At 59.9% G+C, this 57671-nt stretch carries 51 protein-coding genes and 1 tRNA gene (2 of these 52 only partly in view); 28 read left to right on the top strand and 24 right to left on the bottom strand.

Annotated features, from left to right (window positions below; all coding sequences use genetic code 11):
• Window positions 1-1013 carry the 3' portion of an aldehyde dehydrogenase gene (locus tag IE087_RS15380; RefSeq protein WP_189370248.1) on the top strand. 454 nt of this gene lie to the left of the window's left edge, so only the last 1013 of its 1467 coding nucleotides appear in the window; the start codon falls outside the window, past its left edge; its stop codon occupies window positions 1011-1013.
• Between the two features lie 122 nt (window positions 1014-1135).
• Here IE087_RS15380 and IE087_RS15375 read toward each other — a convergent pair whose 3' ends face one another.
• Window positions 1136-3424: an adenosylcobalamin-dependent ribonucleoside-diphosphate reductase gene (locus tag IE087_RS15375; RefSeq protein ID WP_189370247.1), complete on the bottom strand. Its 2289-nt coding sequence runs from the start codon at window positions 3422-3424 to the stop codon at window positions 1136-1138.
• A 151-nt stretch (window positions 3425-3575) separates the two neighbouring features.
• Between IE087_RS15375 and IE087_RS15370 the strand changes: the two genes are divergently transcribed.
• Window positions 3576-4007 (top strand): DUF1489 family protein, encoded by a 432-nt coding sequence (locus IE087_RS15370; protein ID WP_189370246.1) that lies wholly within the window; start codon window positions 3576-3578, stop codon window positions 4005-4007.
• Between the two features lie 246 nt (window positions 4008-4253).
• Here IE087_RS15370 and hisG read toward each other — a convergent pair whose 3' ends face one another.
• The 3 genes from hisG to hisS are packed head-to-tail and all read right to left on the bottom strand — an operon-like array spanning window position 4254 to window position 7626.
• Window positions 4254-4946, bottom strand: a complete 693-nt coding sequence (gene hisG / locus IE087_RS15365) for an ATP phosphoribosyltransferase (protein ID WP_189370245.1) — start codon at window positions 4944-4946, stop codon at window positions 4254-4256.
• Complete coding sequence (locus tag IE087_RS15360; protein WP_189370244.1) at window positions 4943-6013, bottom strand: ATP phosphoribosyltransferase regulatory subunit; 1071 nt, start codon at window positions 6011-6013, stop codon at window positions 4943-4945. The genes hisG and IE087_RS15360 overlap by 4 nt, the downstream gene beginning before the upstream one ends.
• Window positions 6010-7626 carry a histidine--tRNA ligase gene (hisS, locus tag IE087_RS15355; RefSeq protein WP_189370243.1) on the bottom strand — a complete coding sequence of 539 codons (1617 nt, stop codon included), beginning with the start codon at window positions 7624-7626 and terminating at the stop codon, window positions 6010-6012. The genes IE087_RS15360 and hisS overlap by 4 nt, the downstream gene beginning before the upstream one ends.
• 86 nt (window positions 7627-7712) lie before the next feature.
• Here hisS and IE087_RS15350 point away from each other — a divergent pair, with 86 nt between their 5' ends.
• On the top strand, window positions 7713-7907 hold the full coding sequence (locus tag IE087_RS15350) for a SlyX family protein (protein ID WP_189370242.1): 195 nt from the start codon (window positions 7713-7715) through the stop codon (window positions 7905-7907).
• 290 nt (window positions 7908-8197) lie between these two features.
• On the opposite strand, the gene IE087_RS15345 is transcribed toward IE087_RS15350, so the two are convergent.
• Entirely contained in the window at window positions 8198-9223 is a 1026-nt protein-coding gene (locus tag IE087_RS15345) for a hypothetical protein (RefSeq protein ID WP_189370241.1), read from the bottom strand.
• A gap of 92 nt (window positions 9224-9315) precedes the next feature.
• A complete protein-coding gene (gene dnaE / locus IE087_RS15340) occupies window positions 9316-12816 on the bottom strand; it encodes a DNA polymerase III subunit alpha (protein ID WP_189370240.1) in 3501 nt (1166 codons plus the stop codon).
• 122 nt (window positions 12817-12938) lie between these two features.
• On the opposite strand from dnaE, the gene IE087_RS15335 reads away from it, so the two are divergent.
• The 10 genes from IE087_RS15335 (at window position 12939) to IE087_RS15290 (ending at window position 23451) form a co-directional block, all read left to right on the top strand.
• Complete coding sequence (locus tag IE087_RS15335) at window positions 12939-13268, top strand: ArsR/SmtB family transcription factor (protein WP_189370239.1); 330 nt, start codon at window positions 12939-12941, stop codon at window positions 13266-13268.
• Entirely contained in the window at window positions 13265-13723 is a 459-nt protein-coding gene (locus IE087_RS15330) for an SRPBCC domain-containing protein (protein ID WP_189370238.1), read from the top strand. Before IE087_RS15335 ends, IE087_RS15330 begins: the two co-directional genes overlap by 4 nt.
• 131 nt (window positions 13724-13854) lie before the next feature.
• Window positions 13855-15240 (top strand): xanthine dehydrogenase small subunit, encoded by a 1386-nt coding sequence (xdhA, locus tag IE087_RS15325; protein WP_189370237.1) that lies wholly within the window; start codon window positions 13855-13857, stop codon window positions 15238-15240.
• Entirely contained in the window at window positions 15237-17591 is a 2355-nt protein-coding gene (gene xdhB / locus IE087_RS15320) for a xanthine dehydrogenase molybdopterin binding subunit (RefSeq protein ID WP_189370236.1), read from the top strand. The genes xdhA and xdhB overlap by 4 nt, the downstream gene beginning before the upstream one ends.
• Complete coding sequence (gene xdhC, locus IE087_RS15315; protein ID WP_189370235.1) at window positions 17584-18507, top strand: xanthine dehydrogenase accessory protein XdhC; 924 nt, start codon at window positions 17584-17586, stop codon at window positions 18505-18507. The genes xdhB and xdhC overlap by 8 nt, the downstream gene beginning before the upstream one ends.
• Entirely contained in the window at window positions 18504-20018 is a 1515-nt protein-coding gene (locus IE087_RS15310) for an ABC transporter ATP-binding protein (protein ID WP_189370234.1), read from the top strand. The genes xdhC and IE087_RS15310 overlap by 4 nt, the downstream gene beginning before the upstream one ends.
• Window positions 20019-20071: 53 nt before the next feature.
• Window positions 20072-21154 carry an ABC transporter permease gene (locus IE087_RS15305; RefSeq protein ID WP_189370233.1) on the top strand — a complete coding sequence of 361 codons (1083 nt, stop codon included), beginning with the start codon at window positions 20072-20074 and terminating at the stop codon, window positions 21152-21154.
• Complete coding sequence (locus IE087_RS15300; RefSeq protein WP_189370232.1) at window positions 21154-21420, top strand: hypothetical protein; 267 nt, start codon at window positions 21154-21156, stop codon at window positions 21418-21420. The genes IE087_RS15305 and IE087_RS15300 overlap by 1 nt, the downstream gene beginning before the upstream one ends.
• A 1-nt stretch (window position 21421) precedes the next feature.
• On the top strand, window positions 21422-22342 hold the full coding sequence (locus IE087_RS15295) for an ABC transporter permease (RefSeq protein ID WP_189370231.1): 921 nt from the start codon (window positions 21422-21424) through the stop codon (window positions 22340-22342).
• A 26-nt stretch (window positions 22343-22368) separates the two neighbouring features.
• Complete coding sequence (locus tag IE087_RS15290) at window positions 22369-23451, top strand: BMP family ABC transporter substrate-binding protein (protein ID WP_189370230.1); 1083 nt, start codon at window positions 22369-22371, stop codon at window positions 23449-23451.
• Between the two features lie 157 nt (window positions 23452-23608).
• Here the strand turns inward: IE087_RS15290 and IE087_RS15285 are convergent, their stop codons facing one another.
• The 4 genes from IE087_RS15285 to IE087_RS15270 all read right to left on the bottom strand — a co-directional run bounded on the left by IE087_RS15285 (window position 23609) and on the right by IE087_RS15270 (window position 26322).
• The gene (locus tag IE087_RS15285) at window positions 23609-24328 is read right to left on the bottom strand and encodes a lysozyme family protein (RefSeq protein WP_189370229.1); all 720 of its coding nucleotides are present in this window, start codon (window positions 24326-24328) and stop codon (window positions 23609-23611) included.
• Window positions 24329-24456: 128 nt separating this feature from the next.
• Window positions 24457-24696 (bottom strand): HP1242/YdcH family protein, encoded by a 240-nt coding sequence (locus IE087_RS15280; protein ID WP_189370228.1) that lies wholly within the window; start codon window positions 24694-24696, stop codon window positions 24457-24459.
• Window positions 24697-24712: 16 nt separating this feature from the next.
• Window positions 24713-25588, bottom strand: coding sequence for a polyphosphate kinase 2 (gene ppk2 / locus IE087_RS15275; protein WP_229801403.1), 876 nt, complete (start codon window positions 25586-25588; stop codon window positions 24713-24715).
• Between the two features lie 71 nt (window positions 25589-25659).
• The gene (locus IE087_RS15270) at window positions 25660-26322 is read right to left on the bottom strand and encodes a DUF2461 domain-containing protein (protein WP_189370227.1); all 663 of its coding nucleotides are present in this window, start codon (window positions 26320-26322) and stop codon (window positions 25660-25662) included.
• Window positions 26323-26539: 217 nt separating this feature from the next.
• Here IE087_RS15270 and IE087_RS15265 point away from each other — a divergent pair, with 217 nt between their 5' ends.
• From IE087_RS15265 to IE087_RS15255, 3 genes are read left to right on the top strand one after another with little or no spacing between them, the layout of a single operon-like run.
• Window positions 26540-27466 carry an aldo/keto reductase gene (locus tag IE087_RS15265; protein ID WP_189370226.1) on the top strand — a complete coding sequence of 309 codons (927 nt, stop codon included), beginning with the start codon at window positions 26540-26542 and terminating at the stop codon, window positions 27464-27466.
• Window positions 27463-28518: an NAD(P)/FAD-dependent oxidoreductase gene (locus IE087_RS15260; RefSeq protein WP_189370225.1), complete on the top strand. Its 1056-nt coding sequence runs from the start codon at window positions 27463-27465 to the stop codon at window positions 28516-28518. Before IE087_RS15265 ends, IE087_RS15260 begins: the two co-directional genes overlap by 4 nt.
• A gap of 18 nt (window positions 28519-28536) precedes the next feature.
• Window positions 28537-29301, top strand: a complete 765-nt coding sequence (locus tag IE087_RS15255) for a GH25 family lysozyme (protein ID WP_189370224.1) — start codon at window positions 28537-28539, stop codon at window positions 29299-29301.
• Here IE087_RS15255 and IE087_RS15250 read toward each other — a convergent pair.
• The 7 genes from IE087_RS15250 to IE087_RS15220 form a co-directional block, all read right to left on the bottom strand.
• Entirely contained in the window at window positions 29298-32339 is a 3042-nt protein-coding gene (locus tag IE087_RS15250) for an efflux RND transporter permease subunit (protein WP_189370223.1), read from the bottom strand. The genes IE087_RS15255 and IE087_RS15250 overlap by 4 nt on opposite strands.
• A gap of 3 nt (window positions 32340-32342) precedes the next feature.
• Complete coding sequence (locus tag IE087_RS15245; RefSeq protein ID WP_189370222.1) at window positions 32343-33587, bottom strand: efflux RND transporter periplasmic adaptor subunit; 1245 nt, start codon at window positions 33585-33587, stop codon at window positions 32343-32345.
• A 98-nt stretch (window positions 33588-33685) separates the two neighbouring features.
• Entirely contained in the window at window positions 33686-36187 is a 2502-nt protein-coding gene (locus IE087_RS15240) for a GcvT family protein (protein WP_189370221.1), read from the bottom strand.
• A gap of 190 nt (window positions 36188-36377) precedes the next feature.
• Window positions 36378-36968, bottom strand: coding sequence for a spondin domain-containing protein (locus tag IE087_RS15235; RefSeq protein ID WP_189370220.1), 591 nt, complete (start codon window positions 36966-36968; stop codon window positions 36378-36380).
• Between the two features lie 28 nt (window positions 36969-36996).
• Window positions 36997-38406, bottom strand: coding sequence for an FAD-binding oxidoreductase (locus IE087_RS15230; protein WP_189370219.1), 1410 nt, complete (start codon window positions 38404-38406; stop codon window positions 36997-36999).
• 27 nt (window positions 38407-38433) lie between these two features.
• A complete protein-coding gene (gene ggt, locus IE087_RS15225; RefSeq protein ID WP_189370218.1) occupies window positions 38434-40215 on the bottom strand; it encodes a gamma-glutamyltransferase in 1782 nt (593 codons plus the stop codon).
• Between the two features lie 71 nt (window positions 40216-40286).
• Window positions 40287-41273 carry a 2-hydroxyacid dehydrogenase gene (locus tag IE087_RS15220; protein ID WP_189370217.1) on the bottom strand — a complete coding sequence of 329 codons (987 nt, stop codon included), beginning with the start codon at window positions 41271-41273 and terminating at the stop codon, window positions 40287-40289.
• 146 nt (window positions 41274-41419) lie between these two features.
• Here IE087_RS15220 and IE087_RS15215 point away from each other — a divergent pair, with 146 nt between their 5' ends.
• Window positions 41420-41890, top strand: coding sequence for an SH3 domain-containing protein (locus tag IE087_RS15215; RefSeq protein WP_229801423.1), 471 nt, complete (start codon window positions 41420-41422; stop codon window positions 41888-41890).
• Here IE087_RS15215 and IE087_RS15210 read toward each other — a convergent pair.
• Window positions 41887-42276 (bottom strand): Rid family hydrolase, encoded by a 390-nt coding sequence (locus IE087_RS15210; protein WP_189370215.1) that lies wholly within the window; start codon window positions 42274-42276, stop codon window positions 41887-41889. The genes IE087_RS15215 and IE087_RS15210 overlap by 4 nt on opposite strands.
• An 80-nt stretch (window positions 42277-42356) precedes the next feature.
• Between IE087_RS15210 and IE087_RS15205 the strand changes: the two genes are divergently transcribed.
• The 3 genes from IE087_RS15205 (at window position 42357) to IE087_RS15195 (ending at window position 44816) form a co-directional block, all read left to right on the top strand.
• Complete coding sequence (locus IE087_RS15205; RefSeq protein ID WP_189370450.1) at window positions 42357-43349, top strand: NADPH:quinone reductase; 993 nt, start codon at window positions 42357-42359, stop codon at window positions 43347-43349.
• Window positions 43346-44677, top strand: coding sequence for a mechanosensitive ion channel family protein (locus IE087_RS15200; protein WP_308425466.1), 1332 nt, complete (start codon window positions 43346-43348; stop codon window positions 44675-44677). The genes IE087_RS15205 and IE087_RS15200 overlap by 4 nt, the downstream gene beginning before the upstream one ends.
• A gap of 63 nt (window positions 44678-44740) precedes the next feature.
• Window positions 44741-44816 (top strand) — tRNA-Gln (locus tag IE087_RS15195).
• Between the two features lie 138 nt (window positions 44817-44954).
• On the opposite strand, the gene IE087_RS15190 is transcribed toward IE087_RS15195, so the two are convergent.
• Window positions 44955-45722 carry a leishmanolysin-related zinc metalloendopeptidase gene (locus IE087_RS15190; RefSeq protein ID WP_189370214.1) on the bottom strand — a complete coding sequence of 256 codons (768 nt, stop codon included), beginning with the start codon at window positions 45720-45722 and terminating at the stop codon, window positions 44955-44957.
• A gap of 287 nt (window positions 45723-46009) precedes the next feature.
• Between IE087_RS15190 and IE087_RS15185 the strand changes: the two genes are divergently transcribed.
• From IE087_RS15185 to IE087_RS15170, 4 genes are all read left to right on the top strand, one after another.
• On the top strand, window positions 46010-46411 hold the full coding sequence (locus IE087_RS15185) for a DUF4864 domain-containing protein (protein WP_189370213.1): 402 nt from the start codon (window positions 46010-46012) through the stop codon (window positions 46409-46411).
• A gap of 158 nt (window positions 46412-46569) precedes the next feature.
• Window positions 46570-46986 carry an antitoxin Xre-like helix-turn-helix domain-containing protein gene (locus IE087_RS15180; RefSeq protein WP_229801402.1) on the top strand — a complete coding sequence of 139 codons (417 nt, stop codon included), beginning with the start codon at window positions 46570-46572 and terminating at the stop codon, window positions 46984-46986.
• Window positions 46983-47714 (top strand): RES family NAD+ phosphorylase, encoded by a 732-nt coding sequence (locus IE087_RS15175; RefSeq protein ID WP_229801401.1) that lies wholly within the window; start codon window positions 46983-46985, stop codon window positions 47712-47714. Before IE087_RS15180 ends, IE087_RS15175 begins: the two co-directional genes overlap by 4 nt.
• Window positions 47715-48180: 466 nt before the next feature.
• On the top strand, window positions 48181-50466 hold the full coding sequence (locus IE087_RS15170; RefSeq protein ID WP_189370212.1) for a glycosyl hydrolase family 28-related protein: 2286 nt from the start codon (window positions 48181-48183) through the stop codon (window positions 50464-50466).
• 12 nt (window positions 50467-50478) lie between these two features.
• Here IE087_RS15170 and IE087_RS15165 read toward each other — a convergent pair whose 3' ends face one another.
• Window positions 50479-51132 carry a hypothetical protein gene (locus IE087_RS15165; RefSeq protein WP_189370211.1) on the bottom strand — a complete coding sequence of 218 codons (654 nt, stop codon included), beginning with the start codon at window positions 51130-51132 and terminating at the stop codon, window positions 50479-50481.
• Window positions 51133-51284: 152 nt separating this feature from the next.
• Here IE087_RS15165 and IE087_RS15160 point away from each other — a divergent pair, with 152 nt between their 5' ends.
• Window positions 51285-51557 (top strand): TFIIB-type zinc ribbon-containing protein, encoded by a 273-nt coding sequence (locus IE087_RS15160; protein WP_189370446.1) that lies wholly within the window; start codon window positions 51285-51287, stop codon window positions 51555-51557.
• On the opposite strand, the gene IE087_RS15155 is transcribed toward IE087_RS15160, so the two are convergent.
• Both IE087_RS15155 and IE087_RS15150 read right to left on the bottom strand, forming a co-directional pair.
• A complete protein-coding gene (locus IE087_RS15155; RefSeq protein ID WP_189370210.1) occupies window positions 51554-51892 on the bottom strand; it encodes an EamA family transporter in 339 nt (112 codons plus the stop codon). The genes IE087_RS15160 and IE087_RS15155 overlap by 4 nt on opposite strands.
• Before the next feature lie 107 nt (window positions 51893-51999).
• The gene (locus tag IE087_RS15150; RefSeq protein WP_189370209.1) at window positions 52000-52419 is read right to left on the bottom strand and encodes a hypothetical protein; all 420 of its coding nucleotides are present in this window, start codon (window positions 52417-52419) and stop codon (window positions 52000-52002) included.
• Window positions 52420-52495: 76 nt separating this feature from the next.
• On the opposite strand from IE087_RS15150, the gene IE087_RS15145 reads away from it, so the two are divergent.
• Both IE087_RS15145 and IE087_RS15140 read left to right on the top strand, forming a co-directional pair.
• Window positions 52496-52813, top strand: coding sequence for an antibiotic biosynthesis monooxygenase family protein (locus tag IE087_RS15145; RefSeq protein ID WP_189370208.1), 318 nt, complete (start codon window positions 52496-52498; stop codon window positions 52811-52813).
• A 179-nt stretch (window positions 52814-52992) separates the two neighbouring features.
• Window positions 52993-53964: an MrcB family domain-containing protein gene (locus IE087_RS15140; RefSeq protein ID WP_189370207.1), complete on the top strand. Its 972-nt coding sequence runs from the start codon at window positions 52993-52995 to the stop codon at window positions 53962-53964.
• A gap of 4 nt (window positions 53965-53968) precedes the next feature.
• Here IE087_RS15140 and uvrB read toward each other — a convergent pair whose 3' ends face one another.
• Both uvrB and IE087_RS15130 read right to left on the bottom strand, forming a co-directional pair.
• Window positions 53969-56173: an excinuclease ABC subunit UvrB gene (uvrB, locus tag IE087_RS15135; RefSeq protein ID WP_189370206.1), complete on the bottom strand. Its 2205-nt coding sequence runs from the start codon at window positions 56171-56173 to the stop codon at window positions 53969-53971.
• Between the two features lie 54 nt (window positions 56174-56227).
• Window positions 56228-57382, bottom strand: coding sequence for an adenylate/guanylate cyclase domain-containing protein (locus IE087_RS15130; RefSeq protein WP_189370205.1), 1155 nt, complete (start codon window positions 57380-57382; stop codon window positions 56228-56230).
• Between the two features lie 98 nt (window positions 57383-57480).
• On the opposite strand from IE087_RS15130, the gene IE087_RS15125 reads away from it, so the two are divergent.
• Window positions 57481-57671: the 5' portion of an ETC complex I subunit gene (locus tag IE087_RS15125; RefSeq protein WP_189370204.1), read on the top strand. The gene runs 121 nt beyond the window's last position; 191 of the gene's 312 nt are visible here — the first part of the coding sequence; the start codon lies at window positions 57481-57483; its stop codon lies beyond the right edge, outside the window.

Below are 57671 nucleotides of genomic sequence, written 5' to 3'. Positions count from 1 at the left end.
AGCTCTTCCTCTCTGCGGTCAAGATCGGCCCGGCCCTTGCTGCCGGGTGCACTGTGGTATTGAAAGCGTCCGAGGAAGGGCCCGCGCCAATGCTGGAGTTTGCCCGCATTTTTGATCAGGCGGGCTTTCCTCGCGGGGTGCTGAACGTCATCACCGGCTTTGGCCCAGACTGCGGTGCAGTGCTGACAAGTCATCCCAAAGTCGCCCATGTTGCGTTTACTGGCGGCCCCGAAACTGCGCGACATGTGGTACGCAACTCCGCCGAGAACCTTGCCTCGACATCGCTGGAGCTGGGCGGCAAATCCCCGTTCATTGTGTTCGAGGACGCCGACTTGGCCAGCGCCGTGAACGCGCAAGTGTCAGGGATTTTCGCAGCCAGCGGGCAAAGTTGCGTCGCAGGCTCTCGGTTGGTGATATCCAACCGGATCAAAGATGCATTCCTCGCATGCTTAAAGGAAAAGGCCGAAGCTGTGGTCATTGGCGCACCCGATGACATGGCAACGGAAGTCGGCCCTTTGTGCACGCAAAAGCAGGTCCAAAACGCCGAGGCTCTGGTCAAAGCATCCAAGCAAGCCGGTGCGACAGTGCTGACTGGCGGGACAGCAATTGATCGCGATGGCTTCTATTTTCCACCCACGATCATCGACTGCTCAAGTGCTCCGGACGCCCCAGGTCTCAGCCAGGAATTCTTCGGCCCCGTCTTGTCAGTTGTAGGGTTTGACACTGAGGCAGAGGCACTGGAGATCGCCAATTCCACGGAATTTGGCTTGGCCTCGGGTGTGTTCACCAAAGACCTGACCCGGGCCCATCGAATGATCCGTGGCATTCGTTCCGGGATTGTCTGGGTTAACACATACCGCGCCGTCAGTCCGATCGCACCCTTCGGAGGCCACGGTCTTTCCGGCCACGGTCGCGAGGGCGGACTGCAAGCAGCGCTCGACTATACAAAGATCAAAACCGTTTGGTTGCGCACCAGTGACGACCCGATCCCCGATCCCTTTGTGATGCGCTGAGCCCATGCAAAAAATATGGAAGCAGAAATTTGATCCACTCCTGTCCTTTGATAGTTGAAGCCTCATTCCAGCGTGAATGAAAGGGTTGTCCTACAACAATCAAGCAACGACTATCAGGCCCTCTAACCACATTTTGAAAACCCGCAAGATGCGCATGTCATACACCCTTCGATCATCCGCATTTCGAAACTGCCACAGCTTGAGCACGCCTTACCTCGGGGCGTATCTAGACCGACCACTTCCGCCTGTGGATCGGACTTTAGGCCCATACCCTCGCCTTCGATAAATCCAATCTGGATCATGTGCTGTTCTATCACGCCACCGATGGCGGCGAGGATCGATGGAATGTATTTACCCTGCATCCACGCACCGCCACGCGGGTCGAACACTGCCTTCAACTCTTCGACAACAAACGACACATCCCCGCCTCGTCGGAAGACGGCAGAAATCATGCGGGTCAGGGCCACGGTCCATGCAAAGTGTTCCATGTTCTTGGAGTTGATGAACACCTCGAATGGGCGACGGTGACCACCAATCACCAGGTCGTTTACAGTAATGTACAACGCGTGTTCGCTATCTGGCCACTTGACCTTGTAGGTGTTCCCCTCAAGCGCATTGGGTCTGTCCAGAGGTTCCGCCATGTAGATCACATCGCCATGCGGTTGCATCGGTTCCCCGTCGTCATTGGCGAGCACCGGAGTGTCCTTTGGTTTTTCCTCGGCAACTGTCAAAACCGACCCGGTCACCGCATTCGGGCGATAGGTCGTACACCCTTTGCAACCGGTATCCCACGCCTGCATGTATACATCCTTGAAGGCGTCGAAGCTGATGTCTTCAGGGCAGTTGATCGTTTTGGAAATCGACGAGTCGACCCACTTCTGAGCCGCCGCCTGCATCTTGACGTGGTCACTTGGCGCCAACGTCTGGGCGTTTACAAAATAGTCTGGCAACTCGGCATCACCAAACTTGTCGCGCCACATTTGCACTGCGTAATCAACGACTTCTTCCTCGGTTCGGCTACCGTCCTTCTGCAGGACTTTGCGGGTGTAGGCATAGGCGAAGACGGGTTCGATACCAGAGGAGACGTTACCCGCATAAAGGCTGATGGTACCGGTCGGCGCAATGGACGTCAGAAGGGCGTTGCGGATGCCATGTTCGGCGATGGCGTCGCGCACATCTGCGTCCATGGCTTGCATGGTGCCGCTGGCAAGGTAGCCTTCGGCATCGAATAGTGGGAAGGCGCCTTTCTCTTTCGCGAGATCGACAGAGGCGAGGTAGGAAGCACGAGCGATGGCCTTGAGCCAGGCTTCCGTCTGCGCCGCGGCCTCGTCCGAACCATAGCGGAGACCAAGCATAAGGAGCGCGTCGGCAAGGCCCGTGACGCCCAGACCGATCCGTCGTTTCGCTACTGCCTCTCGCGCCTGTACCTCCAGAGGAAAGCGCGACGCGTCGACGACATTGTCCATCATCCGCACGGCAGTACCGACCAGCTCGGATAACGCAACCTCATCCAATTCCGCAGCTTCCTCAAAGGGTTGGCTGACCAGACGCGCAAGGTTGATTGACCCCAGCAGGCACGCGCCATAAGGCGGCAACGGCTGTTCGCCGCAAGGGTTTGTTGCCGCTATCGTCTCGCAATAGTTCAGATTGTTGGCGGCGTTGATGCGGTCGATGAAGATCACGCCGGGTTCAGCATAATCATAGGTGGACTTCATGATGCCATTCCACAGGTCACGGGCCTGCACTGTCTTGTAGACTGTGCCGTCAAAGACCAGATCCCAAGACCTGTCCGCCTTAACCGCTTCCATGAAGGCGTCCGTAACCAAAACCGAAACGTTGAACATACGCAGACGAGCTGCGTCGGACTTGGCGGTGATGAAATCTTCGATGTCCGGATGGTCGCAGCGCATGGTCGCCATCATCGCGCCACGGCGGCTGCCTGCGGACATGATGGTGCGGCACATCGCATCCCAAACATCCATAAAACTGAGGGGTCCCGACGCATCAGCCGCCACACCCTTGACCCCTGCCCCCTTGGGCCGGATGGTCGAGAAATCGTAGCCGATGCCGCCGCCCTGCTGCATGGTCAGCGCCGCTTCTTTCAGCATGTCAAAGATGCCGCCCATGCTGTCGGGGATCGTGCCCATGACAAAACAGTTGAACAGCGTGACAGACCGCGCTGTACCCGCCCCGGCGGTGATACGACCGGCAGGCAAAAATTTGAAATCTTCCAAGGCGTTATAAAAGGTCTGCTCCCACACCTCAGGCTCTTTTTCGACCTTGGCCAAATCACGTGCAATGCGCCGCCAACTGTCTTCGACAGTCGTATCAATGGGCGTGCCGTCCGCTTCCTTGAAGCGGTACTTCATATCCCAGATCTGTTCGGCAATTGGCGCAGCAAAGCGTGTCATCAAAGCATCCCCAAGGTGTCAGGCGAATCTGTCATGTCGCAGCAAGACCACGAACGTATCATACCGTAACGCAAAACCCCATAGGTTGCATACCGACTGATCCAGACTACAATATAAGGTGTGTGTTGGGGATAACCGACGGGACGACTCTGTGGATAAGTACATCAACCTGATCAAATTGTCCGTGGGCAGCGAAAGCTTTGAAAGTTTGGCTGCGTGGCAGTCCACAAAGCGTGCGCAGACCACCGATGGCTACCCGCGTCATGTGACACGTATGTGGCCCAAGCGGGAAAAGGAAATCCTGAACGGTGGATCGATTTTCTGGGTGGTCAAAGGTGTTCTGACCTGTCGCCAGCGGATTATCCGGCTGGATGAAGTAATTGGCAGCGACGGTATTCGCCGCTGCGCCATTGTGTCGGATCCTGAGTTGATCCGGGTGCAATCTGCCCTGAAACGCCCCTTCCAGGGGTGGCGCTATCTGAAGCCCGAAGACACCCCGCCAGACCTGCCAAAAGGTCGTGAGCGCGAGGACCCGCTGCCGGTCGAACTGAACCGGGCACTGGCCGAGATCGGGGTTCTTTAAGGCGAAAGCTTAACGCACCGTGCGGTGCGATTTCGGCGCCGAATTTGTCAGAACTGCACATTTCGCATGGGAAACTGCGTATTTTGCGCCCGCCAAAATCGCCCGTTTCGAGCCGTTTCAGGCAAATTGCACATTTTGATCCGCAAACTGCGCATTTTGCCGTCAGCGCATTCGTTCACACATTGGTAACACCCGCACGCCGTTAACCTTTGCGCGGGTGCGTTCACTATTGGTAGAGATTGGCGCCTAGTCGGCCCCAAGCCTGTCCAGCAGTGTGGCCAGTACTCCGCGGTCCGCATCCGTCACCTCGGCCACGCGGGACCGCCACAATGTCGCCTGGCTGGCGAGGATCAGACCGTCACTCAGGATCTTGAGGTGGTTGGCGCGCAACGTGTCCCCGGAGGACGTGATGTCGGCAATCGCCTCTGCCGTCTCGTTTGCCACGGTGCCTTCGGTTGCACCTTGGCTGTCGACAAGGGCATAGTCAGCCACGCCCGCCTCGCGCAGGAAGTCCCGCACCAGCCGGTGATATTTGGTCGCGATGCGCAGGCGGAACCCATGGGCCGCGCGGAACGCAGCCGCAGCCGCATCCAGATCATCGGTCAGGTCCACATCAATCCATGCCTGCGGCACAGCCAGAACCAGATCGGCGTGGCCAAAACCCATTTCGGCCATCGGTTCGACCTGCTGTTCCCAGAGCGGAAGTTTCTCATGCACAAGGTCGGTGCCGGTCGCCCCAAGGTGGATGCGCCCAGCGGCCAGCTCACGCGGCATTTCACCGGCAGACAGCAGGACAAGCGCAACACCGTCGATCCCTTCGACAGCCCCCGCATATTCGCGATCCGATCCCGTGCGGCTGAGCGTGATGCCCCGCTTGTCGAACCACTGGAACGTCTTTTCCATCAACCGCCCCTTGGACGGCACACCCAGCTTGATCATGGCATCGCCTCCAATCCGACCAGAAGGCCGGGGCGGATGACGGCCCCCACTGCCGGGATTTCCTGGCCCGCGCCAAGGCGGCGGGTCAGCGCGTCGTAGCGCCCGCCGGAGGCGATGGGCGGCAGGTCGGGGCGCTGTTCCGCGTAAAAGCCAAACACGAAGCCGTCGTAATATTCCATCGAGGTGCGTCCGAAGCTGGCTTCGAATTCGAGGTTGTCCACGTCGACGCCGCGCGCGCTGAGCGCCTCGGCCCGCGCGTCGATACGTTTGACCGCTGGACGGATAGCGGGCAGGTCGACGCAGAGTGTGTGCATCTGCGCAAGTGCGAAGGGCAGCGTTTCACGCACATTCAGGAGCGCATCGAGGCTGTCCATCTGTGCACCGGACAGGGGCGGCTCTGCGGAGTCCGCGTGCAATGCAGCGATCCGCGCGTCAATTTCCGACTGGCTGCGCAGGCCGGTCAGGGGGGCCGTGGACGTTAACTTGTTTGCGAGCAGGTTGGCGCGCGTCTCGGGCATCTCGGACCGTCCTGAGAACCGATCAAGGAGGGCGCGGAACCGGCGCGGGCGCCAGATGTGGCGGCGCAGGGCGGCCTTGCGCCGTTCGGAGGTATCAAGACCGTCCACAGCTGCCATGAGCACGCCAATGTCACCTGTCGCGGCGCGCAAGGACAGAGTGCTGACGGCATCCGCAATCAGGGCGAACACTTCGGCATCAGCGGCGGCCGGGTCGGTGCGGTCAAACACCTCGTAGCCCACTTGCAGGAATTCATTGGCCCGGTCCGGGTCTTCCTCCTGCCGTCGGAAGACCTCACCCGCATAGGTATAGCGTGCGGGTTCGGCACCGTTTGCCATGTGCATCTGGACCACCGGAACAGTGAAATCCGGGCGCAGCATCTGTTCACCGCGCAATGCATCGGAGGTGACGTAGGCGCGCGCGCGGATATCCTCTCCATAAAGGTCGAGTAGCAGGTCGGCCGGTTGCAGGATGGGGGGTTCCACGGCCTGTGCACCCGCCGCGACAAAGCTGTCGCGCAGGGCATAGGCCCGCTGGCGTGCTTGCGTCATTGGTTCAGGATCTCCTGCACCTTTGCCAGCATCTGGTCGCGGGGCACTTCGAACTGGCTGGGGTTTTCGGCCCATTCCTCATGCGTTGCCGTCTCGGCGATCTTGGCGCCGAGGTAGAGGTCCTTGATCTGCACCACGCCACGCTCTTTTTCGTCCCCGCCTTCGATGATGGCGATGGGGGCGTTGCGCTTGTCCGCATATTTGAGCTGGTTGCCGAAGTTCTTCGGGTTGCCGAGGTAGACCTCGGCCCGGATGCCCGCGCTGCGCAGTTCGGCCACCATCTGCTGGTAGTCGGCCATGCGGTCGCGGTCCATGACGGTGACGACGACAGGACCTTGTTCGGTCGTGCCGATGCGGTTGGTAGCGCGTAGGGCGGCGAGCAGCCGGTCGACGCCGATGGAGACGCCGGTGGCGGGAACCTCTTGGCCGGTGAAGCGTTTTACGAGGTCATCGTAGCGCCCCCCGCCCGCGACGGAGCCAAACTGGACCGTCTGGCCCTTTTCGTTCTGGACGTCGAAGGTGAGTTCCGCCTCGTAAACGGGGCCGGTGTAGTAGCCCAAGCCCCGGACGACGGAGGGGTCGATGACGATGCGGTCGGAGTAATATCCAGAGTTAAACAGCAAACTTGTTATTTCCAGAAGTTCACGAACGCCGCGTTGACCGATTTCAGAGCCTTTGACGAGGTAATCCAGTTCTTGGATTACTGCTGAGTTCCATATGTCGCCGGCTTGCCAAGCCTCTTCTGTCTCCAAACGGTTGGAACCTTGCCCCCAACTGACGGCCTTTCGCGCTTTGAATGCGTATGACGTATCGAAATCCTCGACGTCTTGGGCGCTACGAGCCAAATTTCTCTCTACCGTAGACTTCGCTTGCACAAACGCCATTACGGTTTCGATCTGTTTTTCATTCAACCGCGCACCTTCGGTGACATCCCCACTCTCGTCTTTGCGCCCATCACCCAATAGCGCGCGCACACCGTCCGGCCCGAGCCGGTCGAGCTTGTCAATCGCGCGCAGGACGATACCGCGTTCGGCTTCCTTGTCGTCACCGGCGAGGCCCGCGACTTCCATCACGCCGTTCAGAACCTTGCGGTTGTTGATACGGATCACGTAATCGCCGCGCTGGATACCCACGGCTTCGAGCGTGTCGGAGAGCATCGCGCAAATCTCGGCATCTGCGGCCATGGAGGCGGTGCCCACCGTGTCTGCATCACATTGATAAAACTGGCGAAACCGCCCCGGCCCAGGCTTTTCATTGCGCCAGACCGGGCCCATCGCGTAGCGGCGATAGGGGTTTGGCAGGTCGTTGCGGTGCTGGGCATAGACGCGCGCCAGCGGGGCCGTCATGTCGTAGCGCAGAGCGAGCCAGTCGCCGTCTTCCTCCTGCCAGGCAAAAACGCCTTCGTTTGGACGGTCCACGTCAGGCAGGAACTTGCCAAGCGCCTCAACCGTTTCCACAGCACTGGATTCGAGCGCGTCAAACCCGTAGCGATGATACACCCCGGCGATCTTTTGCAGCATTTCGGCGCGGTCGGTAACGTCCGTGCCGAAATAGTCGCGGAACCCCTTGGGCGTTTGAGCCTTGGGGCGGGGAGTTTTCTTGGGCTTGGCCATGGTGGCGCTCCGGGTTTGGGTTCGGGCGCGGGATACCGCAGGCATGGGGGCTGGGCAAGCGGGGCGTGAGATGGCAGGAGAGTGGAATGGAAAAGCTGGAAGAACAGATCGCGCATTTGCAGCGCACGGTGGACGAGCTGTCGGACGTGGTGGCGCGGCAGGAGACCGAGATTGCCCTGCTGACGCGCCGGGTGCAGATGCTGATGGAGCGCGAAGCGCAGCGCGAGGCAGATGGCGGTGGTGGTGTGATCATCGGCGATGAGCGGCCGCCACATTATTGATCCGGTCGGCCTGCTTGAGATCGGCCCTTCGGGGAGGATTTTTTTGAACAGAGAAGTGAACCCGTTCACAAACTATTAAGGTTGACGCGTTTGACTGACCACGCTTCGGGAGCAGGGATGCGAACCGGAGTGAACGGAGAAGGCCCTTGGTCCACGCGGGTCAAGGGCTGGACCCCGTCCTTTTTTTGCGGCATTGCGCAGCGCGGGCGCTAGACCTAACGTACGGCCGGTCCATATTCTTTGTTCAAAAAAATCCTCCCCGAAGGGTCGGGTGGCCAGATGCGCCGCTGTCAGGGTGTTTTAAGAGCGGTGGCCAGAACGGCCCCGTCGTGCAGCAACATGTCCGCCCAGCGCCCGTTGTCGGTGAAATTCTCGTAGGCGCTGATGAAAGTCGTGTTGCGTGACAATCGGCTGATCCGATCCCCGCAAGGCTTGTTGCGGCCCACATTGCACACACGGCGTTTGAGCTGCTCGTATGCCTTGTCAGTTGTGGAATAGGGGTATTCTTCGGCCGGCAGGCCATAGCGCAGTTGTTCGTGGAACGCCGGATCGCCAAACAGCGCAAGGGCCGCTGTGAACTGGCGCGGGCAGTTGTCGGAAAACCCGGTGACATAGAAGGTTCTCGGGGCAGTGCTATCCGGGGCCGTATCATAGAGCGTGTACCCGCGCCCTTTGCGCGCGGCCTTGTCCACCATTTGGGCCGTTTTGGCAGGGTGAGCATTGCAGACCCGGGCGATCTGCCCAAAGGGGACCGTCATGCCGGGGCCGACGTCGATGACACTCGCATCGCGGGCGGTTGACCTGCGAGGCCGGCCGAACAGCCCGCGCCGTTTTTCTGGCTCGACCAGAGCCGGGATTTGTGCTGCCGGGATATCTTCGGCTTTGGCAGGAAGTGCGGCTTCCACGTTTTGCGGGGTGGCAGACGCCTGTACTGCGTTTGCATTCAGAGGTGTATCAGCCTGTCTTGCAATCCTCAGCCAGCCCAGAAGGCCGCCGGAGGCGCGTGGCGCTTGTTGGCTCTGCTCCACGGGTGCCGTGTCTGCTTGCGGCGGGATGATGGCTGCAATGTCCGGCGCCTCGGCACCCAAGGGTGCGGGGTCTATTTGTGCGTCGTCCGCAGGCACCTCGGCGTTTGCGTCATTCAGAAGATCGGCCAGAACAGGGCCTTCGCGGGCAAGCTCTTCTGCGGAGGGCAGCGCGCTGTTGCCCGGTTCTGCCGGCAGCGTCGCCCCTTCGGACACCCGTTCAATACCGCGCAAGGGATCGCCACAGGCGGCAATCGCAAGCAGCATGAGGCATGCCGTCGCCAGTCGCATCACTTGCGTCTCCTCCCACAGATTTTAAGCGTCCCGGATACGTCATTAACGATAAGAGCGCTTCAGGTCCAGCGATGCGGGCGGAGCGTCGCCTACATCTCTTGCACGTCCAGCACGCCCGACAGCGATTTGATCGCCCCCTTGATCTGCGGCGTGACCGGGAATTCCGTGCCCAGGTCCATCTCGACCTCGCCCGGCAGGCTGTCATCCATGAGGCAGACGGTGATGGGACCGCGCCCTGCGCCCTTGGCTGCTGTCACCGCCCCTTCGAGCACGGTTGCGACCGAGGCAAGCGCGTTTGGTGCTTCGACGAAGATGCGCAGCCCCATGCCGCCCACATCGGCCACGACGGTGTCAATGGCTGCGACCGATCGGCCCAGCAATTTGAGCTGGTCGGATTCCATCGTCGCCTCGACCGTGACGATCACTTTTGCGCTGGTTTCGAGGTGGTCCTGCGCCTTCTCAAGGCTTTCAGAGAACAGCGTGACCTCGAACGCGCCAGTCGTGTCGGACATCTGACAGAAGGCAAAGCGGTTGCCGCGGGCGGATTTGCGGATTTGCAGGCCCGACACGACCCCCGCCAGCTTGGCCACCAGCGGTTGGCTTTCGGCCTTTGCCGTGACCTCGTCCAGCGTGAGGATGCCCTTGCGTTTCAGCGGGCCCATGTAGTCGTCCAGCGGGTGGCCGGAGAGGTAGAAGCCCACCGCCTTGTGTTCTTCGCCAAGCCGTTCCGAGGGCAGCCAGTCGTCCACCGGCATCAGGCGCGGTTCGGGCAGATCGTCGCCTGCTTCGCCAAAGAGTGAGACCTGGTTGGAGTTTTTCTGGTCGTGCACCGCTGCCGAATAGGCGCTGAGTGCATCCAGCGCATCGAAGACGCGGCGGCGGTTGGGGTCGAGTTGGTCGAAGGCGCCTGCACGGGCCAGCATTTCGAGGGGGCGTTTGCCGACCTTCTTCAAATCCACGCGACGAGCGAAGTCGAAGAGGTTGACGAAGGGTTTGTTCTCTCGCGCCTCTTGCACCAGCCGCATTGCCTCAACGCCCACGTTTTTCAGCGCGCCCAGCGCGTAGACCAGCGCGCCGTCGACCACCTTGAACGTCGCATCCGAGCGGTTCACGCAAGGCGGCACCCAGGGCAGGTCGAGGCCCTTGCGGACCTCTTCGAAGTAAACGGCTAGCTTGTCGGTCAGGTGAATATCGCAGTTCATCACACCGGCCATGAATTCGACCGGGTGGTTCGCTTTGAGCCATGCCGTCTGGTAGCTGACCACCGCATAGGCGGCTGCGTGGGACTTGTTGAAGCCGTAGTTGGCGAACTTGTCGAGCAAGTGCCAAACTTCCAGCGCCTTGTCCTCGTCCACGCCGTTTTCCTTGGACCCGGCGAGGAATTTGGGGCGCTCGGCGTCCATCGCTTCCTGGATTTTCTTACCCATGGCGCGGCGGAGAAGGTCGGCGCCGCCGAGGCTGTAGCCCGCCATTTCCTGCGCGATCTGCATCACCTGTTCCTGGTAGACGATGATGCCTTGGGTTTCGTCCAGAATGTGGTCAATCGACGGGTGCAGGGTGTCGCGTTCTGACAGCCCGTTCTTGACCTCACAGAACTTCGGGATGTTCTCCATCGGGCCGGGGCGGTAGAGGGCCACGAGGGCGATGATATCCTCGATACAGTCGGGCTTCATCCGCTTGAGCGCGTCGATCATGCCCGAGCTTTCCACCTGGAACACAGCGACTGTCTTGCCCGCAGCGTAGAGCTTGTAGGACGGCTCATCATCCAAAGGGATACCGCCGATGTCATTCTCCATCCCTTCCGCGGGCACATAGAGTTCGGTACCATCGGCGGCGATATGCAGCTTGCGGCCCGAGCCGAGAATTTGTTCCACCGCGTTCTGGATCACCGTCAGGGTTTTCAGGCCGAGGAAATCGAATTTGACCAGACCCGCCTGTTCGACCCATTTCATGTTGAACTGGGTTGCGGGCATATCGGACCGCGGGTCCTGGTAGAGCGGCACCAGCGCGTCAAGCGGTCGGTCCCCGATCACCACACCGGCGGCGTGGGTGGATGCGTTTCTGAGCAGACCCTCGACCTGCTGGCCGTAGGTCAGCAGCCGGTCTACGACCTCTTCGTTCCGCGCCTCTTCGCGCAGGCGCGGTTCGTCCTTGAGCGCCTTTTCGATGCTGACGGGCTTGACCCCTTCGACCGGGATCAGCTTGGACAGCCGGTCCACCTGGCCGTAGGGCATTTGCAGCACGCGCCCGATGTCGCGCACAGCGGCCTTGGACAGAAGCGCACCGAAGGTGATGATCTGACCCACCTTGTCGCGGCCGTATTTCTCCTGCACGTAGCGGATCACTTCCTCGCGCCGGTCCATGCAGAAGTCGATGTCGAAGTCGGGCATGGAGACCCGTTCGGGGTTCAGGAACCGTTCGAAGAGGAGCGCGTAGCGGAGGGGGTCGAGGTCGGTGACCGTGAGCGCGTAGGCCACAAGGCTGCCCGCACCGGACCCCCGGCCAGGGCCAACCGGGATGTTCTGATCCTTGGCCCATTTGATGAAGTCGGCAACGATCAGGAAGTAGCCGGGAAAGCCCATGCCTTCGATGATGTCGAGTTCGAAATCGAGGCGTTTCTGGTATTCTTCCTCGCTGGTGGCATGCGGGATGACCTTGAGCCGCTCTTGCAGGCCCTCATTGGCTTGACGACGCAGTTCCTCCACTTCGTCATCCGCAAACTTTGGCAGGATCGGATCACGGCGATAGGCCATGAAGGCGCAACGCTGTGCAATTTCAACCGTGTTTTCAATGGCCTCGGGCAGGTCCGCAAAGAGCGTCACCATTTCAGCCTGGCTTTTGAAATAGTGTTGGGCCGTCAGGCGGCGGCGTGGTTCCTGTTGGTCGACATAGGCCCCTTCGGCAATGCAGATCAGCGCGTCGTGGCTTTCATACATGTCCGGTTTGGGGAAATAGACGTCGTTCGTCGCGACCAGCGGCAGGTCCATGGCATAGGCCATTTCAATGAGTGGCCGTTCGGTCAGGCGTTCGGCTTCGGGCTGTCCGCCCTCGCCCGGGTGGCGCTGCAACTCGACATAAAGACGGTCGCCAAAGATCTCTTTGAGCCGGTCCATCAGCGCCTGCGCGGCGGGCGTCTGTCCGGTTTGGAGCAGCATCCCGACGGGGCCGTCGGGACCGCCGGTCAAACAAATCACATCGGCCGCATGGCGTGCCAGTTCATCGACCGTGACATGAGGCAATTCTGACCCGTCGCGCAGATAAAGGCACGAGTTCAGCTTCATCAGGTGTTCATAGCCAGCCTCGGTCTGGGCCAGCAGCACCAGCGGTGCGGGGTCACGCGGGCGTTCGCCGGGGCGCGGCGTCATGTATTGCAGGTCGACTTGGCACCCGATAATCGGCTGCACCCCCGCCCCCGCCATGCCCACCGAGAATTCGAGCGCCGCGAACATGTTGTTCGTGTCGGTCAGTGCGATGGCGGGCATACCTGCGTCACGCACCAGTCCGGGCAGCTTTTTCAGGCGCATGGCCCCTTCAAGCAGGGAGTATTCGGAATGGGTGCGGAGGTGGATGAATCGGCGGGCGTCAGTCATGAACCTACGATATGTCGTGGCGCGCCGCTGGGAAAGCCCCACAAGATGTTATCCACAGATCAATAGATAGCCATTCAGCTAAGTGTCTTGACTCGAATCGCCTAGCAGAAATACTTAGCCACATGACTAACCAACTCGACAGCTTCTTCAGTGCGCTTGCCGACCCGACCCGCCGCGCGGTGGTGGAACAGCTGATCCACGGCCCCGCCGCGGTCAGCGCCCTGCATGACGGACACGATATGGCGCTGCCGACCTTCCTGCGGCATCTCAAGGTGCTGGAAGACAGTGGGTTGGTCACAAGTGCGAAAAAAGGGCGCGTCCGCACGGTCGAGATGCGGCCCGATGCCCTGCGCGCCGGGGCGGACTGGTTCGAGGCGCACAAGACGATGTGGGAGGGCCGGATGGACCGGCTTACCCGCTTGGCAGACCAACTGGAAAGGACCCGGACATGACCACCGACACCGGACATTTTGAACTGACCCGCACATTTCCCCTGACACCGGACCGCCTGTGGCATGTCCTGACAGATGCCGAGATGCGCGGCACATGGAACGCACCGGGTGAGGGGATGGTCATGAACTTGCAAACGTCGGACTTCCGGGTTGGTGGGCTTGAAACGCACCATGCTGGCCCCGCCGACACTCCGGAATTCACGGTCGACACCCGCTGGTACAGGATCGAAGGACCGCACGATGCCGCTTTTACAGAGACAGTGAACATGGGAGGTGCCGCCATTGCGACCACGCTTGTCACCTACCGGATCTCGGCAGAGGGCGATGGCACCCGTTTGCATGTCTCTGTCGCCGTGTCCTCCTTTGCCGGACAAGATGCGGATGGTGAGTTCAAGGCAGGCTGGGAAGCCGGGCTGGCCAATCTCGAGGCACTGGCGGCGAAGATGGCGGCCTGAAACGGGCGCACAGCTTGCCAAGCCCTGCCCGCCTGCCCTAACCTGACGTCCGACAGCCCGCCTTCTGGTCTACGCCGCATCGACCAAAGGCCAAAACACGGGCGTTGGTAACGCGGCAGGCACAAGACAATATGCGTACGACCTTTCTTCTGAATGGAAGCGAGATCACGGCCGACACGACACCCACGACAACGCTGCTGGACTGGCTACGGGACCACCCCGGACTGACAGGCACCAAGGAAGGCTGCAACGAAGGCGACTGCGGGGCCTGTTCGGTGATGGTCACGGATGCGGATGGGGCGCGGGCCCTGAACGCTTGCATCCTGTTCATGCCACAGCTTGAGGGCAAAGCGGTGCGGACGGTTGAAGGGATCGCGGCACCGGACGGCACGCTTCACCCCGTCCAGCAGGCGATGGTCGAGTACCACGGGTCACAATGCGGCTTCTGCACGCCGGGTTTCATTACAACGATGGCCACCGCACACCTGAACGGAGAAACGGACCACGACACGGCGCTTGCAGGCAACCTCTGCCGTTGCACCGGCTATGCGCCCATCATCCGCGCAGCCAAAGCTGCTGAAACAGCGCCGGTCCCGGATCATGTGAAAGACACCCCTCTTCTTCTGGCTCAAAATACCTCGGGGGAGGCTCCAACGGAGCCGGGGGCAGAGCCCCCAACGACGCTGAACGCCCTCGCCACGTGGATGGATCAAAACCCCGGCGGCACACTCGTGGCCGGAGCCACCGATGTGGGCCTGTGGGTGACCAAGCAGTTCAGGGACCTTGGGCCGGTTGCCTTCCTCAACCGCATCCCAGAGCTGTCGGGCGTGACCATCAGCGACGACGATATCCACATCGGCGCGGCCACAACCCTGACCGAGCTGCACGAGGCTATTGCCCCGCACCACCCGGCCTTTGCCGAATTGATCCGCCGCTATGGCTCTGTCCAGGTGCGCAATGCGGCGACCATCGGCGGCAATGTCGCCAATGGCTCACCCATCGGGGATGGGTCGCCCGCGCTGATTGCCTTGGGTGCAACTCTGCACTTGCGATCAGTGAACGGCGTTCGGGCACTGCCCATCGAGGAGTTTTTTATCGACTACGGCAAACAAGACCGGGCCGAGAACGAGTTTGCCGAGGCGATCACGATCCCCAGACAGAACGACGCCCTGCGCTGTTACAAGCTGTCGAAACGCTTCGATCAGGATATTTCGGCCGTGTGCGGATGTTTCTGGATCGAAGTTGTGGATGATGTTGTTGCCGAAGTGCGCCTTGCCTTTGGCGGCATGGCGGGCACGCCCAAGCGGGCCGCACATGCCGAGACCGCACTACGTGGACAGCCGTGGACCGATGCGGTCGTGGCCCGCGCCATGCAGGCCATGACCCGCGACTTCCGACCACTCAGCGACATGCGCGCCTCGGCCGAATACCGGATGCAGACGGCACAGAACATGCTGCTGCGCGCTTGGTTGGAGGATCAGGGGCAAGCCACCAATGTGCTGGAGGTGACGTTATGACCGTCGCGAAGCCTCTGCCCCATGATGCCGCCCATCTGCATGTGACCGGCGCTGCCCGATATGTGGATGACACGCCAACGCCTGCGGGGACATTGCACCTGGCCTTTGGCGTAAGTGACGTTGCCCATGGCCGGATCACAACGATGGACCTGAAGGCCGTTAAGGCCGCACCGGATGTGGTTGCCGTCCTCGTGGCGGATGACCTGCCTTTTGCCAATGACGTGTCCCCCTCGGCCCATGATGAACCCTTGTTGTCGGATGGCACTGTGCACTATCTCGGGCAGCCGCTGTTTCTGGTGGTGGCCCGCTCGCATCTGGCAGCCCGTCACGCGGCACGTCTGGGCAAGGTCGAGATTGACGAGGCCACGCCGGTTCTGACCATTGACGAGGCCCTTGCCGCGGACACCCGGTTCGAGGATGGCCCGCGCATCTATGCGAGAGGCGATGCGACAACCGAGTTGGGCGGGGCACAGCACCGCCTTACGGGGTCATTCGAGATTGGCGGGCAGGAGCACTTCTACCTCGAAGGGCAAGCGGCACTCGCCCTGCCGGGTGAGGATGGGGACATGCATGTCATTTCCTCGACCCAGCACCCGACCGAGATCCAGCACAAGGTGGCCGATGTCATTGGGCGGCCCATGCATGCCGTTCGGGTGGAAACGCGCCGTATGGGCGGCGGGTTTGGTGGCAAGGAGAGCCAGGGCAATGCGCTGGCCGTGGCCTGTGCCATCGCCTCCCGCGCCACCGGCAGCCCCTGCAAGATGCGCTATGACCGCGATGACGACATGATGATCACCGGCAAGCGCCATGATTTCCGTATCATTTATGATGTCGGATTTGATGATGCGGGCCGGATCAACGCCCTTGATGTGCGCCAATACGTGCGCTGCGGTTGGGCCATGGACCTGTCCCTGCCCGTGGCCGACCGGGCGATGCTGCATGCCGACAATGCCTATTGGTTGCCGCATGTGCGGATCGAGAGCCATCGGTTGCGCACCAACACCCAGAGCGCCACGGCCTTTCGCGGCTTTGGCGGGCCGCAGGGGATGCTAGGGATGGAGCGGATTGTGGATCATGTGGCGGGTCATCTGGGGCTTGATCCGCTGGCGGTGCGGGTGGCCAACTTTTATGGTTCATTGTGTCCCGGAAATCCTCCGGGGGAGGATTTCAGCGATGAACGGGCGGAGCCCGGCGGCGGTATTTCTGGTCAGAAAAAACAGACGACGCCCTATGGGCAGGAGGTTGACGACTTCATTGGCGATGCGTTGGTGGCGCAATTGCGCGAGACGTCGGATTATGATGTGCGGCGTGCGGCGGTGGAGCAGTGGAATGCGGCCAATCCGGTGCTGAAGAAGGGGATTGCGCTGACGCCCGTGAAGTTCGGGATCAGCTTCACCCTCACCCATTTGAACCAGGCAGGAGCTTTGGTGCATGTCTATGCCGATGGGTCCATTCATCTGAACCATGGTGGGACCGAGATGGGCCAGGGCCTGTTTCAGAAGGTGGCCCAAGTGGCCGCGAGCCGTTTTGGTGTGCCTTTGGACGTGGTCAAGATCACGGCGACGGACACGGCCAAGGTGCCGAATACATCCGCCACTGCTGCGTCTTCGGGCAGTGATCTGAACGGCATGGCGGTCAAGGCGGCGTGCGACACCATTCGAGATCGGATGGCGGAGCATCTGGCGCAATTGCATCAGTGTCGCCCGGACGAGGTGGTTTTCGAGGATGGCCGGGTGCGGGCCGGGTCGGATGATTACAGCTTTGCCGAGGTGGCGGCGCTGACCTACGAAGCGCGCATCAGCCTGTCCTCCACCGGGTACTACAAGACGCCCGAGATCAAGTGGGATCGGATCAAGGGGCATGGCCGCCCGTTCTTCTACTTTGCCTACGGCGCAGCGGTGACCGAGGTGGTGATCGACACGCTGACAGGGGAGAACCGCATTCTGCGGGCTGACATCCTGCATGATGCGGGCGCATCCCTGAACCCCGCCTTGGATATCGGGCAGGTCGAGGGAGGCTACGTGCAGGGTGCGGGCTGGCTGACGACCGAGGAGTTGGTCTGGGATGATCAGGGGCGTCTGCGCACCCATGCGCCGTCAACCTACAAGATTCCGGCCTGCTCGGACCGGCCTGATGTGTTCAATGTGGCGCTTTGGGAGGGGGAGAACCGGGCCGACACGATCTACAAGTCCAAAGCGGTGGGGGAACCGCCCCTGATGCTGGGCATCTCGGCCTTTCTGGCGCTGAGCGATGCGGCGGCAGCTTGTGGTCCAAACTACCCGGACTTGCAGGCCCCGGCCACGGCGGAAACGGTTTTGAAAGCCGTGCAGACGGCGCGTGGCGATGTTTGACCGGGCCGGGTTGATCGCGGCCTGCGAGGCGCATGGCCGGGTTGTGCGGGTTGTTGTTGCGTCTGTGCAAGGGTCGGCCCCCCGCGAGGTCGGCGCGGCCATGCTGGTCTGGGAGACCAGACAATCCGGCACGATTGGCGGCGGGGTTCTTGAGTTTGAGCTGGCCACTGCCGCTCGCACACTGACCAAGGATACACGCAGTCGCCATGCTTTGGGGCCCGATCTGGGCCAGTGCTGCGGTGGGGCAGTCGAGGTGCTGAGCGAAGTCTATGACTTGGAACGTGCGCGTGTCCTGCCCGAAGACGTGGTGGCACGTGGGTCCGAGCCTATGCCACTGTCGGTCAAGCGCATCTTGAAGGCCGCGCGGAACCAAGGGCAGTTGCCCGCTGCGCAATTGAAGGACGGATGGATGATCGAGCCGGTGCGCACGCCGGATCAGGACATCTGGATCTGGGGCGCGGGCCATGTGGGCCGCGCGCTGGTCGATATCCTGCAACATATGCCGGGCTACTCACTGACATGGGCCGACACCGGGGCCGAGCGGTTTCCCAAGACCGTGCCCGATGGCGTTACAACCGTGCCTGCCACGGATCTTCCCGCCCTTGCCGCCCATGCGCCCCGCAGCGCGCATCACCTGATCCTGACCTATGCGCATGACATTGATCTGGGCCTGTGCCACGCGATGCTGAAACGCGGCTTTTCCTCTTGCGGGCTGATCGGGTCGGCGACCAAGTGGGCGCGCTTCCGCAAAAGGCTGGCCGTTTTGGGCCACAGCACGGATGAAATTGCGCGCATCACCTGCCCGATTGGTAATCCTTCTTTGGGGAAAGACCCGCATTTGATTGCGGTGGGGGTCGCCTATCGGCTAGCACAGTCCACGCAAACCATACCGCAACGACTGGAGACGCGTGCGTGACACCCCTTTTGTCCCTGAACGGCTTGACCAAGGCCTATCCCGGCGTGGTGGCAAATAATGACGTGTCGCTGTCCATCGCACCCGGAGAAATCCACGCTTTGCTGGGGGAGAACGGGGCGGGCAAGTCGACGCTGGTCAAGATGATCTATGGGCTGGTCAAGCCCGATGCGGGGCAGATGCAGATGAATGGGGGCGACTTTGCCCCCGCTGATCCGCGGGCTGCACGGGCCGCAGGCGTGGGCATGGTGTTCCAGCATTTTTCGCTGTTCGATGCGTTGAGCGTGGCCGAGAATATCGCCCTTGGCATGGAGACACCGCCACCGATGAGAACGCTCGCCGCCCGTATCCGCGAGGTGTCCGAGACCTATGGCTTGCCATTGTCACCGGACAAAGTGGTGGGTGATCTTTCGGCAGGCGAACGGCAGCGGGTCGAGATCATTCGTTGTCTTTTGCAGGACCCCAAGCTGTTGATCATGGACGAACCCACATCCGTCCTGACCCCGCAGGAGGTCGACATCCTGTTTGAAACCCTGCGCAAGCTGAGCGTCGAGGGCACGGCGATCCTGTATATCTCGCACAAGCTGGAGGAAATCCGCGCCCTGTGTGACGCCGCCACGATCCTGCGCGGCGGCAAGGTGGTAGGAACCTGCGTGCCGCGCGACACCTCGGCCCGCGAGATGGCCGAGATGATGGTGGGCAGCACACTGGCGACGCCCAAAGCCGCTGCGCATGACGCAGGCGAGGTGTTGTTGTCGGTGACGGGTCTGTCGGCTGCGTCGCCCTCTGCCTTTGGTATGTCGTTGCGCGACATTTCCTTTGACGTGCGCGCGGGTGAGGTACTGGGCATTGGTGGCGTCGCGGGCAACGGTCAGGACGAATTGCTGGCTGTTCTGTCGGGGGAATTGCCCTGTGGTGTCGGGATGGTGCAGTTCAAGGGCCGCGATCTGGCGAAGAACGGACCGGAGGCCCGGCGCGGCCTTGGCGTGCTTGCGGCACCCGAGGAACGGCTGGGCCATGCGGCGGCCCCCAACATGTCCCTGACCGAGAACGCGATGCTCACCGGGGCCGCGCGCGAAGGGCTGGTGCGGCGCGGGATGCTGAACTGGGCCAAAACGCGTGACTTTGCTGAGCGCATCATTTCAGGTTTCGACGTCCGCACACCGGGACCGGAGAATGCGGCGCGGTCATTGTCGGGTGGGAACCTGCAGAAATTCGTGATTGGTCGCGAGGTGTTGCAGCGCCCCGAGGTGTTGGTGGTGAACCAGCCGACATGGGGCGTGGATGCCGCTGCCGCCGCTGCGATCCGACAGGCGTTGCTGGATTTGGCCGCAGACGGGTCGGCTGTTGTCGCGATTTCGCAGGACCTGGATGAGTTGATGGAGATTTCCGACCGGTTTGCGGCCTTGAACGAGGGGCGTTTGAGCGAACCGCGTGCCACCTCTGGACTGGATGTTGAGCAGATCGGCTTGATGCTGGGTGGTGCCCACGCGATGGAGGTTGCGCATGTGTGAGATCGGCCTTCCGGGGGGAGTTTATTGGGCAAGGTGAAGCTGGGGATAAACACATGATCCGGATCGAGGCACGTCCGCAGCCATCCGCTGTGATGGCCTATGCCACGCCTGTGCTGGCCGTGGTGCTGACCATGATTTTTGGCGGGGTGCTGTTTGCCGCCTTGGGCAAGGCCCCCTTGCAGGCCATTGCGACGATTTTCTGGGAGCCGATCTTTGGCGAGTTTGCGTTCTTTTACCGGCCGCAGTTGCTGATCAAGGGCGCACCACTGGTGCTGATTGCGATTGGGCTGGCGCTGGGGTTCCGGGCGGGCATCTGGAACATCGGGGCCGAGGGGCAATACATTGTCGGGGCCATTTGCGGGGCTGGGGCCGGGTTGGCGTTTTATCCTGCTGAAAGTGTGCTGATCTTTCCCCTGATGGTGCTGGCCGGGGCCTTGGGCGGTTGGGCCTGGGCGATGATCCCTGCTGTTTTGAAGGTAAAGTTTGGCACCAACGAGATTTTGGTGTCGCTGATGCTGGTCTATGTGGCTGAGCAGCTCTTGGCCTCTATGTCCTTGGGATTGTTGAAGAACCCCGAGGGGTTTGGCTTTCCGGGGTCTCGGAACTTGCAGCAGTATCCATCGGCACATAATGCCGAGATCATTGCGGGGACCGGGATGCATTGGGGCGTGGTTGCTGCGCTGATCGCGGTGATCTTTGCCTATGTTTTGCTGACGCGGCACCGGTTGGGATTTGCCATTCGGGTGACAGGAGAGGCACCGCGGGCGGCCAAGTTTGGCGGGGTCAATCCGGGGCGGCTGGTTCTGTTTTGCCTGGGTGTTTCTGGCCTGCTGGCCGGGCTTGCCGGGATGTTCGAAGTCGCCGGACCATCGGGTCAGATCAGCATTGATTTCAATGTCGGCTATGGATTTACGGCGATCATCGTGGCGTTCCTTGGGCGGTTGAACCCGCTGGGGATCGTGGCGGCAGGATTACTGATGGCGCTGACCTATATCGGCGGCGACATTGCGCAGTCGCAGCTGGGCTTGCCTGCAGCGGCCATTCAGGTGTTCCAGGGGATGCTGTTGTTTTTCCTGTTGGCTTTGGACCTGCTCACGAACTACCGCGTGCGGTTTGGTGCGGCGGAGGTGGCATAGTGGGAAAGGCAATCGAAGATACAATCTCTATTGCCGCAGGCCTGTTTCTGCTCCCTTCGGCACTTTGGATATCTGGTTCTTCGGACGCTTTATTGTGGCCCGCACTCAACTGGACCATCGTGCTGCCATTGGTTTCTTTGCTCGTATTCGTCGGCATTTCTGCGTCGGTCACTGCCGCGCGCCGGATGTGCCGTTTGTTCGTCTTGTTTTTGCTAAGCGTGCTGGTGGCGAGCTTTGCAATTCTTTTCTACGCAGGTGTGAACTGATATGGACCTATCCGCCATCAACCCAATCCTCCTGATCGCCGCCATGATCGCAGCGGCAACGCCCATCTTGCTCGCCGCGATTGGCGAGTTGGTCGTCGAACGCGCGGGTGTTCTGAATCTGGGTGTTGAGGGGATGATGATCACGGGCGCCGTCTGTGGTTTCATCATTGCTGTGAACACAGGCTCGCCCACGGTGGGCTTTGTCGCGGCCGCCATCGGGGGCGCGGTGCTTTCGCTGCTCTTTGCCTTTCTCACGCAGGTCGCGCTGGCCAACCAAGTGGCTTCGGGCCTTGCGCTGACGCTGTTCGGATTGGGGCTGTCGTCGCTCATGGGGCAGTCCTATGTCGGGATCAAGCCGCCGCGGGCCGAGGCAACGCCGCTGGGGCCACCTGCAGACATTCCTGTCATCGGACCAATCATCTTTGGCCATGACCTGATGGTCTATCTGGGCCTTGGGATCGTGGCGGGCACCTGGGCAGTGCTGAAATTCACCCGGATGGGATTGGTCCTGCGCGCTGTGGGCGAAAACCACGACGCAGCACATGCATTGGGGTACAAGGTCAAACGTATCCGCACCCTTGCTATCCTCTTTGGTGGGGCCTGTGCGGGGTTGGGCGGAGCGTACATTTCCCTCATCCGCGTACCGCAGTGGACCGAGGGTATGACCGCCGGTGTGGGGTGGATTGCCCTCGCCCTGGTTGTGTTTGCCAGTTGGAAGCCATGGCGCGTGCTGCTGGGTGCTTATCTTTTTGGCGGAATCACTCAGCTCCAGTTGAACTTGCAGGGCGCGGGCGTTGCCATTCCGGTCGAGTATTTGGCAATGTCCCCCTACATCGTGACGATCATCGTTCTGGTGATTCTGAGCGCAGACAAAGCACGCGCCCCCGGCTCACTGGGGCGCACATTCCACGCCTCAGGATAAGAGGCCAACAACTCGGGGGAGACCGAATGAAATTCACCACTTTGATGGCAAGTGCCGCCTTGGCGCTTGGTCTGGCAGGCGGCGCATACGCCGATGGCCATGAGAAGACGAAGGTCGGCTTTGTCTATGTCGGCCCTGTCGGCGATGGCGGCTGGACCTATGAACATGATCAGGGCCGTCTGGCGGTCGAGGAAGAGTTCGGCGATGCGGTTGAGACCGTGTTCGTGGAAAACGTCGCCGAAGGCCCGGACAGCGAGCGCGTGATGACGCAGATGGCGCTGGATGGGGCGGACCTGATCTTTACCACCTCCTTTGGTTACATGGATCCGACGAACAACGTCGCGGCCAAGTTCCCGGATGTGAAATTCGAGCACGCAACCGGCTACAAGCGCCTGCATCCGAACGTGTCCACCTATTCGGCCCGTTTCTACGAAGGGCGCGCTATTCAGGGTCACATCGCAGGCAAGATGACCAAGACCAACACCATCGGTTACATCGGGTCCTTCCCGATCCCCGAGGTGATCCGCGGCATCAATTCGGCCTATATTCACGCCAAGAAGGTGAACCCGGATGTCGAGTTCAAGATCATCTGGGTCTACACGTGGTTTGACCCTGCGAAAGAAGCAGACGCTGCAAAGACCCTGATCGATCAAGGTGCGGACGTGGTGCTGCAACACACCGACTCCACCGCTCCGCAAGCGGCTGCTCAGGAAGCAGGTGGTGTTGTGACCTTTGGACAAGCGTCAGACATGGGCCAATACGCGCCCTTCCCCCGCGTCTCATCGATCATCGATGACTGGGCCCCCTACTACATCGCGCGGACCCGCGCCGTGATGGACGGCACGTGGGAGTCGAAAGACACATGGGATGGCATCGGCGCCGGCATGGTTGGCATTGGCGATATTTCGGACGCCGTTCCGGCCGACGTCAAGGAAGAAGCCCTGGCCATGAAGGCTGCGTTGGCCGATGGATCATACCATGCCTTCACGGGCCCGCTGAACAAGCAGGACGGCTCACCTTTCCTGGCCGAAGGTGAAACCGCCGATGATGGCACGTTGGCAGGCATGAACTTCTATGTCGAAGGCATCGAAGGCGATATCCCGCAATAAGGCATCGTAAGGCGGGGGTGTCCCCCGCCAAGCAACATTTGCCCCCGGCATACCACGCAGGGGGCTTTTTGTTGGCTACACGCCCCGGTTCAATGCATTCATCTGTAAGGCGGAGGTGTCCTCCGCCCAGCAGGTCAAATGGACCACCAGCACCCTCTTATTGCGCAAAGATGCGGGCCATCTGCGCATCGAAATGCGCCCAGCTCATCGTCGCCTTGTTGCCCGCATATCCGTGATAGTGGGATTTTCCGGTGTCATTGGGCAAACCCGCCCAGATCTTGGCGAGGTTGTTCATGAAGGTCTGGCGCGGCATCTCTCCGGCAAGGAAGGGCGCAAGTCCCGCATCAGCCAGCAGGATGTCTGCAAGCCGGTCTTGCACGGCGGGTGTGAACTGACGTTTGGGATCAATCCCCGCTTGCCGCACAAGCCGCCGCAGGGTCGGCGGAATGAACTGATAGCGCCCAATGGCGTGGGGCTGGCCCGGCGTGGCCTTGATCCAGTCATAGATCTGCTGGATCGTCAGCTGGGTCGGCGCGGCACCAGGCTTGACCCGCGCCCCGTATTGCACGGCGTCATAGCCTTTTTTGCCTGCCTCGGCCTGCGCGATCAGGTTGCGCAACCGCGCCACCCGGCCCTCGACCGGGTAGTTCCGCAAGTTATCGAGTTCGTTGGGATCAGGCGGTGCAAACATGCCGGTGATGGACCGCCCGGCAAACAGGCTGGGGCCGGAATGCCGGATCATTGGCTCTGCACTGATCAGCGGGGCCGCCTTGGTCATCAGGCTGGCCCGACTGACCATTGGCAACACCTCGGCCCAAGCATAGGCACCCTGCCCCACCAATCCAACGCACGCCAAAACGCTCCAAATCCGCCGCATCGCAATCCCATTCTGAAATCATCGCGTGCGGGGGTTTTGGCGCGGCATCCCTAAACATGGGGTTGCCGCCGTCATGTGTTTTGAACCGAGTTTAGTTCAAATGCGATCTATCGCGCCAACGTCCCAAATCAGGCAGCCGTCAGTGTCGCGTAGAGCTGATCCTTCAGCACCATACGCTGCTTGCGCATATCCTGCATATGGGCATCGGACACGGGTTCGACATCCGTCTCGGCGCGGTGCACCGCACGGTTCACGTCATGGTATTCATCCATCAAACGGGCAAAATGTGCATCGGTCTGCCGCAGCTTTGAAATGCGATCCGCATGTTCCGGAAAATCCTGTGCAAGATCATGAGGCGTGTTTGACATGTGGTTCTCCGGGGTATCAGCTTTTGCGGGAATGCGGATGTAGCGATGCTGCCAGAATATGCTCGGACCCATTCACCGACGCATCCGCCTGCTGCACGATCAATGGGTCAGGCAAGGTGGCCACCGCAAAGTCCTTGTCCGGATAGTCCAGCTTGGACAAAAAATGCTTCATGCAGTTGATGCGTGCGCGCTTCTTGTCGTTGGATTTCACAACAGTCCAAGGGGCATCGGCGGTGTCCGTGTAGAAGAACATCGCCTCTTTCGCTTCGGTGTAGTCATCCCACTTGTCCAGGCTGGCCCGGTCGATTGGTGACAGTTTCCACTGCTTGAGAGGGTCTGTCTCACGCGCCTTGAAGCGACGGCGCTGTTCATCCTGCGTGACGGAGAACCAGTATTTGAACAGCTGAATGCCTGACCGTGACAGCATCCGCTCGAACTCGGGCGTTTGCCGCATGAACTCAAGGTATTCATTGGCCGCACAAAACGACATCACCCGTTCGACTCCGGCCCGGTTGTACCAAGATCGGTCATACAGCACGATCTCACCACTTGTGGGCAGATGCTTGATGTAGCGTTGAAAAAACCACTGCCCGCGTTCCTGGTCGGTGGGTTTGTTCAGAGCCACCACCCGGGCCGCACGGGGGTTCAGATGCTCGGTGAACCGTTTGATGGTGCCGCCCTTGCCTGCCGCGTCGCGCCCTTCAAACAGAAGCACGAACTTTTGACCCGTTTCCTGCACCCACAACTGGACCTTCAACAGTTCGACCTGCAAGGCGGCCTTTTCCGCCTCGTATTCGGTGCGCGTCATCTTGTCGGCGTAGGGGTATTGCGTCTGGTCAAAGGCCTGTGCTTCAGAGGGCTTGCGATCAATGGTTTCAACAGGTTGTGCCAAATGTCTTCTCCTAGTGCTATTCGGGAAGACGTAGAAACCCCAAGACCTGCATTGTCATTGATATGCGTCATTTACAGATGCGAATCGAAGACCTTCCAGACGGGCATCAGGGTGTTGATCCGCGATGTCGTGGCCTTGACCAGCCCCGTTTCGCGCCAATCGGCGGGGAGCGGGCCGGATATGGCGAGTGCCTTGCGCTTCAGCAGATCGCCATGGGGATGGTCCTGGTCATAGGGTTTGGGCACACGTTTCAGCGGCTCTGGCCCCCAATCGCTGATTTCGGCACCGGTGTCAGCCGCTGTATCCAGCGCGTCCTGCAAGCTGTCTCCCCAACTGTCGACAAAGGCGCGGTAGCGAGTCAAATGCGCCCCCTGCAAACCCATCACACCCATCCCGAGGATGAAGTACTCCGATGACAGCCCCCAGAACCACGACGGCGCCAACGGATCCTTGTCGGCGGGGGACCACATGATGTGCAGATGTGTGTTCAGCGGCGTCTTATCCTTGGAAAAGCGCACATCGCGGTAAATGCGAAAAACCTTGGGGCTGTGTGGCTTGCCGGTGATGCGGGCAATATCCTCGGCCATCAGGTCCGAAAAGAAACCCGCGGGGCCAGCGATCGCGTCCTTGTAGTGAGCCTTATGCGGTTCGAACCAGTCCTTGGTGTTGTTCTTCTCCAGCTTGGCAAAGAAGCTCAGCGCCTCGTCAACCATCTGCTCAAACCCGTCGGCCATGTCCGCCCCCTTCATGTCGTTCCTTTCTGAACCTATCGCAACGTGCGGGCCAGTCCACCGCATGCTGCTGCCAGATTGCGGCAACGGGAAGCTGTTGCACTTTGCCAAATGTCGGCGCGTCCTTCCTGTGCAAAGGGCAAGGCGCAATGGCGAGAGGCGGGCCTGAACGCATGTTAGCCGTTGCACCCGTGGTGTCCTGCATGGCACGACTTGGCGCATGATTACCTCTCTCTCCGGCACCCCGCTTTCACCCCTGACTTTCGGTACAATGCAGTTCGGCGGCAAGGCTGATGCAGACCAGAGCCGGGCCATGTTCGACGCCGCCCGCGCCGTCGGCATCACTCATTTTGACACCGCCTTTGTTTACACGGGAGGTGCCTCCGAGACGCTTTTGGGTGAAATGGCCCAGAGCGACCGCGACGATCTGATCATCGCGACCAAGGCGGCCTATGAAGGTGGCTCTGGACGCGACAATATCCTGACCGGCTTTGCCACGTCCCAGCAGCGGTTACAGATGGACATGGTCGATATTCTGTACCTGCACCGCTTTGACGATGACACGCCGCTGCAAGAGACATTCGATGCGCTGGCCACGCTCAAGACCCAAGGCAAGATCCGCCATATCGGCGTGTCCAACTTCGCCGCATGGCAGGTGATGAAAGCACAGGCGGTGGCCGCACAATTCGAAGTACAGATCGACATCATCCAGCCCATGCACAGCCTTGTGAAACGGCAATCAGAGGTCGAGATTTTCCCGATGGCCGTGGATCAGGGCATTGAAATCGCACCCTATTCCCCGCTTGGTGGTGGGCTGTTGACCGGCAAATACGTGGACGGTGGCACCGGGCGCCTGACCGAAGATGACCGCTATGCCGCACGCTACAATGTGGATTGGATGCGCGAGGCGGCTGCCAAGCTGTCAGCCGTGGCCGCTGATCTGGGCACAAGCCCGGCGACGCTGGCCGTGGCCTGGGCGATGGCACATCCGGCCCGGCCACGGCCCATCATCTCGGCCCGCTCAGCAGAACAGTTGGCCCCGTCGCTTGCCGCATTGGAGTTCGACATGACCGCTGATCTATATGACCAGATCACCGGGTTCAGCGTCACGCCACCGCCGGCCACGGACCGGATCGAGGAAGCGTGACCGACATCATTGTCATTGGCGGTGGCATCGCCGGGGTGTCGGCGGCGGCACGGCTGTCGGACGGGGCGCGTGTTACGCTGATCGAAGGTGAAAGCGCGCTTGGCTACCACGCCTCGGGCCGGTCTGCGGCGCTGTTTGAAGAGAACTATGGCGCGCCATCCGTGGTCGCCTTGAACAAGGCAAGTGCCGCCTATCAGCAGCCCTATCTCAGCCCACGCGGTTTCCTCTTGCTTGGCCGCGCCGGAGAGGATGAACAGTTTGAAGCCGACGCCGAAACCCTGAAATGCCCCGAGATATCGGTCGACGATGCGCGAGGTCACATCCCGATCCTGAACGGAGCGATCACCCGCGCCGCCTACCATGCCGATGCCTTTGACATCGACACGGACCGCATGATTCAGGACTTTGCAAAAACGGTGCGGGCAAATGGTGGGCAGGTTCTGACGGGTGCCCCGGTGACCTCGATCACACGGGGCAAGCAGTGGTTCGTTCATTGCGGGGAAAACGCGTTCACAGCGGACATTCTGGTCAATGCTGCAGGCGCCTGGGCCGACCAGATTGCCACTATGGCCGGGGTAGCCCCCATTGGTATCATGCCCCTCCGTCGTTCCATGGCACGCTTGCCTGCGCCCGCTGGACATGACGTGAACGAATGGCCCATTTTTTTTGGCGTGGGCGAGACGTGGTATGCCAAGCCGGATGCGGGCAAGTTGTTGGTCTCTCCGGCGGACGAAGACCTTGTTGAACCACAAGATGCCTGGGCCGACGACATGGTGCTGGCCGAGGGCTTGGATCGTTACAGCCAGCATGTGACCGAACCTGTGACTCGGGTTGAAACATCGTGGGCCGGTCTGCGCAGCTTTGCGCCGGACCGCACGTTGGTAATGGGCCGTGACCCCCATATCCATGATTTCATCTGGTGTGCGGGTCAGGGTGGCTATGGGTTTCAGACGGCCCCAGCGGCCAGCCAGCTTCTGGCTGATCTGGTTTTGGGCCGTCCTCCGCACATTGACGCGGACACCATCAAATCCTTGTCGCCAGCCCGGTTCTAAGCCGCTAGGCTCAGCCTCATGTTGACACGATTTTTGATTGCCGCATTCGTCCTTCTTGCTGCCTGCGCACCCGGCCCTGCCCCCTTTACCGGCCCGATAATCATCGGGGACACGGACCCGGTGCGTTTTGCCGGGCGCCAACCCAGCACGTTCCCTGTACGCGGCATGGACGCCGCACGGTTCCAGACCAGCGTGGACTGGGTTCGGGCCAAGGCAGTGGGGATCGAGTTCGCCTTTCTGAAAGCGACCGAGGGCGGCGATCTGGCCGACCCGATGTTCACAGACCACTGGCGCGGTGCAGGTCAGGCGGGCATCCGGCGCGGGGCCTATCACTTCTACTATTTCTGCACGGCGCCCGAGGTGCAGGCACAATTCTTTATCCGCACCGCGCCGAAGACGCGCGGCAGCCTGCCCCCAGTGCTGGACATGGAGTGGAACCCGTTTTCACCAACCTGTCAGCGTCGCCCCGATGCGGCCACGGTGCGCAATGAAATGCAGCGCTGGCTGGACATCGTCGAGGCGCACTATGGGCAGAAACCCATCATCTATACGACGCCCGGCTTTTATGAGGATGCCGAGTTGAACCGTCTGCGCGGCTACGAATTCTGGTTGCGCACCACAGCCAAAACCCCGGCTCAGGCCTATCCCGGCCAGTCGTGGCGCTTTTGGCAATACACCTCGACCGGGACATTGCCGAATACGCCCGGAGCGATCGACATCAATGCCTTCAACGGCTCCGCCGCCGACTGGCAAAGCTGGCTGGAGCAGCGGACGATCCGCTAGGCGACCTCGTCCCCGCTGACCCGGAAGAAGATGGCGTAGAGTGCCGGCACCACGATCAACGTGAGGATCGCCGCAAAGCTGAGCCCGCAGATGATGACGATCGCGAGCGAGGCAAAGAACGGATCCCAGATCAAGGGTACAACACCCAGCACGGTTGTCAGCACGCCCAGCAACACGGGCCGCACCCTGCTGACCGCTGAATCCACGATGGCATCCATACGCGGTTTGCCCCCGGCGATCTGACTGTCGGTTTCGTCAATCAACACGATGGCAGCCTTGATCAGCAGGCCGGTCAGAGACAGGACACCCAGGATCGCCATGAACTCGAGCGGCGTTTGCGTGGCTGCAAGTCCCCAGATCACCCCGATGAGGGCAAGCGGCACCGTCAGCCAGATGATCAGCGGCTGGCGGATCGCATTGAACAGGAAGAGCACAACCAGGATCATCGCGCCAAAGCCCAAGGGCATGGTGGAGGCAAGACCGGCATTGGCCTCGGCAGAGTCGCCGTATTCCCCTTTCCACTCCAACGCATAGCCGGGCGGAAGGGCGATATCTTCGATCTGACCCCGGACCTCGTTGAAGAGGTCACCAGACAGAACACCCACAGCGTTGTCAGACTGCGCCGTGATGGCCAGCTTGCGGTCGATGCGACGCAGGTTGCCCGCCTCGAACACAACCTCGAACCGGTCCACGACCTGGTTGATCGGAATGTACCCACCGGCCACCTGGCTGAAGACCTGCACATCGCGCAGTTCTGTCACGTCATCGCGCTCAACCGCAGTTGGGCGCATGACGATGTTCAACAACTCGTCCCGTTCGCGATATACGCCCAGGGTCGAACCGGTCAGGTGAGTGGCAAGTGCGCCTGAGATATCGCTCTGGGTCAGACCCAGACGGCGTGCGTTTTCGGTGTCGATGACGGGTCGGAGTACTTGCACCTGTTCGCGCCAATCATCTTTGACCGCGATGGCACCCGCATCGGACATGATCGCCTTGGCTTCGGCTGCCAGTTCGCGCAGCACCACGGGATCGGGGCCAAAGAACCGGGCCTCGACCTTGGACCCACCGCCGGGACCCAGTATGAATTTCCAAACCTTGGCATTGGCTGCGGGATAGTTTTCGTCGATCCACGCCTGCAACTCGCTGCGCAGGCCTTCTATCTGGTCAAAGCTTTCCACGTCGACGAGGATCTGCCCGTAGGCCGAGTTCTGCGTCTCGGCCTCGTAGATCAGCATGAACCGCGTGTGGCCCTGACCGATGGCCGTGTTTGTTCCGGTGACACCGGGCAGCGTGCGCACATGTTCACTGATTTCGAGTATGTCCGCCTCGGTCGCAAGGATGTCGGCACCCTGCGGCAAGAAATAGTCGATCGCAAACTGCGCGCGGGTGGAGGCCGGAAAGAAGCCGGGCGGCACCATGCTGAACATGGCAATCGCAGAGGCAAACAGCGCTACGACAAGGCCGATGGTCAGATATCGCACGGCAATCGCACGTTTGAGGATGCCACGGTACATCCGCAGTACTATGTTTTCCCGCTCTTCCACGGCTGTGCCGGGTTTCAGCAGCAGGGTGCAGAAATACGGTGTCAGCCAGATCGCGACCAGCCAAGAGAACAACAACGAAATGGCGATGGTCCAGAACAAGCTGCCTGCATATTCACCGGTGTTGTCCGGCGAAAAGCCGATGGGTGAGAAGGCAAGGATGCCAACAAGTGTCCCGCCCAGCAGGGGCCATTTCGTCTGGTTCACAACGGCGATGGAGGCCGATGCCGCGCTTTCGCCCCTTTGCACGCGCACCAGCGTACCTTCGACCACCACGATGGCGTTATCGACCAGCATCCCCAGCGCGATGATCAACGCACCCAGCGAGATGCGCTGCATGTCGAGACCGTAGAGGTACATCCCGAACAGCGTGCCCGCGACAGTCACCATCAGGATGCCGCCCATCAGGATACCCGACCGCAGCCCCATGAAGATCAGCAGCGTGCCCACGACGATGGCCAGCGCCAAGACGACGTTCATGACGAAATCGTCAACCGACTCTTTCACCGTGACGGACTGATCCGAGATTGGCAGCACATCGATCCCGATTGGGCGCTGGTCAATCAGCGCATCCATACGTTCCTTGACCGCGACACCCATGTTGACGACGTTGCCGCCCAGCGTGTTCGAAATCCCGATCCCGATGGCAGCCTTCCCATCCCGGTACAGCAACATGGTCGCCGGGTCTTCGACCCCGCGACTGATCGTTGCGATGTCAGACAGACGGAAGGACGCGCCGGTCTGCGCGTTGGTGATCATCAGGTTGCCAATGGCCTCAGTCGAAGACACCGCGCTTTCCGGTCTGACCATCAAACGGGTCTGCCCCGCTTTGATCGATCCAGCGGGCCGGACAAGGTTCTGACCTTCGAGGATCTGTGCAATCTGGTCCGGTGCCAACCCAAGCTCGATCAGGCGGGCGGACGAGTATTCGACGTAGATCACTTCGTCCTGAACACCGTTCAGCACCACCTTGGATACGCCATCGACGGTCACCAATTCGCGCTGCAGATCCTTGGCGTATTCGTGCAGTTCACTGATGGAGAACCCATCCCCAACCACTGCGAAATAAAGGGCGTAAACGTCACCAAAGTCGTCAAAGACAACGCTTTCAAGGGCATTGGGCGGTAGGTTCCCCTGCGCATCCTCGACCTTGGCACGCATCTGCGCAAACCGCTGATACAGGTCCGGATAGTCCGATACCGAAGCAATGGTGAACTCGACATTCACGATGCTGAGGCCCGGCGACGACACCGATCTGACCTCATCTACGCCTTGCAACTGCTGCAGGGCGTTTTCGACAACCTCGGTCACTTCTTCCGCCACCTCTTCGGCGCTGGCGCCTGGATAGGGTGTGACGATCTGAGCCTGACGGATGATGAATTCGGGATCCTCGAACCGCGGCAGCACGGTGTAGGCAAAATACCCCGAAATGAGAATAAGAAGCGTCGAAATCGCCGAGATCAGACGCTTTTCGATGGCAAACCGGGCCAGATCCATAACTTAATCTCCAACCCGGGTGATCGGACGTATCGTCATCCCGTCAATGATCTGACTGACCCCGGCAGCAATCACGCGGTCACCCGCGCTTACTCCCTCAGTCACAGCAACCTCCGCACCACTGGGTTCGCCTAAGGTGACGGGTTGCTTGGATACAGCGTTGTCATCGTTCAGCAGCCACACGAAAGGCGAACCATCCGGATCCGCACCTACTGCTGTCAGTGGAATGCGCAGTTCTGCAGCAAACCCGGGTGCTGTTGCCAAGGCTCGACCAACCATACCGGGCAGGATAACCGTCCCGTTCGGCTGTGCGACACTGACTCGGCCCCGGTAGGTTTGTGTGGCGGCATCCGCCTGAACCGAGAATTCCACAACTTCCGCGTCAAATGTCTGCCCCGGCAGCGCATCGAATTGCACCTGTGACTTGATCTGATCCTGCCCATTTGCAGACAGCGCAATCACATCCGGCCCGGGCACGTCAAAGGCAAGATGCACCGTGTCGATGTTTTGCAGTAGGGCAATGCTTTGGCCCGCCTGCACGTTAGTGAAGTTGTCGATGTCACGGCGCGAAATGATACCGGCGAAAGGTGCGGTCAGCGTTGCATCATCGAGGTTGTCTCGGGCCACCTGCAGTTGGGCTTCCAATCCGCGTAAAGCTGCCTCGGACGCTTCAATGTCTTCGGCCCGCCCACCGGACTGCCCAATGATCAACTGCTCTTGCTGCGCGCGCAAGTTCGCTTCGGCTACCCGCAAGGATGCTTCATCTTGTTCAAGACGCGCTGCGGCCACAACGCCGCGTTCTGCCAGCTCGCGGGTCCGTTCAGCCTGATCAAGGGCTTGATCCACCTGGGCCTGCGCCGATTCAACGGCGGCTTCCAGTGCGACAATCTCTTCAGCGCGCGCACCTGTTCGCAAGGCACGCAGCTGGGCCGCCGACTGATCACGGGAGCTTTCAAGCTGGGCAATCTGGCGTTCGAAATCGCGCGGATCAATCTGCGCAATCAGATCACCCAGCCCCACATCCTGCGCACCGCGAATGGGAAGCTCAATGACGCGCCCACTGACGCGAAAGGATAACTCCACCTCCTCGGACGGCAACACAATCGCAGGATATGTGCGCTGGATCGTCGCCTCAGTTTCTTGAACAGTCGCGATCTTGGCAGGGCGCACAACGTCCTGAGCACTGACCGACAAGGCTGATGCAAGCGTTGCACCGATGCCCAATAGAAAACCGCTAATAATATTCATCGCCGTGCTACGCCTTTGTCCAATACTTGATCGGACAATTATGCGACGCAGCAGCCGAGTCAACGAGTCGGCGGGCAAACTCAGTTCAATCGGCGGTTTCACCCGTCCTTGCGGATCACCTCGTTCTTGGGGTCATAGGGGCTGTCGGTCACGACTTCGGCGGGCCACAGCTTGTCGAACATCTTGACCTGCAGCTTGGTCCCCGGCTGGGCCAGATCGGGCTGGACATAACCCATGCCAATGGACTTCCCAAAGGCAACCGAATACCCACCAGACGTCAGTCGGCCCACGCGCGTATCCCCGTCATAAAGCGCTTCGCGTCCCCACGGGTCCGCATCCTCTGGCCCGTCAATTAACAGCGTCACGCAGGTTGAGCGCACGCCGATCTTTTCCATCGCGGCCTTGCCATGGAATTCCTTCGACAGATCAACAAAGCGCGGCAAATCAGCTTCAATGGGCGTCGCATCGCGACCAAGTTCTGTGCCAAACGCGCGGTACGATTTTTCCTGACGCAGCCAATTTTGCGCCCGTGCGCCCACCAGCTTCATCCCGTGCTTTTCGCCTGCTTTCACAAGCTGATCCCAGAGGTAGTTCTGCATCTCGATCGGGTGGTGCAATTCCCAGCCCAGTTCACCGGTATAGGCTACGCGGATCGCACGCACAGGGCACATGCCCAGTTCGATGTCGCGATAAGACAGCCATGGGAAGCGTTTATTCGAGAGCACGGTCGCCGGATCCGCATCCCTGACCAACTCGTTCAGCACATCACGCGACTTTGGCCCGGCAATGGCGAAGACACCCCACTTGGTGGTCACATCCTCTTCGTTGATGCGACCAAACTCCGCCTCTTTCTCCATGATCGCCTTGTAGAGGTAATCCTGATCATAGGCGTGCCACGCCCCTGCCGACACGAGGTAGTAGTCATCCTCGGCCAGCCGCACGATGGTGTATTCCGTGCGCGTGGTTCCCGCCGCCGTCAGGGCATAGGTCAGGTTGATGCGCCCAACCTTGGGCAGCTTGTTGGTGGTGAACCAATCGAGGAAAGCCGTCGCGCCCGGGCCGGAAATCCGGTGCTTGGTGAAAGCCGTGGCATCGACCAGCCCCACGCCCTCGCGGATCGCCTTGGCCTCTTCCACTGCGTATTGCCACCAGCCGCCGCGACGGAAGGACCGCGCGTCGTGGTCAAAGCTGTCAGGTGCATTGAGCGGCCCATAGTAGTTGGGTCGTTCAAATCCGTTTACGCAGCCGAACTGCGCCCCTGCCGCCTTTTGCCGATCATAGGCTGGACCCGTCCGCAGCGGGCGGCACGCTTCACGCTCTTCATCCGGGTGGTGCAGAATATAGACGTGCTCGTAGCATTCCTCGTTCTTGCGGGCTGCATATTCGGTTGTCATCCAGTCGCCGTAGCGCTTGGGATCAAGCGAGGCCATATCGATCTCGGCTTCACCCTCGACCATCATTTGGGCAAGGTAGTACCCGGTGCCACCGGCGGCCGTGATCCCAAACGAGAACCCTTCGGCCAGCCACATGTTCTGCAGACCCGGCGCGGGACCCACCAGCGGGTTGCCATCGGGTGTGTAGCAGATGGGACCGTTGAAATCGTCCTTGAGGCCACTGTCCTCGCATGACGGCACACGGTGGATCATCGCCATGTACTGTTCTTCGATCCGCTCAAGATTCAGCTGGAACAGGTCAGCCCGGAAGCTGTCCGGCACGCCGTGTTCGAACCGTGCAGGCGCGTTCTTTTCATACACACCCAAAATCCAGCCGCCACGCTCCTCGCGGACATAGGACTGGGCATCGGCATCGCGAATAACCGGGTGTTCGGCATTACCGTCGGCGCGATACTTCACCAGTTCGGGGTCCTGTTCCATCACGATGAACTGGTGCTCAACCGGGATGGCGGGCATCTTGATACCCAGCATCTGGGCGGTGCGCTGCGCGTGGTTGCCAGAGGCCGTCACCACATGTTCGGCGGTGATCACCACCTGCTCGTCTGACGGAACAAGGTTGCCGCCTTTTTCGACCATCTTGGTGGCCGTAACCTCCCACGCCTCACCATTCCAGTGAAAGGCGTCGGCCTGCCATTTGCGTTCGATCATCACGCCTCGCTGACGCGCCCCCTTGGCCATCGCCATCGTGACATCTGCCGGGTTAATGTAGCCATCGGTCTGGTGATAGAGCGCGCCTTTCAAATCCTCGGTCCGGATCAGTGGCCATTTCGCCTTGATCTCATCCGGCGTCATGAACTCATAGGGCACATCGCAGGTCTCGGCGGTGGAGGCATAGAGCATGTATTCATCCATACGCTCCTGCGTCTGCGCCATGCGCAGGTTGCCCACAACGGCAAAACCGGCGTTCAGCCCTGTCTCTTCCTCAAGCGTCTTGTAGAACTTGATCGAATAGTCGTGGATGTGGGTCGTGGCATAGGACATGTTGAAATAGGGCAACAAGCCCGCGGCATGCCATGTGGAACCAGAGGTCAGCTCATCCCGCTCCAGCAGCATCACGTCATCCCACCCAGCACGTGCCAGATGATAGGCAATCGATGTCCCCACAGCGCCGCCGCCGACAACCAATGCTTTGACCTGCGTTTTCATGTTTCGATTCCCTCGCAATCCGTCCCCGTTGTTCTATGAAAACAACGCGCGCCCCGCGCCAGCAAGCCGACCGAACGCTGCGGAAAAACGACGCCCACGACAGGTCCCGTCTTCTCTGTTTCAAAAAATCCCGGGGGTTTGGGGGCTGGCCCCCAACACATACATGGCGTCGCCGAAGGCGTCCGCAGGATCACGGCAAACGGGTGAACGAAGCCCGTCCGATGGGGGCAAGGCCATCTGCGGTCAGAAAGTCGGGATGGGTCAGCAGACGGATAGATTGGCGCGGTTGTGTTTCGACATTCGGGCCGGTGTAGTCCGGCCCACTATCTACCCCCGCATCCCACGGCCAGAGCACCACGGTCACCTGATCCAACCAATTGTCTTCGGTGCGCAGCTGCACGCCACTGGCGCCGGAAAACCAATCCGGACTAGGCGCGAGCATCGTCGCAAAGGAAATATGGCCCAACGTCTCGTCCACGGTCATATCAAAGGAAAACGCACCTGGGCTGGCGACCCCGGGCAAGACCACATGCGCGCCGACGCGGCCACGCCGACGCCCCTCGGCCAATTCCGCTTCAAGTACACTGACACGACCGTTTGTAGCGACAAGGGCCAAGCCGCTCGAGGCTGTATCTCCGTCCCGGAAAAGGCTGTATCGCGATGAATGCGCGAAGGCGATCAATCTGCTCCAATGCGCGTCCAGCTCATCCTCTGCCGTCCAATTGAACGCGACATCGACACGGTAGCGCGCCGTGTCCTGCGCCTGCGCAACACCTGCCATAACCAGGCAGAGGGCGGTCGCGATTAGTCTAGCGACGAGCGCCAAAGATCTTGCCCGGGTTCATGATGTTCTGCGGGTCAAGCGCTGTCTTGATTGCCGCCATGTATTCGACGGTTGGCCCAAGCTCCTTGACCAGATAAGGCATCTTGCCCTGCCCGATGCCGTGCTCCCCGGTGCAGGTGCCGTCCATCCGGATCGCCTCATCGGCCAGAAACGCGGTGAACTCTTCGGCGCGGCGCACTTCGTCGGCATTGTCCATATCAATCAGCACAAGGCTGTGGAAATTGCCGTCCCCAACATGACCCACGATCGGTGCCAGTAGATCCAGTTCTGCCGCCTTGGCCTGTGCGCCCGTCACAGCCTCGGCCAAGCGCGAGATGGGCACGCAGACATCTGTTGAAATCCCCTGCGCACCGGGCCGCAATTGCAGTGTCGCCCAGTAGAGATCATGCCGTGCCTTCCACAGTTTGTTGCGTTCCTCGGCCGTTGCGGTGGCTGCAAAGTCCGTTCCGCCCGCATCTTCGGCGATGGAGCCAAACATCTCGGCCTGTTCGATCACGCCGCTGTCGGAGCCATGAAATTCCAGCAGCAGCAGCGGTGTCTCCGGCAAGGTTAAACCGGCATAGTCATTCGCCGCTTTCACGTTCAGGGCGTCCATCAACTCAATCCGGGCGACGGGGATGCCGTATTGGATCGTCGTCATCACAGCCTGACAAGCCGCATCGATCGAGGGAAAGGACATACGGGCTGCAGAAATGGCCTCGGGAATACCCTGCAGTTTCAGCGTGATCTCGGTGATCAGGCCCAGCGTGCCCTCGGACCCGATCAACAACCGGGTCATGTCATAACCGGCGCTGGTCTTCTTCGCGCGCTGCGCGGTTCGGATCACCCGACCGTCGGCCATTACAGCTTCAAGCGCTAGCACGTTGTCTTTCATCGTGCCGTAGCGCACCGCGTTGGTGCCCGACGCGCGGGTGGACGCCATGCCCCCAAGCGAGGCATTGGCGCCGGGATCGATGGGAAAGAACAGCCCACGGTCCCGCAGATAGGTGTTCAACTGCTCGCGCGTCACACCCGGTTGCACAACGCAATCGAGATCTTCGGCATTGACGGCCAGAATCTGATCCATCTGCGTCAGGTCCACAGACACCCCGCCTGCAGGCGCGTTCACATGCCCTTCCAGCGACGTGCCGGTGCCGAAGGGGATCACCGGCACCTGGTGCGTCGCGCAGACCTTGATGATGTCGGACACTTCCTTGGTCGAGGTGGGAAACACCACCGCATCTGGGGCCTGACCGCGAATCCACGTGGTCGTGTGCGCGTGCTGGTCGCGCATCGCCTGACCCGTGTGGAACCGATCGCCGAATTGCTGCTTGAGGATGCCAAGCGCTGTGGCAATCCCCTCTTCGTTGCGTGGCAGATCAATAGCCTGCGGCATGTGTGCTCTCCCCCTGATCGCCGGGCGTCAGTCGCCCAGCGCAATTCCTTCGCGGCGCGGGTCCGCCCCGCCCAGCAGAGTTTCACCAATCTCAATCGCATGGAGACCGGAATTCAACCCACGCACATTCACTTCGAAGCCAAGCGCTTCCATGGCAGGTGCAAGATCGGCGGCCGATGTGCCCTCTTCGAAGTCATAGGTTCCAAAGCGGTTCACCGCGTGGGGCAGACTGATGGCCTGCTGCACGTCCATACCCCAGTCCATCCATGCGATGATCGACTTGGCTGTGTAGCCGATGATGCGGCTGCCGCCAGGAGAACCGATGGCCAGAACCGGGGCGCCATCCTTCATCACTATGGTGGGGGACATGGATGAGCGGGGGCGCTTGCCCGGCGCCAATGCATTTGCAATTGGCACACCATCCACATGGGTGCTGAAGCTGAAATCAGTGAGTTCGTTGTTCAGCAGGAAGCCATGCACCATCAGCCGCGACCCGAATGCGTTTTCGATGGTGGTCGTCATCGACGCGACGTTGCCATAGGCGTCCACAATCGAGATATGCGAGGTCGACGGCAGTTCGAGGCTTTGGTCATCCGCCCAGTTGCTGGCATGGTCAAAGGCCGGATTGCCCGGCGCGACTTCGGCCAGTGTCGTGTCTCCGCCCAGTTGACCCGCGCGGTCGGCAAGATACGCAGGATCAACAAGACCGGCAGTTGGCATTGGGACAAAATCACTGTCCGCCATGTACCGCCCTCGATCCGCGAAGGCGAGGCGCGAGGCATCCCCGATCAGCCGCCAGCTCTCAGGGTTCTCCGCCCCCAGCGCTTCCAAATCGTAACTGTCTAGCATTCCAAGGATCTGTCCCACGGTCAGCGCCCCGGATGAGGGCGGCCCCATCCCGCAGACATCATGTGCGCGGTAACTGACACAGACCGGTGCCCGTTCCTTGACCTGATAAATGGCGAGATCAAGCTCGGACAGAACGCCCGGATTGCCCGGTGCAAATTGCACAGTCGCCATGATGTCCTGCGCAATCTTGCCGGTGTAGAACGCATCGGCACCTTCAGCCGCCAAGATCCGCAAAGTCTGGGCATATTCGGGATTTTGCAGCACTGTGCCCACGCTCAATGGCACCCCGTCTGGCAGGAAGTAGTCTGCGGTCACGGGAATGCGGCCCAGGCGTTCTGCATCCCGCTCGACCAGACCAGCGAGACGCGGCGACACTTCGAACCCATCCTCGGCCAGATCAATCCCGGCATCGAATAGGGTAGGCCACGGTTGGCTGCCCCAACGCCGATGCACCTCTTCCAGCAATGCCGGTGTGCCTGGCGTGCCAACGGATCGTCCGCCGACCACTGCATCGAAGAAGCCCATGGGTTCTCCATCCTCGGTCTGGAACAATTGCGGCGTGGCTGCCAACGGTGCTGTTTCGCGACCATCAAGGGTCGTCAATTCCTGTGTTTCCGCATCATACCAGACAAGGAACGCGCCACCGCCCAGTCCTGACGATTGCGGTTCGACTAGGCCAAGCACGACCTGCACCGCAACAAGGGCGTCCGCTGCGGTGCCACCCTTGGCGAGCACTTCGACACCGGCCTGCACAGCCAGCGGATTGGCCGCGGCCACCATGTAGTTTTGCGCTTCGACCGGCTGACCTGCGTCCTTGGAGGCCTGAGCGGCAGCCACCGCCTCGGTCGTTGCGACGGCAGCGCCATCGGTCCCGCTTTCGGGCTGCACGGCATCTGCCGTTTGCTGGGCCAAGGCGGCCCCTGCGATCAGGGTAAAGGCAACGGTCATGGAAAAGCGCATGGGATCCTCCTTTGGCGCGGCAGGCAGGTCAAATCAGACGTCAAAACCGGGCAGACACGCCGCCCGGGGTATCACAGCATGGATGGCACAACCTGATCCGGCGGGCGGTGGCCATCATCAAAGGTCTTGATGTTGATAATGACCTTTTCGCCCATCTCGACCCGGCTTTCCCGTGTGGCCGAGCCCATATGGGGCAGCAGCACAACATTGTTCAGTTCGCGCAGGCGCGGGTTCACCTCGGTCCCGTTTTCATAGACATCAAGACCCGCCCCCGCGATCTCGCCCGCACGCAACATCCGGGTCAGGGCGTTTTCGTCAATGACCTCACCACGCGACGTGTTCACAATCACGGCGTCCGGTTTCATCAACTTCAAACGGCGTGCATTCATCAGGTGAAAGGTGGAGGGTGTGTGCGGGCAGTTGACGCTGATCACATCCATGCGGGCCACCATCTGGTCGAGGCTTTCCCACCATGTGGCTTGCAACTCTTCTTCGATCTCGGGACGCAGGCGACGACGGTTGTGATAGTGCACCTGCATGCCGAAAGCCGCCGCTCGGCGGGCAACCGCCTGTCCGATGCGGCCCATGCCAAGGATGCCAAGCCTGCGTCCGGCGACCCGGCCACCAAGGAACGCAGTAGGCGCCCACCCGTCCCAATTTCCTGATTGCATCGCGGCCAGCCCTTCGGGCAGGCGACGGGTGACGGCCAGGATCAGTCCCATGGTCATGTCGGCCGTATCATCGGTCAGCACGCCGGGCGTGTTCGACACAAGAATGCCGCGCTGCCGTGCCGTCGAGACGTCAATATTATCGACGCCAGCACCATAATTGGCGATCAGCTTCAGCCGCTCACCCGCCTGTCCGATCATCGCGCCATCCACGGTGTCCGTGATCGTCGGAACAAGGACATCTGCGGACTTCATCGCCTCGACCAATTCGGCGCGTGTCATGGGGGCGTCGCTGTCACGCAGGGTGACATCGAACAACTCGCTCAGCCGGGTCTCAACCTCGGCGGGCAACCGTCGCGTAACGACAACACTCAGACGTTCCTTTGGCATTGCGCCCTCCCCGGTGCTTGGCCTTGCGTCCTATCTTTGGCATGGTGGCGGATGTGAGCACGAGGCACAAGAACCCCGGCCACATCAAAAGGCGAGTGACGAGCGGAAAGTTCCCGATGATTGCGGTTTGGCGGTTTGTGCTATCGATGCTTTTGGTGCTGGGGCTGACCCTGCCTGCGATGGCACGAGACACGGGTCCCGTAACCAACCTGCCACTGCCCCGCTTCGTGTCGATGAAAGCCGCCGAAGGTAACGTGCGCCGTGGTCCGTCCCTGACGCACCGGATCGACTGGGTGTTCAAGCGCCGTGACATGCCCCTGCGTATCACAGCCGAACATGGACATTGGCGCCGGGTCGAAGACCGGGACGGCATGGGTGGCTGGGTACACTATTCGCTGCTTTCAGGCACGCGCACCGTCATTGTTGAACAGGATATGCTGACCTTGCGCACGAAACCCGACGCCAATGCGCCGGTGACAGCTGCTCTGGAGGCCGGTGTGGTTGCCCGCTTGGGCAAGTGCGGACCCGAGTGGTGCCGGTTAAGTTCAGGTGGGTATCGCGGCTGGGCGCCCAAGGCGCGCCTCTGGGGCGTTGCGATGGACGAGTTGCGCGACTAGCCCAGCGCGGCCACGATCCGGATTTCCACGACAGCACCTTCGCGCCGCAAACCTGCCACTTCAACTGCCGTCCATGCGGGATAGGGCTCGGACAGATGTTTCCGCCTTACAGTATCAAACGAATCGAAATGGGCGCGCAGCCCGACGTGGTAGCTGGTCATCTCCACAATGGCATCCAGCGCCAGGTCAGCTTGCGCCAGCACCTCGGCAATCTTGGCGAAACAGGCGTTGAATTGCGCCTCCTCCGAGATGGGCATCGTGCCATCCGCAGCAGCCGCGGTGACACCCGTCATGAAAACGTGATTGTGCGAAACAACACCGGGAGACATGCCTGCAACGGCACAAGCATCTTCAAGCCCCGGCGGTATCAATGCCTGTCGCGTCATCTGGAACTCTCCTTGCTCTTGCCAGCATCTTGTTTAGCATTCAACGCGTTGCACAGCGCGTATCCAAGAAGACCATTCCGATGAAAGCCATTCAATACTCACGTTTCGGTCCTGCCGCAGATGTTCTGACATTGGTTGATATGCCAACGCCGAACCCGGCAACTGGCGAAGTGCTGGTCGAGCTGACCTATTCCGGCGTGAACCCGTCAGATGTCAAGGCGCGGTCCGGCTCGCGCCCCGGTGTGACCAAACCACCGTTTGATCAGATCATCCCACACAGTGATGGCGCAGGACGTGTCGTTGCAGTTGGCGACGGCATACCCGAGACAAAGATTGGGCAGCGGGTCTGGATTTGGAACGGACAATGGCAACGGCCCTTTGGCACCGCAGCAACACATATCTGTCTGCCCTCAGATCAGGCGGTGCCGCTGCCAGCGTCAATCTCTCTGGAGACCGGAGCTATATTGGGCATCCCCGGCCTGACCGCAGCGCATGCCGTGTTCGGAGGCGGAGATATTTCCGACCAAACGCTCTTGATCCAAGGTGGTGCAGGTACAGTGGGCCTGCTGGCCGTGCAGTTGGCCAAGTGGGGCGGGGCCAAGGTGATCGCGACAGCACGGGGCAAAGGCTTGGCAGCCGCAGAAAATGCGGGGGCAGATGTCGTTCTAAACTATTCTGACCCCGATCTGGCGCAGCATATTCTCGCGGCCAATGCCGGTGCCACTGTCTCTCGCATCATCGAAGTCGAATTTGGCCTGAACGTCGAGACCGACGCCGAGGTGATTGCACCGAACGGGACCATCGCCGCCTACGGGTCGGCGCTGGACATGGCCCCCACGCTGCCCTTTGGTCCGTTGCTGTTTAAGGCGGCGACCATCGACATCCTGTTGATCTATCTTCTACTGCCCGACCAGCGCGCCGTGGCGATCAAGCATTTGCACGATGCTTTGACTGCTGGCGCTCTGACGTGCCCGGTTGCACAGAGCTTTCAACTTGCCGACACCGCGCATGCACATGAAGCGGTCGAAGCAGGTGGTCGCAACGGGGCCGTTCTGGTGGAGGTGCAGGCGTGATCCGCGCCCTTTTGATCATCCTGTGTCTGTGCGCGGCCCCTCTTTACGCACAGAACGCAGATCAACCACAGGGCACGATCGCCATCACGGACAACGCCGCGCAGGATGCGGCCATTGCCGTGCGCATCCGCGATATTCTCAATGAACTGGAAGGGTTCGACGGGGTCACGGTCTCTGTCACCTCGGGGATCGTGACGCTGCGGGGCACAACAGTGGACACGGCAACTGCCGACCGTCTGAACGAACTGGTGGGCCGAGTCGAAGGCGTCGTTGCGATCGAAAACCAGGTGACCGAAACGACCGATGTGGTTGCCCGCCTGAACCCTGCTGTTGAACGCTTCCAGGCCCGCATGACCCAGGCCGTTGCAATGTTGCCGCTGATTGCTGTGGCTCTGCTGGCCTTTGTGCTCGTTCTGACCCTTGGCGTATTGCTGGCGCGCGCCCGCTATCCTTGGGACCGGATTGCACCCAATGCCTTTATCGCCAACATCTACCGCCAGGTGGTGCGCATTCTGTTCTTCATCGCGGGTGTCGTCATCGCGTTGGATATTCTTGGGGCAACCGCCCTGCTGGGCACGATATTGGGCGCGGCAGGTATCGTGGGTCTGGCCATCGGCTTTGCCGTGCGGGACACGGTCGAGAACTTCATCGCTTCGATCATGCTGTCGATCCGCCAACCCTTTCGCCCCAATGACGTGGTTGAGATCGAGGGCGACACAGGCAAAGTCATTCGCCTGACCAGTCGGGCCACCATCTTGCTCAGCTTTGACGGCAACCATATCCGCATCCCCAATGCGACCGTTTTCAAAAGCCGGATCGTGAATTTCTCAACCAATCAAGAGCGGCGGTTCAGCTTTGAAATTGGCGTGAGTTCGGATGCTGATCTGGCGGAGGTTCGGCAGACGGCAGAAGAAACCGTGGCGGAATTGCCCTTTATCCTGTCCGAGCCAGCGCCCATGTCATGGATTGAACGGATTGGCGACGGCGCAATCTTTCTGACTGTCACCGGCTGGATTGATCAAGAGGCAACGTCGTTGGCCCGCGCCAAGGGCGAAGCGCTTCGTCTGGTCAAAGCACGGATCGAAAGCGCCGGGATCGAAGTTCCTGACACGACCTATCGCATTCAATTGCTTGGTGGCGCGGCAAATCACGTCGAATTAGCCCAACCGGGACGAACCGAATCTGCGGCCGCGCCGCCGCCGATTTCAGACGTCGACGCCGCCGATGTCACCGACATGTCGGAAGCAGGACTGGACAAGCTGGTCGATGCCGAACGTAATGACCCGGAAGCCCCCGATTTGCTGACGGATGCCGCGCCCAAGGAATAGTCGTTTTTTTGGCGTAAAGGGGCTTGCGCGCGCGGCACGCCCACTCTAATTAGCGCGGCACGTTGGGATGTAGCTCAATTGGTAGAGCACCGGTTTTTGGTACCGTAGGTTGTAGGTTCGAGTCCTACCATCCCAGCCATCCATACCTCCAATACCGCAAAGTTTGCGTAGGGTATCGTTACGCGTCGCTACCGCATTTCAGGCCGGTTTCGGCATCGAGCCTATTCGAAGTTGGAATTGAAGCACTTCCTTTGCAAAAGGCGCTTGATTCCACGTCCTACAATCCATCAGGCGGTTCAGCCGGAGGGGCACCATGAACAACAGGCTCCGTGCGCCCCATCCTGCAAAGATCGCAAATGCGAACTGCCTCGGTGATGCCCATCATTGCGAGTCTCCGAAAATCAGGCAGAACAAACGGGTCCGCACCGTCATAATCCACTTCGTAGCCGAGGTCCTCAAAAGAAGCGATGGATAATCGACTTAGTGGGCGCTGATCGCCGGATAGGAAACCCGTCAGCAATTCATCGCCAAACACCAACTCTCTCCAATGGCTTTCGCGCGTGCCAGCACCACCGGTGTTTGAGATCGGAACAGCATTTCCACCCTGTGGGTCAAGGGCCGCAAACTCCCTTGCAGCCGAAGCTCCGACAAAACGCGGGTCCATTGTGCCTGTGCCTTGGATCAGATTTTTCCTGTCCCAAAGCGTTCCGAACCCCAATACATGAGCCATTTCATGAAGGATCACATCTTCAAACCGCCCCCCAGCTTCGAGACTAGCCACATCTGCTTGGTCGAATTGCATAATACCGACGAGCGGCAAACCGTCGACCTGACGCAAGAGTGTTGGACCGGCCTGCCCTAGCACACCGTTCGCGCCGTCAATGGGTTGGATCGAAACGTCAATTCTGACGCCGCTCAAGATATCGCCATCGATTTCGATGGGATCGAAGCCAGTGTTTATGACCTGATCCCAACGCTGCGCTGATCGTTCAAAAACCGTGCGCCTTTGATCCGTTACGTTGCCGTCAAAACTGAGTTCGATCATGATTTGATCCCTCCTGTTTCGTGCATCGGTAATGTGACAGAGGATGACGAGATAGTACCACCGCCCGCCGTTTTGTAGGCATCCAGCAGCCGAAAATGAGATGATACGGCAGCCAGAAATTGCCATCGACGTACACTTTACGCTCGTTGGGTTGCGGTTGCGGTCCAAATGGTTGGATTCGACCGGAGCAGTCCAAACCGACCAGCATCGATGTCGGTTCACCGATTGGAAGCATTGCCGACTTTGCAAGACGCTCTACGTTTTTGCGGACACATGGAGAGTTGACTATGCGCAAGTGGATGATCGGAGCAGTTTTCGCCTGTAGCCTTGCTGGTGCAGCGTTTGCGCAGGGCGCCGAGATCGAGGGCGTCATTGCCAGTCAAATCGAAGCTTTCAAAGCGGATGATTTTACACTGGCATTTACCTTCGCCGCCCCGTCGATCCGAGGAATTTTCCGGACGCCAGAGAATTTCGGTCGCATGGTTACACAGGGCTATCCGATGGTGTGGCGCCCCGCTGATGTCACCTATCTCGACCTGCGCGAGGAAGCCGGAACTTATGTTCAGACCGTCCGAATAGAGGATACAGATGGTGTGACACATTTTCTGGCGTATTCGATGGTCGAAACCGGTGATGGTTGGAAAATCAGTGGTGTTCAGCTCTTGGATGCACCTGGGGTGAGTGCGTAAACATCTTCGCACTAGGATATCGTCGTTAGCGTCTTGGTGTGGCCTGCGCAATGTGGCCAGTTCGTTGGATCTTTCATCAATGATCCGAGGAATCGGCGACGGGTTGAATAACACCTAGTCATATGATAAGTTTTCTCTTCTCTTCTGAGGAGGCCATTGTGATCCGCACCGCACAACATGCTGAACAACCCCAAGTCATCGCCCCCCTTAGCGACCCTCAGCGCATCGCCACTGTTATCAGAGCCGTTGTGCGAATTGCAGAGGCGTGGTCGCTGACCAACGGGGAGGCTGCTGCCTTGTTTGATGTGCCGACAGCCACGTGGAGCCGTATGAAAGCCGGAGCTTTCAAGGGCAAACTTGATCAGGACAAAATGATGCGCGCCAGTCTGTTGATCGGCATTTTCAAAGGCCTGCGCCTGCTGTTTAACGGCCCCTTGGAAGCGGGGTGGCCAAAGCAGCCAAATGCCGGTCCGGCTTTTGTCGGGCAGACCCCAATAGACCGAATGATCGCAGGCGGCATCCCCGCGATGATGACTGTAAGACGCCATATCGACGCCCTGCGAGGCGGCGTGTGAGCGACGTATCAGGCATTCAGGCCCGCCATTTTATTGAAGCCACGACAACCCGCCTGATCTCGACCGCTTACATCAACGAACCCGCATTGGCGCCTCTGGCTGACGACAAGGATGACCTGGCCTTTCTCGCGGAATTGGAGGGCCAATCGTCATCACGTCTTGGTCTCCCGGAATTCATTCCGCCTGGGGTGCGTTCCGACGAGTTGGTGAACGAACACCACGGGTATGGGTGGACGTACATCAACGCTGCATTTTGCTACACGCGAGAAACCGGGAACCGTTTCAGCGGGCCAGACCGCGGCGCATGGTACGCGACATGGGGTGAGGATCGGGTCGAGACGGCGCAATCCGAGGTCAGCTGGCATTTGACTCAGGAATTGCATGCCACTGGTATCTACGAAAACGTGACGGCCTATCGCGAACTGAACGCGTCATTCGCCACAGAGTTTCACGACCTGCACGGAGCCGGTTTAAAGGCAGAATTGCACCCCGATCCGGGCATCGGGTATCCGGCGGGCCAGCGTTTGGCAGATCGATACGTGGCCGCTGGATCAAATGGATTTCTGTTTCCTTCCGTTCGCCGATCCGGAGGCTCATGCCTGGCCGCATTTCGTCCCAACGTGATCCAAAATGTCCGACAAGGCGCCACGTGGGTTTTTACATGGTTTGGGCAGCCTGAGCCTGCGATTTCTTCCGGTGCCAAACAACCGGCCCCGGCGCATATGTAGCAGGGTCGCAAACTTAACCGACCGTTTTCCAATCGAAACAAAGACTGTATCCTGAGTGAAAAGCGCATTTGAACGTTTCTGCCCGCACCGTTTCGTCACTTTAAACGACATTGACGGAAAAGCAGCTCTCTGCGTGACATGCTCAAGTTGTACAGGCCACGGATCACACTCGCGATTGATCTAGCCTGGCAGTCACAGCAACCCTGCCAACATTGCATTTGAAAGCGAACTCCCCTCGCAAGCTCACAGGAATTCTGCAAGCAGCGGAACGGGTCGACCTCGGCTCTGAACGTGTCCGCATACCGCCACACGTTGCGCATATGGTGCTTGTGCCGAACGGTCCTGTCGGCGCTCATTAACCTCTTGTTGATACTTCCCCTGCCCGTGATAGCCGCGCTTTCGGAACGGCTTTGGGTTGACTGCGTGACATGGGCTGTTTCGGCCCCTGCGGAAAAGGGATGAATAGATGAACAAGGCAATTACAGATGGCGTACTTTTGATGCCACCCGCCTTTGCAGACGGTTTGGATGTCTGGTCTAGCGGTGACGGCACCCCAGGATCAGACACGTACGAGAACGCGCCCAATGCGGCCCTTGTTGTTGCCGACCAGGATTTTGGCGGATGCCTTGAGTTGCAAAAAACGTCAAACACAACGCGCCTGCGTTACATGGGACAAACCCCCTTGCTGCCTGGGTGTTACTTGCGTGTGATTGTCCGACTGAAAGCGATCAGCGGAAGCCTGCCATCCGTTCGTGTCGGAGGATATGCAGCCTTGGCAAACGGGAACGCGGTACCCGGTGTTGATACTGTAGGAGACAGCGTGGCGCTGGCGAACTACGGTGACGTGGTCGAACTGTCGGCAATTATCGGCGCTGGCAACCGATCAGGTGTTGACCTTGTCTGGGGTCCCGAAGCGGTCTACGGGCATTTTGGTCTGGACCTGACAGGCCCCAACGGTGGGATTGTCCGAATAGACGACATTATCGTCGAAGACATCACGTCCGTTTTCCTGCGCGACATCCTATCAGTCGTCGATGTCCGTGATTTCGGCGCAATTGGCGATGGCATCACCGATGACAGCGCCGCCTTTGATGCCGCCAACGCTGCTGCCAATGGTCGGACAATTCTGGTTCCGGAAGGCGTGTTCCGACTGGAAAACGACGTTGCTTTTCAGGAATTGGTCAAGTTCGAAGGCACACTGAGCATGCCGGACGACAGCATGCTTTTGTTGCGCAAAAGCTATGACTTGCCAACGTATATTGAAGCCTTTGGCGACGAAGTCGTCGCGTTCAAAAAAGCATTTCAGGCCTTGTTGAACAGCTCAGACCACGAAAGCCTGGATTTGGGTGGGCGCCGCATTGCCGTTTTCGAACCCATAGATATGCAATCGGCAGTTCCAAACCGGGATCAATACAATACGCGTCGCGTGATCCGGAATGGGCAGTTCGAAGCACTGGGGGCGGATTGGGGTACTGAAACGGTCACCAGTCAAGCAACATACAATTCATCCGACACCCGCACGCTGAGCAATGTCACAAACATCGCGAACATACCCGTAGGAGCACTTGTTACAGGCAACGGCGTTGGTCGCGAAATATATGTTCGGAGCAAGAATGTCGGAGCCGGAACACTGACTTTGAATGCGCCTCCATTTGATGCTGAAGGTACGCAGACCTATACATTCGAGCGTTTCGACTACTTGATTGATTTCAGCGGCTTCTCGAAGCTGTCAAAGTTCAACATGTCGAACATCGAATTTCAGTGCAATGGGAAGTGCAGCGGCATCATGTTGGCCCCTGCTGGCCCAACCTTTGAATTGCAGGACTCTTTTATCAGCCGTCCAAAGGAACGTGGCATTACTTCTATCGGCGGCGGGTGTCAGGGCATTCTGATCGACCGGTGTCAGTTCCTGTCATCCGAAGAGTCAGTGAATGTAACTGAGCGCCAGACCGTTGGCCTCAACGTTAACTCGAATGACGCTAAGATACGCGATTGTCGCGCCACCCGCTTCCGCCATTTCATGGTTCTGGCCGGTCAGAACCATCTGATCAAAGGCAATCACTTCTTCCAGGGTGACGGCATAGCAGGCGGCCTGCGCACAGCAGGTGTTGTCCTGCAAGACAACTATACTGCCAGCGTGGTCACCGGGAACTACATCGACAATTGCTTTGTTGAATGGACCAACGAGCGAGACCCCACACCTCAATTCAACGCAGGTTTTTCCTTCAGTTCGTTCAGCCTGACGGACAATGTATTTCTGTCCGGTAGCGTTGCCCCCTGGTTCAGCTACCTGGTGATCAAACCTCATGCTGCGGGCCATTTCCTGAACGGTGTGACGGTGACCGGCAACCGGTTCCGGTCCATCAATGGCCAGATTGACCGAGCAGAGCGCGTCGACACCAGCTTTGCCGATCTGGACTACGACCGGAACCGTGCTGTCTGGTTCAAGGGTAACTCCTACCACAACGTGCGCGAACACGCAGAAAACCCATTGGTCATAGCACACAGCCAAAGCACGAAAGCACGCACCTGGGTGATCGAGACAGACAACCGGCTCCCTTTTGAAAGCTACTGTCAATTCGTGGATTCTGTTGCACTGACCGACGACTTACGCAACACGGTGAACCAGCGTCGTTACGAAATGCCGGTGGCACGCGGGCGTGCAGGTTCAAACGAAGATGCGTTCACGCTGGAGTTCAGTGAAGACGTGAGTGGCTCGGCGCGCGCAACCGTTCGGATGGACCGCGGCTGATCTAAACCGCTGTCAGAAAGACCGCCAGATACCCATTTTGAGGGCGAGGGTTCCATCCTCGTCCTCAAGGCCCAGGACAAAACTTGCCCCGTCGGGTTTGGGTTGCCAGATCACCGATGGGGCGAGAGTTGCTGACGTATCCCCATCAGCGCTGGTGACAAAGACCTGCATCATCACCTTGAACTTGTCGTTGAGCGCAAGGCCTACGGTGGAGTCGAGCTTCAGCGTGTTGGGACCCTCGTTTATCGCCCATTCCACGGCACCGTCGATCGCCACCCAACCGTGGCGATCCTTGATGGTGATACCCCGGCCATAACTCAAACCGGTGCGCAGCAGCGGCTCCATAACAAGGCCGAACGTGCTGCCAATCCCTATGTCATAGGCCAGTTTGTAGTTCTTTTCGCCCGTCGGGATCGGCTTGCGGATAAAGACGAACGCCGTGCCATCGCCCAAACGCCCCAGCGTCATGTCCGCATCAACCTTCGCTCCCAGCGTGAGCTTGGGCCGCAGCCCGTACTCGACATACACCGTTCCATCGAGCCGACCGGTTTCTTCGTAGACGCCGCTGTATGACAGAAAGCCCTTCCTGTGCTCCTGCAACCACGCTCCGGCCTGCGCGCCGGGCGCAAGCGCCAATAGCAGCAGGGTCAGGAAAAGGCGCATCACGGGTTCATCTGTCTTTCTTAACAAAGAATGACCGTGACCCAGACTTGGTTAACAATTGATTAGGATCGGGTTTTCGCTCTTTTTTGCCGATCCGCCCTGCAGTGGAAGCCGACCGACCCTATATGGGATGGGAGCCATTTGGAGACACGCACATGCAATGCCCCATCGACGGAACGCCCCTTGTCATCACTGACCGCAGCGGGGTCGAGATTGACTATTGCCCGCAGTGTCGTGGGGTGTGGTTGGATCGGGGTGAACTGGACAAAATCATCGAGCGTGCAGCAGCCTATTCCGCACCGCCGCCCCCGCCCCAAGCCCCGCGCGGACAGCCGGAACGGGATTATGACGACCAAGACTATGACCCTCGCCGCAGGAAACGGAAGAAGGGCATGGGCGACTTGCTGGGCGACATCTTTGATTTCTAGGCCAGGCGGCTCATCAGAACCATCGCCAGAAGTGCACAGCCAAGGCCAGCATATTCCCGGGCGTGCAGCGTTTCGCCGAAATGCAGCGCGCCGATCAGCGCCAGCGCAATAAGCGTGAGCATGGAGTATGCGACGCCCGCTTGCGCCAGCGTGAAGTGCTGCATGGCATAGAACCAGAAAAACGCCGATATGCCGTAAAGCACGACACCCAGCATGACGAGGCCGGACCACATGGGTTGGTTCCCGTCGGCGGCCAGTTTCAATACATAGTCACCTGCGATGACGACCAATGCTGTCACGAAGGTAAATGCAAATCCGAAAACGATATGATCCATTTGAAAGCCCTTGAATGAGGGCCTCGCGATGGTCTGCGGGGCTTTGAAAGTATCGGGCGATCATAGCACGCCGAAGGGCCGGGCCGTAGTCCGGTATTCCTGACGTGTCAGGCGACGGGTGCAGTGGCGCAGGCGCGGAACTTCTGCACTTCGGGCGCGGCGCCTGTGAGCGAAACGGTGACCGCGGCCGTCTGGGTAAAGGCGGTGGCGGTTGTGTTGAATTCGAGCCCGTCCAGCACATTCCCAAAGCCCACATCGGTCACCGTGAGCGTATTCGCATCGGTCCTGTGGCGCGTTGTCGAGATCGTGTTGGGTTGTGCGCCATCAAAGCGGATGGAGAAGGCCGCGGCGTTGGGCCAACCGTCGGGGCTTGTGACCGCGATGGCGTAGAGACGGCTGGCGTGGTCGTAGGTCACCGCGATATCTGCCGTCGGCTCGGCGTGCGACAGGGTGCAGATCGGGGTTGGGCTGAACTCCCATGCGTGGGCTGGAGCCGCGAGCAGGATGAGGGTCAGGAGACTGCGCATGCAGCGAACATAGCGTGCCGCCCTGCCCGCGCCAGTCCCGCAAAGTTTTGCTATACTCATGGTCAGGAGGTGCCCTATGCCCAAGATCGATCCAGCCACCGAGTGCCAGACCGTTATCACAACCTTCGAATGCTCCCCCGGCACTTGTGCCGACCTGTTGGACAGGCTGCAGGAAGCCTATCGCGACTTCATCTCGCACCAGCCAGGGTTCATTGCCGCTGGGTTGCATGTGAACGACGCGCAGACGCGGATTGCCAATTACTCGCAATGGCAACGGCGCGAGGATTTTCAGGCGATGCTGCGGACGGAGGAGATGCGGGAACGGAACCGGGAGATTGCCGGGCTATGCACGCGGTTTGAACCGGTGATGTATGAGGTGGCGGGGGTTTTTTGAGGGGGAACCGCGTCTCGCATACGGTCGGAATAATCGGGATTCGGTGGTGAGTTCAGCGCCCACATAGTGAGGTTGGGCGCGGCTCGGCGACGCAGCTGACCGAGAGCAACAGCACGTCTTCAAAGCGCAGGGATAAAACTGTAGACTGAAGTAGTTCTGCGCCGACAAAGGAATAGTATTTGTCACTTTCAGAAAAACTGCTTGTTTTGGCAAATGACTTTGCCCATGCCCGAGCTAAACCGTTCAAGGATAGCAAATTTGGAAACTTTGTCCGCCATGACTTAGCAATTGAGGCTAAGAAACACCTATCCTTCTGGCCGTTTGACTTAACGGTCAAAGCCAGCGTCGGAGCTGGTAATTGGGCGGCTGTTCCCTGGTTGGCTTTCTTTGATCCACTTGTGACTGACGGTGCTACCCACGGCTTTTATGTTGTCTACTTGATCAATGCGCAGGAAAATTCGATTACTCTATCAATGAATCAAGGAGCTACAAAAGTTTACGAGGAGTTTGGCAAAGCAAGAGGCCTTGAAGTACTACGCAGGCGGGCACTTGATATTTCCGATAGGGTGTCTGATTTTTCCAAAAAATTTTCGAATGATCCGATAGATTTAGGTTCGTCGGCTGACCTTCCGGCCGGATATGAAGCTGGGCATTCATTTGGGGTTACGTATCCTCGCCAGGAATTATCGGAGAGCTCTTGTATAGAAGATTTGCGAAAAATGTTGGAGGCCTATGAGGCACTGGTGGATCGGGGGGGTGTTACGCCAATCGACGTAATGATCTCGGAATTTCCCGGAGTGACTGTAGAGGAAACACGTAGGTTAGTTTTATCGCAGAGAATTGAGCGTTCAAGGAGCGTTCGACGCGCGGTTTTAGCTGCTAAGAAGGCAGTATGCGAGGGATGCGGGCTAGACCCCATAGAAGATTATCGATTTGACGGAAAACCTCTCGAAACACCCTTGGACGTTCATCACGCAACGCCGCTGTTCCAACTGGCGGAAGGTGAGTCCAAAAGATACAGAATTCCTGACGACTTTTTGGTCTTGTGCCCAACATGCCATCGAATGATTCACAAGCAGAACGACCCTTCAGACTTAGAAGCACTTAGGAAGAAAATCAGATTCAAGCACATGAGGGAAATGGGCTGGTAGAGAGCTACCGCTTCCGCCGCTTCACATTCCCACCCCTTTGACCAGCACGCCCGGCCGTTGACCGCCCGGACGCCTTCTGCGCATCGTCCACGGCCTTTTCGACCGCGTATTGCCGCGCCATGGGGTCGTCGGCAATCGCCAAGTCCACCGTTTCCAGCCGTTTGACCTCGTCCCGCAGGCGGGCCGCTTCTTCGAACTCCAGGTTCTCGGCAGCCTTGCGCATGTCGGCGCGCAGGCCGTCGAGCACGGCTTGCAGGTTGCCGCCCGCCATCTGGTTGTCGATCTTGGCGGTGACGCGGGATTGGTCCGTGTCGCCTTGGTAGAGGCCCGCCAGAACGTCCTCGACGTTCTTTTTCACCGTCTCGGGCGTGATACCGTGTTCTTCGTTGTAAGCGATCTGCTTGGCGCGGCGGCGGTTGGTTTCGGCGAGCGCGCGCTCCATCGACCCCGTCACCTTGTCGGCGTACATGATCACGCGGCCATCGGCGTTCCGCGCGGCGCGGCCGATGGTTTGTACAAGCGAAGTTTCGGAGCGCAGGAACCCTTCCTTGTCCGCATCGAGGATCGCAACCAGACCGCATTCGGGGATGTCGAGCCCCTCGCGCAGCAGGTTGATCCCGATCAGCACATCGAAGGCCCCCAGCCGCAGGTCGCGCAGGATTTCGATGCGTTCGAGCGTGTCGATGTCGGAGTGCATGTAGCGGACGCGAATGCCCTGTTCGTGCATGTATTCCGTCAGGTCCTCGGCCATGCGCTTGGTCAGGGTGGTGACCAGCGTGCGGTAGCCATCGGCAGCGACCTTGCGGACCTCGTCGAGTAGGTCGTCGACCTGCATCTCGACCGGGCGGATTTCGACCTCGGGGTCCAAGAGGCCCGTGGGGCGGATCACCTGTTCGGTGAAGACCCCGCCCGTCTGTTCGATCTCCCACGCGGCGGGGGTGGCGGAGACGAAGACGGATTGGGGGCGCATGGCGTCCCATTCCTCGAACTTGAGCGGGCGGTTGTCCATGCACGATGGCAGGCGGAAGCCGTGTTCGGCCAGTGTGAACTTGCGGCGGTAGTCGCCTTTGTACATGCCGCCGATCTGGGGGACGGAGACGTGGGATTCATCCGCGAAGACGATGGCGTTGTCGGGGATGAATTCGAAGAGCGTGGGGGGCGGTTCGCCCGGGGCGCGGCCGGTGAGGTAGCGAGAGTAGTTCTCGATCCCGTTGCAGACGCCGGTGGCTTCGAGCATTTCCAGATCGAAGTTGGTGCGCTGTTCGAGCCGCTGCGCTTCGAGCAGTTTGCCCTCGCCCACCAGTTGGTCGAGCCGGATCTTGAGTTCCTTTTTGATGCCGATGATGGCCTGGTTCATCGTCGGTTTGGGCGTGACGTAGTGGGAGTTGGCGTAGACGCGGATATGTTCGAGCGATGCCGCCTTTTCGCCGGTCAGGGGGTCGAATTCGGTGATGGATTCCAGTTCTTCGCCGAAGAAAGACAACTTCCATGCCCGATCCTCAAGGTGGGCGGGGAAGATTTCGAGGCTGTCGCCACGGACTCGGAATGAGCCCCGCTGGAAGGCCTGATCGTTGCGGCGGTATTGCTGGGCGACCAGGTCAGCGATGACCTGCCGCTGATCGTACATCTTGCCGGTTTTCAGGTCTTGGGTCATCGCCCCGTAGGTTTCGACAGAACCGATGCCGTAGATGCATGACACAGAGGCCACGATGATCACGTCATCCCGCTCCAAGAGCGCACGGGTCGCGGAGTGGCGCATGCGATCGATCTGTTCGTTGATCTGGGATTCTTTCTCGATGTAGGTGTCCGAGCGGGCCACGTAGGCCTCGGGCTGGTAGTAGTCGTAGTACGACACAAAGTATTCGACGGCGTTGTCAGGGAAGAACCCTTTGAACTCGCCATAGAGCTGGGCCGCGAGCGTTTTGTTCGGGGCGAGGATGATCGCCGGACGCTGCGTTTCCTCGATCACCTTGGCCATGGTGTAGGTCTTGCCCGTGCCCGTCGCGCCCAGCAGGACCTGATCGCGGTCGCCATCCAGAACCCCCTGCGACAGTTCGGCAATCGCCGTGGGCTGGTCGCCTGCGGGTTTGAACTCGGTGTTCATCACCAGCTGCTTGCCGCCCTCCAGCTTGAGCCGGGTGCGGACATCCTCGGCCGGGTTGGCGAGGTAGGTGACGGGTTCGGAGGAATCGGTATGTGCGTAGGCCATGCACGTAATCTGGCGCAAAGGGGTCCGGGCGCAAGTGGGCTCGGCGCTTTGCTGTCAGGAATTGGCAGGAGCATACAGCCGCATGGGTGTGTCCATTCCTTTGAGGGTTTCGGTGCCCACGTGGCGAGTGGGCATACCCGCCAGTTGCGCGACGCTGTCCGACAACAGAACGGGTTCGTCCAACCTGCCGCAGAACGCCTCGACCCGCGCGGCGATGTTGACGGACTGGCCCAGCACGGTGAAATCCAGCCGTTCGCGAGCACCGACATTGCCATAGAGCAGCTTGCCGAAGTGGATGCCGGTGCCGAAGGGAACCGGCAGCTCGGCCAGGGCAGCGATGCCCATGGCGGCGTGGGCGGCACTCAGCGCCTGACGGCACGCCTCGACCTGACCGGTAGAGCTGCCGTCGGATGGGAAGAGCGCCAGCACGCCGTCGCCCATGAATTTCAGGATCTCGCCGCCATTGTTGTCGATGGCATCCGACATCACCTCGAAATACCGGTTTGCGACGTCCAGCGCTTGTTCAGCAGGCTGCGTGGCATTCAATGCTGTCCAGCCACGGATGTCGGAGAACAGGATGGCCGCTTCGATCTGTTCGATGTCGCCGCGGGTGATCTGGCCGTCGAGCACGTGCTGGCCGGTGCGGGGACCAAGATAGCTTGTGGCAATGGCGTTCGCCATGTGGTCATGGCGTTGCGCTTCGACCACCGGGGCCAGCACCTCGGATATGGTGTCGAGCAGGGCGATGTCTTCGTCGCTGAAACCGGGGCCATCCGCCGCAAAGATGATGATCCCGAAAGTGCCGGTGGCAAAGAGCATCGGGCGACCGTACCAATCTGTCGCTCCGCGGGCCTTGAGTTCATGCAAGATAAGGTGGTCGTCCGGGCCGAGCGTGTCATCGAGACGCCGACGAAAGGGGGCCTGATTGGTGGAAATGATCTCCATCGGGCTGCCAATGTACGTGGCGCGTGTTTCGATGCCGTGTGGCGCACGCAACTGAGCCTTGTCTTCAGCGTCGTTGCCGCCGGGGTCCCAGATATAGCTGACCGCTGCGACAAGAGGATGGGTCGTGCGCATGCCGATGCGCAGCCGCATCAGGGGGATACCCGCCGCGCGCAATCGCGGTCCCAGCTCGTCCGTCAGCGCCTGCAACCCTTGGAGGCGCCCCTTGGTCAGGATCCAATCAATAAAGTGCGCGGCATCATGCATATTTTGTATATGATCCTGTTCGCATCTGAGACAAATCGCATCTTGCAGTGGCGGGCGGAATTCCCGATATGTTTTTCAGCAAGATCAGGAGCCACACAATGCGCGCACGCATCTACCAGCCAGCCAAGACGGCGATGTCGTCCGGTACAGCCAAGACCAAGCACTGGGTGCTGGAATTTGCACCAGCGTCGGCCCGGTCTGTTGATCCGCTGATGGGATGGACGTCGTCTTCGGATACCCAGGCTCAGGTACATATGTCCTTTGAGACCAAAGAGGCCGCTCTGGACTA

The sequence above is a fragment of the Tateyamaria omphalii genome (assembly GCF_014651375.1).
Taxonomy (GTDB): domain Bacteria; phylum Pseudomonadota; class Alphaproteobacteria; order Rhodobacterales; family Rhodobacteraceae; genus Tateyamaria; species Tateyamaria omphalii.
The sequence above is the reverse complement of the archived record's forward strand: the minus strand, read 5'-3'. Positions and strand labels throughout refer to the sequence as shown.

Bases quoted from the DNA above. Each gene is read 5' to 3' on its own strand.
- IE087_RS15375 (WP_189370247.1), bottom strand. From the start codon at position 3,424: ATGACACGCTTTGCTGCGCCAATTGCCGAACAGATCTGGGATATGAAG.
- hisG (WP_189370245.1), bottom strand. From the start codon at position 4,946: ATGATCAAGCTGGGTGTGCCGTCCAAGGGGCGGTTGATGGAAAAGACG.
- IE087_RS15360 (WP_189370244.1), bottom strand. From the start codon at position 6,013: ATGACGCAAGCACGCCAGCGGGCCTATGCCCTGCGCGACAGCTTTGTC.
- hisS (WP_189370243.1), bottom strand. From the start codon at position 7,626: ATGGCCAAGCCCAAGAAAACTCCCCGCCCCAAGGCTCAAACGCCCAAG.
- IE087_RS15350 (WP_189370242.1), top strand. From the start codon at position 7,713: ATGGAAAAGCTGGAAGAACAGATCGCGCATTTGCAGCGCACGGTGGAC.
- IE087_RS15345 (WP_189370241.1), bottom strand. From the start codon at position 9,223: ATGCGACTGGCGACGGCATGCCTCATGCTGCTTGCGATTGCCGCCTGT.
- dnaE (WP_189370240.1), bottom strand. From the start codon at position 12,816: ATGACTGACGCCCGCCGATTCATCCACCTCCGCACCCATTCCGAATAC.
- IE087_RS15335 (WP_189370239.1), top strand. From the start codon at position 12,939: ATGACTAACCAACTCGACAGCTTCTTCAGTGCGCTTGCCGACCCGACC.
- IE087_RS15330 (WP_189370238.1), top strand. From the start codon at position 13,265: ATGACCACCGACACCGGACATTTTGAACTGACCCGCACATTTCCCCTG.
- xdhA (WP_189370237.1), top strand. From the start codon at position 13,855: ATGCGTACGACCTTTCTTCTGAATGGAAGCGAGATCACGGCCGACACG.
- xdhB (WP_189370236.1), top strand. From the start codon at position 15,237: ATGACCGTCGCGAAGCCTCTGCCCCATGATGCCGCCCATCTGCATGTG.
- xdhC (WP_189370235.1), top strand. From the start codon at position 17,584: ATGTTTGACCGGGCCGGGTTGATCGCGGCCTGCGAGGCGCATGGCCGG.
- IE087_RS15305 (WP_189370233.1), top strand. From the start codon at position 20,072: ATGATCCGGATCGAGGCACGTCCGCAGCCATCCGCTGTGATGGCCTAT.
- IE087_RS15295 (WP_189370231.1), top strand. From the start codon at position 21,422: ATGGACCTATCCGCCATCAACCCAATCCTCCTGATCGCCGCCATGATC.
- IE087_RS15290 (WP_189370230.1), top strand. From the start codon at position 22,369: ATGAAATTCACCACTTTGATGGCAAGTGCCGCCTTGGCGCTTGGTCTG.
- IE087_RS15285 (WP_189370229.1), bottom strand. From the start codon at position 24,328: ATGCGGCGGATTTGGAGCGTTTTGGCGTGCGTTGGATTGGTGGGGCAG.
- IE087_RS15280 (WP_189370228.1), bottom strand. From the start codon at position 24,696: ATGTCAAACACGCCTCATGATCTTGCACAGGATTTTCCGGAACATGCG.
- IE087_RS15270 (WP_189370227.1), bottom strand. From the start codon at position 26,322: ATGGCCGACGGGTTTGAGCAGATGGTTGACGAGGCGCTGAGCTTCTTT.
- IE087_RS15265 (WP_189370226.1), top strand. From the start codon at position 26,540: ATGATTACCTCTCTCTCCGGCACCCCGCTTTCACCCCTGACTTTCGGT.
- IE087_RS15255 (WP_189370224.1), top strand. From the start codon at position 28,537: ATGTTGACACGATTTTTGATTGCCGCATTCGTCCTTCTTGCTGCCTGC.
- IE087_RS15250 (WP_189370223.1), bottom strand. From the start codon at position 32,339: ATGGATCTGGCCCGGTTTGCCATCGAAAAGCGTCTGATCTCGGCGATT.
- IE087_RS15245 (WP_189370222.1), bottom strand. From the start codon at position 33,587: ATGAATATTATTAGCGGTTTTCTATTGGGCATCGGTGCAACGCTTGCA.
- IE087_RS15240 (WP_189370221.1), bottom strand. From the start codon at position 36,187: ATGAAAACGCAGGTCAAAGCATTGGTTGTCGGCGGCGGCGCTGTGGGG.
- IE087_RS15235 (WP_189370220.1), bottom strand. From the start codon at position 36,968: ATGGCAGGTGTTGCGCAGGCGCAGGACACGGCGCGCTACCGTGTCGAT.
- IE087_RS15230 (WP_189370219.1), bottom strand. From the start codon at position 38,406: ATGCCGCAGGCTATTGATCTGCCACGCAACGAAGAGGGGATTGCCACA.
- ggt (WP_189370218.1), bottom strand. From the start codon at position 40,215: ATGCGCTTTTCCATGACCGTTGCCTTTACCCTGATCGCAGGGGCCGCC.
- IE087_RS15220 (WP_189370217.1), bottom strand. From the start codon at position 41,273: ATGCCAAAGGAACGTCTGAGTGTTGTCGTTACGCGACGGTTGCCCGCC.
- IE087_RS15215 (WP_229801423.1), top strand. From the start codon at position 41,420: ATGCTTTTGGTGCTGGGGCTGACCCTGCCTGCGATGGCACGAGACACG.
- IE087_RS15210 (WP_189370215.1), bottom strand. From the start codon at position 42,276: ATGACGCGACAGGCATTGATACCGCCGGGGCTTGAAGATGCTTGTGCC.
- IE087_RS15205 (WP_189370450.1), top strand. From the start codon at position 42,357: ATGAAAGCCATTCAATACTCACGTTTCGGTCCTGCCGCAGATGTTCTG.
- IE087_RS15190 (WP_189370214.1), bottom strand. From the start codon at position 45,722: ATGATCGAACTCAGTTTTGACGGCAACGTAACGGATCAAAGGCGCACG.
- IE087_RS15185 (WP_189370213.1), top strand. From the start codon at position 46,010: ATGCGCAAGTGGATGATCGGAGCAGTTTTCGCCTGTAGCCTTGCTGGT.
- IE087_RS15170 (WP_189370212.1), top strand. From the start codon at position 48,181: ATGAACAAGGCAATTACAGATGGCGTACTTTTGATGCCACCCGCCTTT.
- IE087_RS15160 (WP_189370446.1), top strand. From the start codon at position 51,285: ATGCAATGCCCCATCGACGGAACGCCCCTTGTCATCACTGACCGCAGC.
- IE087_RS15155 (WP_189370210.1), bottom strand. From the start codon at position 51,892: ATGGATCATATCGTTTTCGGATTTGCATTTACCTTCGTGACAGCATTG.
- IE087_RS15150 (WP_189370209.1), bottom strand. From the start codon at position 52,419: ATGCGCAGTCTCCTGACCCTCATCCTGCTCGCGGCTCCAGCCCACGCA.
- IE087_RS15145 (WP_189370208.1), top strand. From the start codon at position 52,496: ATGCCCAAGATCGATCCAGCCACCGAGTGCCAGACCGTTATCACAACC.
- uvrB (WP_189370206.1), bottom strand. From the start codon at position 56,173: ATGGCCTACGCACATACCGATTCCTCCGAACCCGTCACCTACCTCGCC.
- IE087_RS15130 (WP_189370205.1), bottom strand. From the start codon at position 57,382: ATGCATGATGCCGCGCACTTTATTGATTGGATCCTGACCAAGGGGCGC.